Origin of the sequence: Pseudomonas sp. HMSC08G10 (assembly GCF_001808425.1) — a bacterium.
Taxonomy (GTDB): Bacteria; Pseudomonadota; Gammaproteobacteria; order Pseudomonadales; family Pseudomonadaceae; genus Aquipseudomonas; species Aquipseudomonas guariconensis.
Window position 1 is genome coordinate 54,929 of record NZ_KV793307.1, and the last position, 44,628, is coordinate 99,556.

Annotated in this window: 38 protein-coding genes, 4 pseudogenes and 1 riboswitch; of the genes and pseudogenes, 17 read left to right on the top strand and 25 right to left on the bottom strand. The window is 64.0% G+C overall.

Going from position 1 to position 44,628, the window contains the following annotated elements; translation table 11 throughout:
• Positions 1-401 (bottom strand): annotated as a pseudogene (locus tag HMPREF3173_RS24990) (glutamine synthetase); the annotation flags it as partial.
• Positions 402-552: 151 nt separating this feature from the next.
• On the opposite strand from HMPREF3173_RS24990, the gene HMPREF3173_RS12685 reads away from it, so the two are divergent.
• On the top strand, positions 553-1,458 hold the full coding sequence (locus tag HMPREF3173_RS12685; RefSeq protein WP_070573516.1) for a helix-turn-helix domain-containing protein: 906 nt from the start codon (positions 553-555) through the stop codon (positions 1,456-1,458).
• Between the two features lie 9 nt (positions 1,459-1,467).
• Here HMPREF3173_RS12685 and HMPREF3173_RS24995 read toward each other — a convergent pair.
• Positions 1,468-1,629 (bottom strand): annotated as a pseudogene (locus HMPREF3173_RS24995) (electron transporter SenC); the annotation flags it as partial.
• Between the two features lie 135 nt (positions 1,630-1,764).
• A pseudogene (locus HMPREF3173_RS12690) lies at positions 1,765-2,238 on the bottom strand (copper oxidase); the annotation flags it as partial.
• Positions 2,239-2,492: 254 nt separating this feature from the next.
• Here HMPREF3173_RS12690 and HMPREF3173_RS12695 point away from each other — a divergent pair.
• Positions 2,493-3,449 carry a DNA-binding protein gene (locus HMPREF3173_RS12695; RefSeq protein WP_070573520.1) on the top strand — a complete coding sequence of 319 codons (957 nt, stop codon included), beginning with the start codon at positions 2,493-2,495 and terminating at the stop codon, positions 3,447-3,449.
• Positions 3,450-3,534: 85 nt separating this feature from the next.
• The gene (locus HMPREF3173_RS24590) at positions 3,535-3,702 is read left to right on the top strand and encodes a DUF6021 family protein (protein WP_168166385.1); all 168 of its coding nucleotides are present in this window, start codon (positions 3,535-3,537) and stop codon (positions 3,700-3,702) included.
• A gap of 32 nt (positions 3,703-3,734) precedes the next feature.
• Here the strand turns inward: HMPREF3173_RS24590 and HMPREF3173_RS12700 are convergent, their stop codons facing one another.
• The gene (locus HMPREF3173_RS12700) at positions 3,735-3,986 is read right to left on the bottom strand and encodes a hypothetical protein (protein WP_070573522.1); all 252 of its coding nucleotides are present in this window, start codon (positions 3,984-3,986) and stop codon (positions 3,735-3,737) included.
• 24 nt (positions 3,987-4,010) lie between these two features.
• Positions 4,011-4,511 (bottom strand): DUF4142 domain-containing protein, encoded by a 501-nt coding sequence (locus tag HMPREF3173_RS12705; protein ID WP_043210547.1) that lies wholly within the window; start codon positions 4,509-4,511, stop codon positions 4,011-4,013.
• 166 nt (positions 4,512-4,677) lie between these two features.
• Between HMPREF3173_RS12705 and HMPREF3173_RS12710 the strand changes: the two genes are divergently transcribed.
• From HMPREF3173_RS12710 to HMPREF3173_RS12720, 3 genes are read left to right on the top strand one after another with little or no spacing between them, the layout of a single operon-like run.
• Positions 4,678-4,920 carry a hypothetical protein gene (locus HMPREF3173_RS12710; RefSeq protein ID WP_043210544.1) on the top strand — a complete coding sequence of 81 codons (243 nt, stop codon included), beginning with the start codon at positions 4,678-4,680 and terminating at the stop codon, positions 4,918-4,920.
• Positions 4,917-5,711, top strand: a complete 795-nt coding sequence (gene xth, locus HMPREF3173_RS12715; protein WP_070573524.1) for an exodeoxyribonuclease III — start codon at positions 4,917-4,919, stop codon at positions 5,709-5,711. The genes HMPREF3173_RS12710 and xth overlap by 4 nt, the downstream gene beginning before the upstream one ends.
• Positions 5,712-5,754: 43 nt before the next feature.
• Complete coding sequence (locus HMPREF3173_RS12720) at positions 5,755-7,317, top strand: sensor domain-containing diguanylate cyclase (RefSeq protein ID WP_070573526.1); 1,563 nt, start codon at positions 5,755-5,757, stop codon at positions 7,315-7,317.
• On the opposite strand, the gene HMPREF3173_RS12725 is transcribed toward HMPREF3173_RS12720, so the two are convergent.
• A complete protein-coding gene (locus HMPREF3173_RS12725) occupies positions 7,303-7,809 on the bottom strand; it encodes a GNAT family N-acetyltransferase (protein ID WP_070573528.1) in 507 nt (168 codons plus the stop codon). The genes HMPREF3173_RS12720 and HMPREF3173_RS12725 overlap by 15 nt on opposite strands.
• A gap of 132 nt (positions 7,810-7,941) precedes the next feature.
• On the opposite strand from HMPREF3173_RS12725, the gene HMPREF3173_RS12730 reads away from it, so the two are divergent.
• Entirely contained in the window at positions 7,942-8,406 is a 465-nt protein-coding gene (locus tag HMPREF3173_RS12730; RefSeq protein WP_070573858.1) for a sterol desaturase family protein, read from the top strand.
• A gap of 2 nt (positions 8,407-8,408) precedes the next feature.
• On the opposite strand, the gene HMPREF3173_RS12735 is transcribed toward HMPREF3173_RS12730, so the two are convergent.
• The 3 genes from HMPREF3173_RS12735 to HMPREF3173_RS12745 are packed head-to-tail and all read right to left on the bottom strand — an operon-like array spanning position 8,409 to position 11,172.
• Positions 8,409-9,431 (bottom strand): FecCD family ABC transporter permease, encoded by a 1,023-nt coding sequence (locus HMPREF3173_RS12735; RefSeq protein ID WP_070573530.1) that lies wholly within the window; start codon positions 9,429-9,431, stop codon positions 8,409-8,411.
• Positions 9,431-10,399, bottom strand: a complete 969-nt coding sequence (locus HMPREF3173_RS12740) for an ABC transporter substrate-binding protein (protein WP_070573532.1) — start codon at positions 10,397-10,399, stop codon at positions 9,431-9,433. Before HMPREF3173_RS12740 ends, HMPREF3173_RS12735 begins: the two co-directional genes overlap by 1 nt.
• A complete protein-coding gene (locus HMPREF3173_RS12745) occupies positions 10,396-11,172 on the bottom strand; it encodes an ABC transporter ATP-binding protein (RefSeq protein ID WP_070573535.1) in 777 nt (258 codons plus the stop codon). The genes HMPREF3173_RS12740 and HMPREF3173_RS12745 overlap by 4 nt, the downstream gene beginning before the upstream one ends.
• Before the next feature lie 107 nt (positions 11,173-11,279).
• Positions 11,280-11,487: riboswitch (cobalamin riboswitch) on the bottom strand.
• Positions 11,488-11,696: 209 nt separating this feature from the next.
• Here HMPREF3173_RS12745 and HMPREF3173_RS12750 point away from each other — a divergent pair.
• The 5 genes and pseudogenes from HMPREF3173_RS12750 to HMPREF3173_RS12770 form a co-directional block, all read left to right on the top strand.
• Positions 11,697-12,743, top strand: a complete 1,047-nt coding sequence (locus HMPREF3173_RS12750; protein ID WP_070573537.1) for an AraC-like transcriptional regulator QhpR — start codon at positions 11,697-11,699, stop codon at positions 12,741-12,743.
• Positions 12,744-12,952: 209 nt separating this feature from the next.
• Positions 12,953-14,284: an MFS transporter gene (locus tag HMPREF3173_RS12755; RefSeq protein ID WP_070573539.1), complete on the top strand. Its 1,332-nt coding sequence runs from the start codon at positions 12,953-12,955 to the stop codon at positions 14,282-14,284.
• A gap of 72 nt (positions 14,285-14,356) precedes the next feature.
• Positions 14,357-15,010 carry an HAD family hydrolase gene (locus HMPREF3173_RS12760; protein ID WP_043210527.1) on the top strand — a complete coding sequence of 218 codons (654 nt, stop codon included), beginning with the start codon at positions 14,357-14,359 and terminating at the stop codon, positions 15,008-15,010.
• Positions 15,011-15,106: 96 nt separating this feature from the next.
• A complete protein-coding gene (locus tag HMPREF3173_RS12765; protein ID WP_070573541.1) occupies positions 15,107-15,715 on the top strand; it encodes a PA3715 family protein in 609 nt (202 codons plus the stop codon).
• Between the two features lie 574 nt (positions 15,716-16,289).
• Positions 16,290-17,273: pseudogene (locus tag HMPREF3173_RS12770) on the top strand (TrkA C-terminal domain-containing protein); the annotation flags it as partial.
• Here the strand turns inward: HMPREF3173_RS12770 and HMPREF3173_RS12775 are convergent.
• From HMPREF3173_RS12775 to HMPREF3173_RS12850, 16 genes are all read right to left on the bottom strand, one after another.
• Positions 17,260-19,170 (bottom strand): diguanylate cyclase domain-containing protein, encoded by a 1,911-nt coding sequence (locus tag HMPREF3173_RS12775; RefSeq protein WP_070573543.1) that lies wholly within the window; start codon positions 19,168-19,170, stop codon positions 17,260-17,262. The pseudogene HMPREF3173_RS12770 and the gene HMPREF3173_RS12775 sit on opposite strands and share 14 nt — an antisense overlap.
• Positions 19,171-19,206: 36 nt before the next feature.
• Positions 19,207-19,761 (bottom strand): PqiC family protein, encoded by a 555-nt coding sequence (locus HMPREF3173_RS12780; protein ID WP_070573545.1) that lies wholly within the window; start codon positions 19,759-19,761, stop codon positions 19,207-19,209.
• A gap of 18 nt (positions 19,762-19,779) precedes the next feature.
• Entirely contained in the window at positions 19,780-21,420 is a 1,641-nt protein-coding gene (locus HMPREF3173_RS12785; protein WP_070573547.1) for a PqiB family protein, read from the bottom strand.
• On the bottom strand, positions 21,420-22,046 hold the full coding sequence (locus tag HMPREF3173_RS12790) for a paraquat-inducible protein A (RefSeq protein WP_070573549.1): 627 nt from the start codon (positions 22,044-22,046) through the stop codon (positions 21,420-21,422). Before HMPREF3173_RS12790 ends, HMPREF3173_RS12785 begins: the two co-directional genes overlap by 1 nt.
• A complete protein-coding gene (locus HMPREF3173_RS12795) occupies positions 22,043-22,633 on the bottom strand; it encodes a paraquat-inducible protein A (RefSeq protein ID WP_371906672.1) in 591 nt (196 codons plus the stop codon). Before HMPREF3173_RS12795 ends, HMPREF3173_RS12790 begins: the two co-directional genes overlap by 4 nt.
• A gap of 68 nt (positions 22,634-22,701) precedes the next feature.
• Positions 22,702-25,176 carry a fused MFS/spermidine synthase gene (locus tag HMPREF3173_RS12800; RefSeq protein ID WP_139146850.1) on the bottom strand — a complete coding sequence of 825 codons (2,475 nt, stop codon included), beginning with the start codon at positions 25,174-25,176 and terminating at the stop codon, positions 22,702-22,704.
• A gap of 162 nt (positions 25,177-25,338) precedes the next feature.
• Positions 25,339-26,916 (bottom strand): arylsulfatase, encoded by a 1,578-nt coding sequence (locus HMPREF3173_RS12805; protein ID WP_070573554.1) that lies wholly within the window; start codon positions 26,914-26,916, stop codon positions 25,339-25,341.
• A gap of 99 nt (positions 26,917-27,015) precedes the next feature.
• Positions 27,016-28,029, bottom strand: coding sequence for an HAD family hydrolase (locus HMPREF3173_RS12810; protein ID WP_070573557.1), 1,014 nt, complete (start codon positions 28,027-28,029; stop codon positions 27,016-27,018).
• Positions 28,030-28,068: 39 nt separating this feature from the next.
• A complete protein-coding gene (locus HMPREF3173_RS12815) occupies positions 28,069-29,376 on the bottom strand; it encodes a BatD family protein (protein ID WP_070573559.1) in 1,308 nt (435 codons plus the stop codon).
• A complete protein-coding gene (locus HMPREF3173_RS12820; protein ID WP_070573561.1) occupies positions 29,373-30,971 on the bottom strand; it encodes a VWA domain-containing protein in 1,599 nt (532 codons plus the stop codon). Before HMPREF3173_RS12820 ends, HMPREF3173_RS12815 begins: the two co-directional genes overlap by 4 nt.
• Before the next feature lies 1 nt (position 30,972).
• Positions 30,973-31,974, bottom strand: a complete 1,002-nt coding sequence (locus HMPREF3173_RS12825; RefSeq protein ID WP_070573564.1) for a vWA domain-containing protein — start codon at positions 31,972-31,974, stop codon at positions 30,973-30,975.
• Positions 31,961-32,467: a DUF4381 domain-containing protein gene (locus HMPREF3173_RS12830; protein WP_070573566.1), complete on the bottom strand. Its 507-nt coding sequence runs from the start codon at positions 32,465-32,467 to the stop codon at positions 31,961-31,963. Before HMPREF3173_RS12830 ends, HMPREF3173_RS12825 begins: the two co-directional genes overlap by 14 nt.
• Positions 32,464-33,411 (bottom strand): DUF58 domain-containing protein, encoded by a 948-nt coding sequence (locus tag HMPREF3173_RS12835; RefSeq protein ID WP_070573568.1) that lies wholly within the window; start codon positions 33,409-33,411, stop codon positions 32,464-32,466. The genes HMPREF3173_RS12830 and HMPREF3173_RS12835 overlap by 4 nt, the downstream gene beginning before the upstream one ends.
• Positions 33,412-33,420: 9 nt before the next feature.
• A complete protein-coding gene (locus HMPREF3173_RS12840) occupies positions 33,421-34,401 on the bottom strand; it encodes an AAA family ATPase (RefSeq protein ID WP_070573570.1) in 981 nt (326 codons plus the stop codon).
• 219 nt (positions 34,402-34,620) lie between these two features.
• Positions 34,621-36,882, bottom strand: coding sequence for a tetratricopeptide repeat protein (locus tag HMPREF3173_RS12845; RefSeq protein WP_139146852.1), 2,262 nt, complete (start codon positions 36,880-36,882; stop codon positions 34,621-34,623).
• Positions 36,883-36,967: 85 nt separating this feature from the next.
• A complete protein-coding gene (locus tag HMPREF3173_RS12850) occupies positions 36,968-38,605 on the bottom strand; it encodes a mechanosensitive ion channel family protein (RefSeq protein WP_070573572.1) in 1,638 nt (545 codons plus the stop codon).
• A gap of 343 nt (positions 38,606-38,948) precedes the next feature.
• Here HMPREF3173_RS12850 and HMPREF3173_RS12855 point away from each other — a divergent pair, with 343 nt between their 5' ends.
• From HMPREF3173_RS12855 to HMPREF3173_RS12875, 5 genes are all read left to right on the top strand, one after another.
• Positions 38,949-40,085 carry an AI-2E family transporter gene (locus HMPREF3173_RS12855; protein WP_070573574.1) on the top strand — a complete coding sequence of 379 codons (1,137 nt, stop codon included), beginning with the start codon at positions 38,949-38,951 and terminating at the stop codon, positions 40,083-40,085.
• 53 nt (positions 40,086-40,138) lie between these two features.
• Positions 40,139-40,606, top strand: coding sequence for an LEPR-XLL domain-containing protein (locus tag HMPREF3173_RS24370; RefSeq protein ID WP_168166386.1), 468 nt, complete (start codon positions 40,139-40,141; stop codon positions 40,604-40,606).
• A gap of 191 nt (positions 40,607-40,797) precedes the next feature.
• A complete protein-coding gene (locus tag HMPREF3173_RS12865) occupies positions 40,798-41,805 on the top strand; it encodes an AraC family transcriptional regulator (RefSeq protein WP_070573577.1) in 1,008 nt (335 codons plus the stop codon).
• A 616-nt stretch (positions 41,806-42,421) separates the two neighbouring features.
• A complete protein-coding gene (locus HMPREF3173_RS12870) occupies positions 42,422-43,663 on the top strand; it encodes an OmpP1/FadL family transporter (protein ID WP_256544486.1) in 1,242 nt (413 codons plus the stop codon).
• A gap of 65 nt (positions 43,664-43,728) precedes the next feature.
• Positions 43,729-44,397 carry a DUF3313 domain-containing protein gene (locus tag HMPREF3173_RS12875; RefSeq protein ID WP_070573582.1) on the top strand — a complete coding sequence of 223 codons (669 nt, stop codon included), beginning with the start codon at positions 43,729-43,731 and terminating at the stop codon, positions 44,395-44,397.
• Positions 44,398-44,628: the final 231 nt, after the last annotated feature.

The window sequence follows — 44,628 nt, forward strand, 5'->3', positions numbered from 1 at the left end:
TGCCAGCCTTTGTCGGCGTACAGCTTCAGGACCTTTTTGAGCACGTTGCGCGGCGACAGCTCGATCGGGTTGCCGTGCTTGTCGAAGGTGTCGTGAATGACGATAGCGGTCGGCTCGATGGCCCAGGGGATCTGGTACACCGCCGAAGGGTCGGGGCGGCAAACCATGTCGATGTCGGCTGCATCGAGCAGGTCGTAGTAGATGTCGTCATCGACGTAGTCGCCAGTGACCGTCTGCAGCAGCACGCTCTCCGGCAGGCGCATGCCGCGCTCGTGGAGGAACTTGGCAGTCGGCGCGATCTTGCCGCGGGCAATGCCGGTCAGGTCGCTGATCACACATTCGACTTCGGTGATCCGGTGTTCTTTCAGCCAGGTGGACAGCTGATCGAAGGGGGCGTTCATACAGACCTCTTGGTTGGGTTTTATGGGCGAGTCCGCGTTGGAATCTTCCCAGGCGACGCGCTGAGGACTATCTTGGTCGCAGCCCCCAGGGGTGATCTATCCATTTTCTTCGGCAACAAATGCACCAAAAGAGTGCATAAGGGACACGCGCGTGACAACGCCCAATGCCTTGCAGGTCCAGGCTTTCCACACCAACGATGTGACCGAACAGGTGCGCGCGACCCCTGGCTGGCAGCAGCAATACCGGCAAATGTCCCCAGGGCATTTCAACGGCCAGTTGCGCTGCCTGGGGCTCGATGGCGTGGAGGTTTACGAGGAACGGCTCAATACTCGGGTGGAGCAGTTCTTCCGCGCCCCGAGCGGGTCGCTGGCGTTCTGCTTCGACCGCAGCGAGAACAGCCTGTACCTGCTCAACGAGGACAGCCGCAACATCTGGATCACGCCGGAGAACTACCAAGAGGTGGCCGTGGTGTTCGACCAGGCGTTCATGGCCCGTCACGGCCTGGATGTGAAACGCCTCGACGGGCTGTTCATGGTGCCGCTGGGCAGCGGCCAGAACGCGCTGTTCGGCAGTTGGCTGAGCGCCACCCTCACGCGACTGGCCGATGCCGACAGCCCGCTCGAGGGCCAGGCTTTGGCCGAGCAACTGCTCGAAGACTGTCTGTTCATCCTCGACAATGCCTGCCAGCGCCTGCAAGGCGACGCCCTGGGCCGACGCGACGAGGAGCGAGCGATCATGCGCCGGGTCAGCGAATGGGCCGCCGACTGCCCGGAAGAAACCCTCAATCTGATGGAATTGGCCCAAGTGGCCGGGGTATCCCTGCGCCAGTTGCAGCAGGCCTTCAAGGCCTTCACCGACATGCCGCCGGGGCAGTGGCTGCGCCTGCGCAGGCTCAATGGCGCGCGGCGGGACCTACTGCGTCATGGGGTCGGGGGTGTCACCGTGGCCGAGGTGGCGATGCGCTGGTCATTCTGGCACCTAGGGCGGTTTTCCGAGAGTTATCGGCAGCTGTTTCAGGAGCTGCCGAGCGAAACCCTCAAGCGCGGGCGCGGGTAGTTTCGGGCGTCAGTCACCGTTCCTTGTCGTGGCAGGCGTCTGCAAGCGGCGGGTTTGCTCTTCGATGAAGGTCAGCAATGCCCTGACTTCTGTGTCGCCCAGGCGCAGGTTGGGCATCGCCAGGCTTTTGTATTGTGCGTACAGCAGCAGGGCCAGCGGGTCTGGTCGAGCAGGCGGATGTAGGGGAAGTAGTCCCGGCCCCAGGGCGTGGTTTCAACCACGTCCTGGGTGGCCTGGGGCGGCCAGTAGCGCATGCAGACCACCAACAGCAGCATCAGGTGATGCACGCGTGAGACGCCGAAACCAGCCCATGGTCCCTTGGGCATAGTTGTGCAACTGGCGGCGATCGCGCAGGCCTTGGTTGATGCGCGCCCCGGCTTGCGCAGTCTTGAACGTGGCCTGGGGGTAGAACTCGTTCCAGCGCTGATGCGACCAACCTTTTCCGGGTGGACGGCCTTCGGCGGGCGAGCCCACCGAGTGGCGGTTGAGGAAGGCTTCGATCTGTGCTTTCCAGGGGTTGCGGTCGAGCACGTTGGAATACTGCGCCGGGAATGGGTACAGGCCAGGCTGCTTGAGAAAGGCCTCCAACGCGCTGCCTTCAGGCCCGCTGCGAGCCACGTTGTTCGGATCCTGCGACGGTGCAGGCCCTGTGCTGGGCAGAGGGAAGGTCAGCGTCGGCGGTGGCGCGGTGGGGTCGAGCTTCTCGGTGCCGAACTCCTCGAACAGCAGCAATAGAAGGGGAAATAGGCCCAATACCGGGGGAGGGTTCCCCAATCCCGGTGCGATTCGCGGCTGTCGCTTTCGATGCTCTGTCATGTCGCCGCCGATGATGCCGTTGTGGCGGTGGAAGGGGCTTGGCGTCTCCCGCTGAGCTGAAGGTCGCCAATTGACTAGCGCCCGGTGTCTGCCTCAGCAACGTGGCGCGGAATACCACGAGTTCGACCTGCGCTGAGCAGTTGATTGTCGCTGTGGATAAGGGCAGAATTCCTACGTATTACGTGGTATGTACCACGGTACGAATCGTAGGAGCGAATATGGCCCGGGTCGGCATCAACAAGGCGTCAGTGCAGCAGGCGCGGCAAGCGCTGCTTGCCCGGGGAGAGCACCCGAGTATCGACGCAGTACGTATCGAGCTGGGGAACACCGGTTCCAAGACCACGATCCATCGGTATCTCAAGGAGTTGGACGGGCAGCCTCCAGCCCCGTTGGACACTGCGAGCCTGAGCGCCCAACTGAGCGGCCTGGTGGAGCAACTGGCCGAGCAGCTCAACGACGAGGCCCAGGCACGTCTGCGCGAGGCTGAAGCGGCTTTCGAGGCGCAGCGCGAGCAGCTGCAAGACCAAGTACAGATGACGCAGCAGGCACTGGCGGCAGCGCAGCAACAGTTGCAGATTCAAGCGAGTGCACTGCAGGCCGAATCCGAAAAACTGCTGACGACCAAAAGCACCTTGCAAGCAGAACAATTGCGCAGCGCCAGCCTTAACCAGGCACTGGAAGAGGTGCAGGTGCGCCTGGCCGACAAGCACGAGCAGGTGCGTTCACTGGAAGAGAAGCACCGCCACTCCCGCGAACAGCGCGAACAGGATCAGCGCCGCCATGAGGCGCAGGTACAGCAATTGCAGAAGGAGCTGCATCAGCTGCAGCAGGACCTGCAGGTACGCCAGGAAGAGGCCACACATCTTCACCGGGACAACGAGCGGTTGATCGGGGAGCATCGTCAGGCTGTGGAGCAGCGCACGGCGCTGGAGGCGCAATTGGAACAACGCGATGCTCAAGTGCAAGGGCTGCGCTCGATCCTTGCCCAGGCCCAAGGCGCAAGCGACGAGATACGCCGTCAGTTGCAGAGCCAGACAGTGCAACTGGAGCAAAAGCGCGAGCTATGCGGCGAACAGGCACGCCAACTTGAGCGTCTGCAGGGCATACTCGATGCGCGGACCGAGGCACTATCGGCCTGCGAGGCCCGGCTGGCGCAGAGGGAAGCCAAGCAGTGACGCCGCTGGGCATGGGAACAGGCAGTTGAATCAAACTTATCCGCCAGGGCGGGTTCTTCCCTAGACACTCGCCTGGAGACTCGCCATGAACCCGTCTGATTCCCACAAGCCCGACCAGGGGCCGCATTCCTCCGAAAACGCCACCCACAAGAACGATCTGGGGTTCGACCCGGACTCACCTGATCTCGAAGATCCACAAGTAGACCCGCAAGGGCCGGCCAAGCCGCCCCGGGATGACGAAAAGAAAGCGTGAGCGCAAAGGGCCGCAAGGCGGCCCCTAGCTCATTAGTGGTCTACTTTCTTGGCTTCCTCGACCCCCGCGGAAGATAGCTTGATCGGGTAGACGACGTTCAATTGGTGCTCGGCGTCCACATCGACACTGCCGTCCTGGATGAGGCCCTGTTCCTGCAGGGTCTTGAGCATCCCCGCCACGGCCTTTTCGCCGCGATAGTTATCCAGCAGCTCCTTGCCCAGCCCTTGCGGGTGGGCATGGAGCAGGCGGGTGAGGATTTCTGATCGCAATGCATCGTTACTCATGATGCGCCTCACGTTCGTTGCAGGTCATTTGCCGTATTTGGCCTGGAGTTGCTTGGCCTGTTCCAGGTGATGCTCGAGCTTAGGCAGGGTTTCGCTGGCAAAAGCCTTGAGCTCGGCCTTGTCGGAGGTGCTGGCTTCTTCCTTGAACAGCTTAACGGCTTTCTCGTGGGCGTCGACCTGGTTGTTGATGTAGGACTTGTCGAAGGATTCGTCGCGCCATTCCAGGATCACTTTCTTGACCTTGTCGGTCAGCGCGGCTTCATCCGGTGTGCTCAGGTCCAGGGAGCGGGCGATGTCGCCGAGCTTCTGGTTGGCTTTAGTGTGGTCGGTGACCATCTGCTGGGCGAAGGCCTTGATTTCGGGGCTTTTGCTTTTTTCCTGGGCCAGGTTGCCGGCCACGACTTCGGCAATGCCGGCTTCGGTCGCATCGTCGACAAAGTCATTGGAGCTGGCGGCCAGCACGTGCATCGACGCCATGCCGAGTGCGACGGTCAACCCGACGCGCTTGAGGAACAGATTGCTCATGTGTCACTCCTTATCCATTGGCGCGACCTCAGTGTCGCTTATGGTTGAGCGCAGCCTATGGGCAAAGGTTTGATTTTTCTGTGTCGTGGCGCCCCAACGGTCATTGGTTTGAACATTGGTGCAAGACGAGGCTCAGAGATTCAAAGGTTGCATCGAGGAGCGGTCCATGAGCATCGAACGTAGCATTCCGGAGCTTGAGGCCTGGTACGCCCAGTATGATGACGCGAGCTATCGGCGCGAATCGCCGGACGCCTACCACCATGAGCTGGTCCGTACCGCCGAGGCGCTGCGTGACGACGGCGCGATTGACTGGGACGACTGGCTGGCGCTCAAAGCCCTGGCCGACCAGGCCCATGTGCGCGCCCTCGAGGAAGCCGTGCAGGCCCATGTGGACGACCCTGACGCATGAAGACATTGAAAATTGCCACGTTCAATATCAATGGTATCCGCAGCCGCCTGCCAGGCTTGCTGGCCTGGCTCGAGCGCGAGCAGCCGGATGTGGCCTGCCTTCAGGAACTCAAGGCTGCGGACAAGGACTTTCCGCGCGAGGCGCTGGAGGCGGCGGGCTATGGCTGCCTGTACCACGGGCAAGCGTCGTGGAATGGCGTGGCCATCCTGGCCCGAGGCAGCGAACCGCTCGAAGTGCGCCGAGGTTTGCCGGGCATGGACGACGACAGCCAGAGCCGTTACCTGGAAGCCGCAGTGCATGGCGTCCTGATCGCCTGCCTTTACCTGCCCAATGGCAACCCTCAGCCGGGCCCCAAGTTCGACTACAAACTGCGCTGGTTCGAGTGCCTGATCGCCCACGCCAGAACGCTGCTCGACAGCGGCCACCCAACGGTGCTGGCGGGGGACTTCAATGTGGTGCCCACCGACCAGGACATCTACAACACCCGCTCCTGGCTCAAGGACGCGTTGCTCCAGCCTGAATCCCGGGCGTGCTACCAACGCCTGCTCGAACAAGGCTGGAGCGATGCGATCCGCCAGTTGCATCCTGATGCGCAGGTTTTCACGTTCTGGGATTACTTTCGCAATCACTGGCCCCGCAATGCGGGCCTGCGCATCGATCACCTGTTGCTCAGCCCAGCGCTTTCTGCGCGGCTCCTGGACGCCGGCGTGCACGCCTGGGTGCGCAACGAACCGAGGGCCAGCGACCATGCGCCGGCTTGGATCGAGCTGTCCGCACCCCCGCGTCACTGATCTATAGTCAAGGGCGGTAGGGTGCTGGACACAAGGGACTGTAATGGCAGCAAGCAGGAGGCAGGATGAGGAGGGGCCGTTCGCCGTGACTGGCGAGGGCCGCGCCGTTGCCTTGTTCCGCCTGGTACTGAGCTTCATGGCGGTCGTGATGCTGGCCTTCGTGCTGATCGAAGGCTGGCGGATCTGGCGCGACTATCGGCATGCCTTCCTCAACGCCGAAGATGCGGTAACCAACCTGGCCCGGGCGACAGCTCAGCATGCCGAAGATGCCATTCGCCAAGTCGATGCGATTACGGCTGCACTGGCCGAGCGCATCGAGGGTGATGGCTTCGACCACCTGGACCGGCCTCGGCTGCATGCGCTGCTCAGGCAACAAAAAGCGATCATGCCGCAACTGCATGGGTTGTTCGTCTACGGCGCCGATGGGCGCTGGATCGTCACCGATCAACCGACCATCGCCCCGCGGGCCAACAATGCTGACCGCGATTACTTCATCTATCACCGCACCCACGCCGACCGAGGCGTGCGCGTTGGCTCGGTGGTGCGCAGTCGTTCCACAGGTGACCTGATCATTCCCATCTCACGGCGGCTGAACAACCCCGACGGCAGCTTCGCCGGCGTGCTGCTGGGTTCGATCAAGGTGGATTGGTTCGTGCGCTATTACGGCGACTTCAAGATAGACGAACGCGGTGCGCTCGTGCTGGCCATGCGCGATGGCACCATTCTCGTGCGCCGGCCGTTCGTCGAGCAGGTGGTGGGGCGCAGCCTGGCCGACAGCGAGATCTTTCGCAACCACCTGCCTTACGCCGACCAAGGGGTGGTGGAAGCCGTCGCGGTGGTCGACGGCACGCCGCGTCTGTATGCCTACCGGGCGTTGGCCAATTATCCATTGGCGGTCGAGGCTGGACTGTCGCGTGAGTCGATCATCGCGCCTTGGCGCCACGACATGCTCAAGTCGGTCGCAGTGTTATTGCTGTTGCTGTCGGGACTCGCGGCCTTCGGCTGGGTGGTGCTGCGCCAGCTGCGCGAGCGCATTGCCATCGAGCGCGCACTGCACCAGGCGCATCAGACGCTGAAATCCTTGGCCCTGACCGATAGCCTGACCGGCCTTGGCAACCGCCGTCGGTTGGATGGGGTGTTCGAGGCGGAGATCCGTCGAGCCCGGCGTCAAGCCTATCCCTTGGCCCTGGTGATGATCGACCTGGACTACTTCAAGGCCTATAACGACCGCTACGGCCATCTGGCGGGTGACCAATGCCTGCGGCGCGTTGGCGAGTTGCTGGGCCACGCATTGAAGCGCCCTGGCGACCTGGCGGTGCGCTACGGCGGCGAAGAGTTCACGCTGTTGCTGCCCAACACTGACGCCCAAGGTGCGGTGGCGATCGTGCAGGAGATACTCATGCTGCTGCGTCGGCAGATGATCGAGCATGCTGGCAGCCCCTTGGGGCAGGTATCGGCCAGCGCCGGAATCGCAGTGGGCTCTCCGGGGGCAGAGGCGATCACACCAGAGAGTCTGACAGCTGCCGCCGACGCCGCCCTGTATGAGGCCAAGCGCCAAGGGCGTGACCGCTACAGCCTGGCGAGCAGTGCGCTAGCCAATTGCTAACCGCATGGCGCAACGCCCGGACAGGCCATGGGCCTGTTCACTGCGCAATATGCCCCGCAAGCGTTCATCCAACTGCGCAGGCGCCAGGATGGTGAACCCCTGGCGGGCGTAGAACGGCGCATTCCACGGTACATCAGTGAAGGTAGTCAGCGTGACACCTTGCAGTCCACGGTTGCGAGCAGCCTCGACAGCCGTCTGCAACAAGCGGCGGCCCAGCCCTTTGCCTTGGGCGTGCTCTTGTACCGAGAGCTCCAGAATGTGCAACTCGCTGGCGGTGGTTTGCGCACAGATGAACCCGATCGGCACATCTTGCTCGTCCACCGCGACCCAACTGGCCTGCTGCGCGATGCAGCACTGATGCGTGGCGTCGTCCAGCACATCGGCTTGTGCCAGCCAGGCCAGTTCAGGCAAGCGCTTGAAGGCTTGAGCAGCGGAGCGTTCGACCGCTGCGAGCTGGGCTAGATCGTGGCAGTGTGTGAGACGGATACGCATAGGGCTGTCCTTGGCGAAAAAGAGTCGGCTGAAGGTGTCTGTCAGGCCGACGCAAGCTTCATGGAAAAACCTCCGAAGGGAGGGCCGGCAATGGTAACCTTGCCCACCTCGTTGCTCATCTCGGACTGTTACATGTTGTTCAATCTCGCCATCCTGTTCGGCACGCTAGTGGCCATGGAGGGCGTCGGCACGCTGGCTCACAAGTACATCATGCATGGCTGGGGCTGGTGGCTGCACCGATCGCACCATGAGCCGCACCTGGGCATGCTGGAGACCAACGATGTCTACCTGGTGGCCTTGGCGCTGGTCGCAGCGGGTCTGGTGGCGCTAGGCAAGGCGGGCTATGCGCCGCTGCAGTGGGTTGGCGCCGGTGTGGCGGGGTATGGCGTGTTGTATGTGCTGGCCCACGATGGGCTCTTTCATCGTCACTGGCCTTGCGCGCCCAAACCTGTGAACCGCTACCTCAAGCGCCTGTATCGTGCGCATCGACTGCACCATGCGATGCCTGGACGCAAGGGAAGCGTGTCGTTCGGATTCTTCTACGCGCCACCCTTGCGTGTACTCAAGCGCCAGGTGCAGGCCCGCAAACATCGCTAGGTTCAGGCCTTGCGGCGCAGCAGGACGATGAAGAACAGCCCGCCGATGGCGGCCGTGGCAATACCGATGGGCAGGTCCTGAGGCGCGATGAGTGTGCGCGCACCGATATCCACCCACACCACGAACAACGCGCCGAGCAGGGCGCAGGCAGGCAGCAGTCGACGGTGCTCGGCACCGACCAGGCGACGGGCGACGTGGGGCAGCATCAGGCCGACGAAACCGATGGCGCCGGAAAGCGATACCAGCACCCCCGTCAGCAGGGCACAGCCAACGAACACTTGAGCTCGCACACGGCGCGGCTCGAAGCCAAGGCTGACGGCAGTCTGTTCACCGCTCATCAACCCGTTCAATGCCCGGGCCAGGCTCATCAGCAGCACAAACCCAGCCAACACGCAGATCGCCGGCAGCCAAAGCAGCGGCCACTGTGCCAAGCCCAGGCCACCGAGCATCCAGAACATCACCGAGCTGGCTGCATGAGTGTCGCCGGTGTACAGCAGCAGGTTGGCCAGCGCCATGACCACGAACGACACAGCCACCCCGGCCAGCAGTAGCCTGTCGCTGTCCAGTCGACCGCGCCGGCTAGCCACTGCCAGGACCAGCAACATGCTGCCCAAGGCGCCGACGAAGGCTGCCAGGGGTAGGCTGAAAGGGCCGGCAAAGGTGCCGACGAACAGCACCACCAGCACCGCTCCGAGTACCGCACCAGAGCTGACACCCAGCAGGTGCGGGTCGGCCAACGGATTGCGGGTGACGGCCTGCAAGGCACCACCAACCAGGGCCAGGCCAGCCCCCACCAAGGCCCCAAGCAGTACCCGTGGGGCGCGGATCTGCCAGACGATTTGCGCCTGCCCCCGGCTCCAGTCGCCCATATCGGTCATACCCAACTGATACAGCGTGATGCCCGTGACCTTCGCCAGCGGCACATGGGCCGCGCCAAAGCCCAGGGACAGCAGGCAAGAGAACAGCACACCGATCAGCAGTAGCGACATCAGCAGGCGATAGCCCCCTGGGCTACGAACCGGCATCAGTGCGTTGCCTTGGCGAACAGTTGCGGATGCAGGGCCGCAGCCAATTGCTCGATGGCACTTGCGTTGTCCACCGATGGGGTGACCTGCAGGTACGACAGCACCACGAAGCGGCGCTCTCGAATGGCCTGTACCTCGCTCAAGGCGGGGTGATTGAGCAGGAAATCGCGTTTTTGCGCCCAACTCGTCGGCCCGTAATCAACGATGACTATCACTTCCGGATCCCGCGCCACAACGCTCTCCCAATTGACCTGGGTCCAGCTGGCATTCACGTCGGCCATCACGTTGTCGGCACCGGCGGCCTCAAACAGTGCCTGGGGCATGCCGAGTCGGCCAGAAGTGGTGGGGCGGTCTTCGCCGCTGTCGTAGAGAAAGACGCGGGGTTTATGTTGCACTGGGGCCAGTTGCGCGTGGACCTGCGCAACGCGCTGCTGCAGATGCTCGACAAGCACATCTGCACGCGGTTGTACGCCGAAGATGCGCCCCAGGTTGACCAGGTCCTGGTACAGGTCCTCCAGGCTTGCCTGGCGCTGGGGCATGATCCATGAGCAGGATTCGCTCAATTCATACACGGGGATGCCCAGCGGTGCGAGGGTCTGAGGCGTCAGCGGGCCGCCCACGTTCATGCCGTAACCCCAGCCAGCGAACAGAAAGTCGGCCTGGGCATCAAGGAGGTTCTCCGGCGACGGATAGCGCGGTGCAAGTTCAGGAAGGCCGGTCAAGGCCTCACGCAGGGACGGGTCGAGGGTCTTCCAACCGCTGACACCGCTGTAGCCGACCATCCGCTCGCGCAGCCCCAGTGCCAGCAGCATCCCGGTGAGGTTGATGTCATGACTCACAGCCCGCTGGGGCGCTTGGGTGAAGGTGATGTCGCGCTCGCAACTGCGCACGGTGACGGGGTAACTGTCAGCCCAGGCTGCGAAGGGCAGGGCGGCGAGCAGGGCCAGATGAGTCAGGCGTCGCTTCATGCGGGGGTGATCCAGGTAATACGTGGGTGGGGCGCCAACGGGTGGCGATCGACCAGGGCGCGAACACCAAAGACTTGCGCCAGGCGGTGCTCGGTCAGCACTTGCTCCGGTGTCCCTTGCGCGACGATGCGACCTGCATCGAGGACATACAGGCGATCGCAGAAGGCTGCGGCCAGGTTCAGGTCGTGGAAACTCGCCAACAGGCCTAGACCAGTCCCACGCAGGTGTTCGAGCAAGGCCAGTTGGTAACGTGGGTCGAGATGATTGGTTGGCTCGTCCAGGATCAACAAGCGCGGCTGCTGCACCAGTGCCCGAGCCAGCAATACACGTTGCTTCTCACCGCCGGATAGCGGCGCAAAGCCCTGGTCGGCTCGGGCATGCAGGCCTAGTCGCTGCAGGCAGGCATCGATCAATGCCTGGTCATCATGGCTGTCGAACCAACCTTGGTGCGGGGTTCGGCCCATGGCGACCACGTCGCGCACACTCAGGCCGAAATCTTCGGGAAACTCCTGCAGCATCACTGCCACACGCTGGGCGACCCAGCGTGGGGACTGTTGCCAGATGTCTTCGTTTTCCAGCAGCACGCGCCCGCCATCGGGTCGGGTAAAGCGATAGGCGCAGCGCAACAGGCTGGTCTTGCCGCTGCCATTGGGGCCAATCAGGCCGACGAATTCACCGGGGTGGACTTGCAGGTCGATGTCGTCGAGCAGGCGTTGACCGCCGGGCGAGGGAGCCCAGTGCACGCTTTCCAGACGTAGGGTAGGGGATGACATGCAGACCAACCGTACCGGGGGTGAATGAAGCCCGACTGGAGACGGCGCGCAAGGAAATCGCGGACAGTGGCCTGCCCAAGACGGTCCGCGCCCGCCCACCGCGGGTGTTGCCAACAGAGGTGACAGGCCGGTCTCCGGGCTTGCGAGGGGCTTGAGGCATTCACCTTCCCATGCCGGCGGCACAGTGGTGTATCGAATGCATCGCTCGCTTACCGTTGCGGGGGCAGCGCCGGACTGATCGCGCAAGGCGAGGCACCGGCTTCCCGTTTAATCCCCGGCACGGCGGCAGGGGACACCTGAAACTGGGGCGCATCTGAGCATTAATGGACGGGTCAGTCAACCGAACAGGGCGTTCTGGCTTTGCCGGCTATCTTGCGTGACTGATTGTTACGCGATGTTACCCATTGCCCCAAGTCCAGGGCGGTCTCTGAAAGCTGATTTGACTGCAAGGGGCTGTTTGAGAGGGCGATACAAGGGCACAGCATTTGCATTACCGAATCTACGAATTCGAACTGGAATAGACCATGAGTTCTCCACTGCACTGCTGCACCGTTTCGCCAGTCGCGGGCAACCTCGGCGTCCTGTCGGCTGCTGCCAGTGGGCTGGAGGGGTTCGTGACGGAAGTTGGGGGTGACATCGACCTGGTACTGGGACGTGCCGGCGTCAATCCTGAAAGCCTGCGCCAACCCACACTCAGCCTGCCGCTCACCAATTACTGCCAGGTGCTCGAGGAGGCAGCCCGCCAATCGCACTGCGACAATTTCGGTTTGCATTACGGTCTGCAGTTTCAGCCTCAAGCCTTGGGGCTGCTGGGCTATGTCGGGTTGTTTTCCAGTACGTTGGAGGAGGCCTTGCGCAATTTCGCGACAGCGTTTCCTTATCACCAGCACGATACCTTGATACGGCTGGTCGACTGCGGCGAGTGCTATCGCTTCGATTATCAGGTACGGCACAGCGCCATCCTGGAGCGCCGGCAGGATGCCGAATTGACCATGGGCATGGTGCTGAACCTCATGCGCCACGTATTGGGCAAGGACTGGGCGCCATTTGCAGTCAGCTTCGAGCACGCGCGCCCACTAGACGGGCAAGCCCATCAGCGGGCGTTCGGCGCGCCTGTCTATTTCGATCGCAATTGTAATTCGATGCTGGTACCCAAGACCGACCTGAAGGACCAGATCATGCCGGAGCGCGATGCCAATCTGCTGTTTCTGGTCCAGGACGTGCTCCGGCGCTTGGGCGCACGCGATCAACGGCGCAACCTGCTGGACGAGGTGGACGCTCAGGTACGCCTTGCCCTGAGCGGCGGAGAGCCGTGCCTGGAAACGATCGCGCAGTCGCTGCAGCTCAGCGCGGCCGGGTTGCAGCGCCATCTGCGCGAAGCAGGCATGAGCTTCAGCCAACTGGTGGAGAAGGTGCGCCGCGAAGTGGCGGTGCATTACCTGCGACAGCCCAAGCGGCCAGTGTCTGACCTGGCAGCGTTGCTCGGGTACTCCGAAACCAGTGCGTTCTCCCGGGCGTTTCGACGTTGGTTTGGCGTTAGCCCGCGACAATGGCGTAGCCAAAAGCCTTGACGATTTGTTCGCAGGCTCATGCCTTGAATCCAGTCACGCTAAGCCCCGAATTGACTTTGTACGTAGAAACTCACTCGCAGGGTCAATTCCTGGTCTAGACCAGTTGTTAACATCAAGGTCGCAAGCTCCGGATACCTCCCGGCCGGCGCCTTGATCGAGCAGTGCAGGGTGCCAGGCCTACGTTGCGGTAATCACCAGAGGACAACAACATGTACAAAAGTCCTGAGAACGCCCGCTATTACTGGAAATCCCTTCAACGCTGGCGCGTCCAGATATTCATCATCACGTGGCTGGCCTATGCCGCGTTCTATTTCACCCGCAAGGCATTTTCAGTTGCCAAACTGGGCATCGCCGAAGACCCCACTTTCACGCTCGACAAAGCGGCTATGGCCAACCTCGACGCGCTGTACCTGGCTGCCTACGCCGTCGGCCAGTTCGCATGGGGTGTGTTCGCCGACCGCTACGGTACCCGCGTCGTCGTGCTCGGGGGGCTCGTGGTGTCGGCCCTGGCCGCGCTGGCCATGGGCACCTTCGCGACGTTGCCGATCTTCGCCAGCTGCATGGTGATCCAGGGGCTGGCGCAATCCACCGGCTGGTCAGGGTTGTGCAAGAACATCGGCAGCTTCTTCGCCACACGCGAGCGAGGACGTGTGCTGGGCTACTGGAGCACCTGTTATGCCTTTGGCGGCCTGGTCGCCACGCCGTTCGCCGGGTGGTGGGCCTATCAGATCTCCCATGACTGGCGCATGGCGTTCGTATCTTCGGCCGGTGTCGTTATCGTTGTTGCCGTGCTGTTCTTCCTGCTGCAGCGCAATCGCCCGCAGGATGTGGGGTTGCCTGCGGTCGAGGCGCAGGTCCAGCCGACCGGTCGAGACGACGTCCCCCGGGAGAACTACCGGACTGCGCTGCGCAAAGTGCTCGCCAATCGTACGGTCCTGATACTGGGGATGGCGTACTTCCTGCTCAAGCCTGCTCGTTATGCAATCCTGATGTGGGGGCCGGTGATCGTCTATGAGCGCATGCCAAGCATCGGCAAAGTGGCTTCGGCCATCGTACCGTCCGCATTCGAAGTCGCCGGATTGGTCGGGCCAATCCTGATCGGCATCGTCTCTGACAAGTTGTTCGGCGCTCGGCGCATGCCGGCTTGCGTCCTCAGCCTGATGGCGCTGACCTTGTGGCTGATACTGTTCGTGCCGACGATGCAAAGCGGCAACCTCTATCTGGTCGTCGGCTTGCTGTTCATGATGGGTGTGACCCTGTACGGTCCTGACTCGATGATCAGCGGCGCCGCCGCCATCGATTTTGGCACTAGCGAGTCCGCGGGTACCGCCACAGGCTTCGTCAACGGCTGTGGCTCGGTTGGCGCCATCCTCGGCGGGCTGCTGCCTGGCTATTTCGACACCATTACCGTGTTCTTCGTCTTCACGGGTGCGGCGCTGCTTGCAAGCTTGCTGCTGGTGCCGTTCTGGAACAGTCGCCCGGCAAACCAGGCGGCCGACGCCCAACCCCTGGCAGCGCCTGCCACCGTCGCGTCTCGCTGATGCCGCTGACATTTCACCGGGCGAAGGCTGGAAGGGCCTTCGCAGCACGAACCTGTATCTTGGAGGTGGCCAATGGCCCTTGCACTTTTTGACCTGGACGACACCCTTATCGATGGCGACTGCGCCAGTTTGTGGAGCAGCCATATGGCAGCGCTCGGCTGGGTTGACGGGCCAAGCTTCATCGAACGCGATCGCGAACTCATGGCGCTCTATGCGCAGGGCAAGTTGGCGATGGAAGCGTATATGACGTTCAGCCTGTCCCCGCTGGTTGGCCGAACGATAGAGGAGGTGGCCGAAGCGGTGGACCCCTTCGTGGAGGACATCATCACCCCGCGTATCCACGACGACGCCATGGCGTGCCTGGCGAGACATCGAGAGGAGGGTGACCGGGTGTTGATCATTTCAGCATCGGCACACTTCTTGGTGAGTCGTATTGCCAAGCAATTGGGGGTCGAAGAAGTGCTGGCGATTGATCTTGAACAGCAGCAGGGCAGTTATACCGGCAATACCTGCGGGATCTTGACCTATCGAGAAGGCAAAGTGGCGCGGCTGCACAGCTGGCTGCAGGAGCATGGCGAAGGGCTAGAAGGGGCTTATTTTTATTCGGATTCTCGCAATGACCTGCCGTTGCTTTCGCTGGTCGCCAAACCGCATACAGTCAATCCGGATCCAGTGCTGCGAGCGCACGCTGACGCGACGGGATGGCCGGTTTTGCGGTGGCGGTAGTGCAAAGTATGATGGGTGATTTATATAACTCAACAAAATGACTATTTAGTGTAGTTATATCCTGTAGTTATATTCGGGGGTGTCCCGAACCCATGAATGCTGCGCCTCATTCAATTAACATGGCCGGCTTTCAAAAGCGAGTTTGCCGCCTGCAAGACCAATCCTGCAGACGCTAGCCAGGTCTTGGCTGCCTTGCCCATGAGGGTAAACGTCGATGACTACGTGCAAGGCGATTACGTCCTCGATGTGCTGGTGGCCGATGCTGTGAGCGGCAAAGTCATTGCCCGCAGTTGCCATGAGGCTGCGATTGTCTCTGACGCGCTGAAGTTTTCAGGAGTGACTTTGGATACCGCGCGATATCAGTTGGCTCCAGGGCTGCGAGCATTTGGCGTGCGTATCAGGTACACAGGCTCGTTACGGGTCAATCCGTTAAGCAGCGAAACCCTGAGTTTGTACGTGAACGACGGTTCGCAGTTGCGCGAGATTCTGGCCGAAATGCTTGTCAGCGATAGCCAAGGCGATTGGGATGGTTTCTGTGCCGGGCATTTCGGCGAGAAAAAGCGAACCCTGGCAGAGGATGATTGTGACGATATCGAAGGCAAGTCGACGACGAACACATTCAACCCGATGAACTGGACTGACCGTCAGGGCTTTGGTGGAGGTTTAGATCTGGCCTCCATTGATGCCCGTCAGTCAATACGATAGTGCGCATAATGTGTATTATGTTAAATAGTATTCTATGGTGCCGCACCTTCAACACGTCTGCGCGCCATTTAAGGCTTTTGTTGTGAGGTGTCACCGTTGCGAAATGCGGACACTTTTACCCCACCAATCCCTGAAACCCTTGATCTATGTGGTCTTCAGCGCTAATGCGGACACTTTTACTCCAACGTCATTTCTTCAACCCCTTGATTTTAAAGGGTGGTGGCAGTCAAACGAGTGTTTTGACCGTCTTACTGAATTCTTCTGCTATGTGGACACTCCTGGCTTTTCCAGCACTATAAGCTGCATCGCGGCAGCCCAGTAAAACCGGGGCCTCCAGCGATATTTTCACGTAATGTGGACACTTTCCGAAGCGCGTGTCGAATCGCATAATGCGGACACTTCCGAGATTTTCAGCGTTCGAGCACTCCATGCCAGGCCACGCCCAGCGTTGCCGTCGTGAGCTGCAGGTCAGGCGTACCAAGGCCTGGAGCCTATATCGCCTCAAGGCCTAACCTACGGCCATGCATCAGGCGCATGCGACGCTGAATGGAGGCCTAAGGCCCTTTTTGCGAATGATGTCGAGGCGTTACACCCCTCCCTGAGCGTGGAGCGCGGGGTACGCGGCGGTCAGGTCATCGAGCGCGACCCAAGCCTACGCCTGCGGCAGGACGACATCATCGCCGTGTTCGCCCTGCGCGAAGCCGTGGCGCAGCTTAGTGACTGGATAGGCCCAGAGGTCGATCATCCCGAGTCGATGTCCTTCCCTACCCTCACCGCCGAGATCGCCCTGACCTCGCCCAAGCTGGCCGGCAAGACCATTCACCAGGTCAAGCAAGCGTTGGTGGGGACCGAGCGCATGGGCTGCTATATCAGGACCATCACCCGTCAGGACCTGGTACTCCCCCTGCTGCCACAGACCGTGCTACGCCGTGGGGATGTGATCACTCTGGTTGGCCGTACTTCCAGCGTCGAGGCCCTGGCCCGACAGATCGGCCGGATACGCCAGCGCCACCACAAAAGCGACATCGCCATCCATGCCCTTGGCATGGTGCTGGGTTCGCTGGCCGGCATGCTCTCCACCCTTGTGGGCATGATCCCGGTCGAGCTGGGTATCGGCGGCGGCGTGTTGGTGGCCGGCCTGCTGATCGGTTGGTACAACTCTCGCCATCCGGACTTCGGCGCCCTGCCACCAGCGGCGCAGTGGGCGTTCTCCGAGTTCGGCCTGACGGCCTTCGGTGCCGTGGTCGGGCTACTGGCAGGCCCGGCAGCGCAGGCTGCCCTGCAGGAGCAAGGCCTGGCGATTCTCGTTTCCGGCGTGGCTTTTACCCTGGTACCGCCGATTGTGGCCTTGTACATGGGTCGCTACCTGCTGCGCCTGCACCCAATGATCCTGTTCGGCGCTCTGGCCGGGGCGCAGACCGAAGCCGCCTCGATGAACAAAATCATCGAATAATCCGGCAGCAACACGCCGGTCATCGGCTTCACGGTGTGCTATGCCATCTCCAACGTGCTCCTGGCGGTCTGCGGGCCCATCATCATCGCCTTCACCGTCCATTGACCGGCGCGTCGTCGGCGCTGAACAGGCACACCTGGTTGCGTTGCTGCTTGGCCTCGTACATCGCCTGATCGGCAGCCTTGACCAGGCCGTCGAGGTCGCCCGCATGCTGAGGGTACAGCGCGATACCGATGCTGGGGGTGACGAAGTCGATGGTTTGCTGCCCCACCTGCACCGGCTCGCCCAGTGCCCTCAACAGGCGCATGGCCAGACGCTGGGCTTCGTCGGCGTCGGTACCGGGCAGGATCAAAGTGAACTCGTCCCCGCCCAGGCGGTAGGCGCGATCAGGCTTGCGCACGCCCTCGCGCAGGCGGTTGGCCATCTGCGCCAGCAGGCTGTCGCCAATGTCATGGCCGAAGGTGTCGTTCACCTGCTTGAAGCGGTCCAGGTCGATGAACAACAGTGCCAGCGGCCCTGTGCTCGCAGCCACGCAGCGCTTGAGGTGTTCGTAGAAGGCCTTGCGGTTGCCCAGCCCCGTCAAGGCGTCCCGGTACGCCATGTCGAACAGCTGGTTCTGGTATTCGACGTGGTCGCTGATGTCATGCAGAATGCCCCGGTAGCCACGCAGCTGGTCCTGGGCGTCGATGATCTGCGACAGGTGCGTCTCGTAGTGCCCCAGGCTGCCATCGGCGCGGTGCATGCGCCCCGCCAGCACCGGCGCGCCCTGGGCCCGGTGGGCACCGAACACTTCGCGCAACCGGGTTTCATCGCAGCCCTCCAGCCAGTCGCTGGCCGGGCGGCCGACCAGTGATTCGCCCGGCAGCCCCAGGCGTCTGGAGAATGCCGGGTTGACGGTCAACAGCAGCCCCGCGCTGTCCAGCTCGAAATAGCCTTCCTGCATGGCCTGCAGAATCGCCCGGTCCCGCGCTTCGCTCTGCTCCAGGCGGTCGAGCATGCGGTTGGCTTCACGGCTGAGCGCCCCCAGCTCGTCCGCCCCTCGGTCGCTCAGGCGCCGGCCGGCCGACTCTGGTCCGATGGCCAGGAACTCTTGGTGCATCCTCGAGACCCGCCGCAGCAGGACCACATCCAGCCCCAGGTAGACCAGCAACCAGGCCAGCACCACAACCAGGGTGATCACCCCCAGGAACAGGTCGATCTGCTGGCGCCCCTCCACATACAGATGCCGCTCGCGAGGCAGCTCGAGCATCAGTTGCGGCTCGTCCAGGCTATTGCTGAACTGCAGGAAGATGCGCTGGCGGTTATCGTCCACGACCTGGCGGGGGCTGATGGTGATCTGTTCCTGGCCTTCGAACAACGCGCTTTGCGCAGGGCTCGCCGGAGGCGGGCGCAAGCGCAGCTTGCCGTTGAGCTTGCGCTCCAGGTCCAGGGTGCGCGTGCTGCTCAGGAAATGCCCGGCGAACAGGGTACCGCTCGCGCCAGGCTGCAACTGGCCGATGCCCACCGCCACCAGGATCATCGCCGCGCCCTGCACGGCCACCAGCTGGCCCCCGTAGTGCCGGGTGTTGCCCGCCCGTTCCAGGTGCTGGACCAACCGCAGCACGTCATCGTGCAGAGCTTGCACGCCAGGCTGCGGCACGCCTTCCAAGGTCGCGATGGCAGAGGGTTCCAGGGCCTGCCACTGGGCCGCGCTCACCTTGCCCTGAGCATCGAGGTGGACCAGGAAGTCGAAGTTCATGCGGCTCAACAGCCGCGGCGTCACCGGCAGGATATCCGTCGCGGCAGGCGCCAGCGAGGAGACGAAGTTCTGCAGCCGATCACGGTCGCGCTCGAACAGGTTGTCCAACAACGCCCGCACCTGTTCCGCCTCGGCCACCAGCAGGGTGTCGTCCTCACGGTCCAGGCGGTTCAGGATCAAGCCATGGGCCAGCAGGTAGACCACCAGCAGCGCCACGGCCAGCGGAGGCCCGAACAGCCAGAACAATCTTTTGCGTAGCGTCATCGGTGGCTCCTGCCCAGTACCTGCAAGCGCCCGCCGCTAGCGAGCCAACGCAGGGCAGTGTGTCGTACTTGCCCGGCTCGTTTGCGCGATCGTCGCAGCCAGCTGCCTCAGGTTGGCCTGGTGGGCCGCGACCAGGCCACTGATCGTGGCATCGGCCGGTGCCTGCAGCGTGCTGTGACAGGTCAGCCCGGTGTTCGTACCCGCAGGCCTCAGTCGCCAGGTCGCGTCCAGCAGGGCATAGCGCCCGGGCACCGAATCGAAGCGCTGCACCTCCACGCGCAACGCTGTTCGAGGTGAGGCGCCGGTCGGCGCGCCCAACTGGTCCTCCAGAGCGTTGCGGAACTCGTCGACGAGGTTGGCGCCCCACCATTCGGTCTCCAGGATCGCCAACCCGCTGTCGCCCTGGCGCACCACCATCTGGGCGCGATCGACCTGCGGTGGCATCAGCACCTTCTCGATCTCGATGTTCACCCCAGCCGGGCGTGCCGCCGGCTGGGCAGGCACCAGGGTGTGGTAGTTGATCGGCGCGCTGCTGCACCCCTGCAGTGCGATGGCCATCAAGGCCCACAACAGCTTCGGCATCTTGCGCATGTCAGGTCACTCCTTGGTTCAGTTCCGCAGTCGGGTGGCGTCGATGGCTTTGGGGCGTCCGCGGATCAGCGACTCGGGATGCCGGCCGAGGTAGTCGGACAAGTCGCGCAGCGAACGTGACATGCGTTCCAGTTCGTTGAGGGTGTCGCTCATCTTTTCGCGTTGCGGCGACCCTTGCGCGAATGCCGAGTCCGCACTCTTGAGCGTGCTGCGCACCTCTTCCAGGGTACGGCTGATGCCTGGCAGGGTCTGGCTGTTGAACTGCTTGAGGCTGGCCTGCAGCTCCCGCAGGCTGGCATCTAGGTTGCCGGCGATGCTCTCAATCGGCAGCTCGCCCAGGCGTGCGATCACCCGCTGCAACTGCTCCTGCAGCTTGTCCAGGCTGCCGGGCACGGTGGGGATCCGCAGCGGGCGTTGCGAGGCATCGAACGTGACCTTGGGCGCGTCGGCATAGAAGTCCAGGGATACATACAGCTGCCCGGTCAGCAGGTTGCCCGTACGCGCCTGTGCCCGCAGGCCATGCTCGACGAAGCTGCCGATCAGGTGATTGCCCGCCTCCTCGTCGCCCGGTGGACGCTTGAGCCCTTTGAACATTTTCTGGTAGACCGCCCCCAGCCGCTTCGGGTAGACCACTGCATCGACCATCACCGGGAAGCTCTGCTTCTGCTCGTCGTAGTCCAGCTCCACCGCCGTGACCCTGCCGAACTCCACGCCCATGAACTCCACCGGGGCGCCCACCGCCAGGCCACGCATGGACTGGTCGAAACGCAAACGTAGAAACTGCTGCTTGCCGGTCGGCGGGGCCAGCGCGGTATCGCGGTCGGCATACAGCTCGAACGCCTGCTTATCCTGGGCCGGCTCGGCCTGGCCGGCCGACTCTGGCTCACCGAACACCAGGCCACCGACCAGAATCGACGACAAGGACTCGGTGTTGACCTTGAGGCCATTGGCGCCCAGGTCCACATCGATACCGCTGGCATTCCAGAATCGCGTATTGCGGGTGACGAAGGCATCGTTGGGGGCCTGGATGAAGATGCCGATGTCCACCCCTTTGCCGTCCGGCTGCAAGGCGTAGGAGATCACCTGCCCCACCGGGATCTTGCGGTAATAGATCGACGAGCCGATATCGAGCGACCCCAGGTCCTTGGCATGGAGGGTGAAGCGCTTGCCCTTCTCGCCGTAGGTGATCGGCGGCGGCGACTCGAGCCCAGTGAACACCTTGGCCGGCTTGGTCGACTGGCCAGCGTCGGCGCCGATGAAGTTGCCCGACAACAAGGTATCGACCCCCGTGACGCCGCCGGCACCGATGCGCGGCCTGACCACCCAGAACTGCGCGCCCTCGGTGGCGAACGACTCGGCCTCCTTGGACAACTGCACCTTGGCGACCACGCTCTTCTTGTCCTCGGCCAGCTCGACCGAGGTCACTTCGCCGATCACCACGCTGCGGTACTTGACCGGCGTCTTGTGTGCCACCAGGCCTTCGCCTGTCTTGAAGGACAGGGTGATCACCGGCCCCTCCTGCATCCAGCTGCGCACGACCAGGGACGCGCCGATCAACAGCGCGATGATCGGCACGATCCATACCAACGAGACATTCCAGCGCCGGGTATGGATATCTGCCGGCCCCGCCGTGGGCTGTCGTACGCTGCCTTGCTCCATCAGGAGTCCTCCGTGTGTGAAGCATTGTCCCAGATCAGTCGCGGGTCGAAACTCATGGCCGAAAGCATGGTGAATACCACCACCAAGCCGAAGAACAGGATGCCGGCACGCGGCTCGATGGTGCCCAGTTCGCGCATCTGCACCAGTGCGGCGACCAACGCCACCACCAGCACATCGAGCATCGACCAGTAGCCGATCAGCTCCACGAAACGATACAGCTTGGTACGCTGCCGACACGCCCAGGCGCTGTGGCGCTGCACAGTAACCAGCAGCATCAGCATGGCGATGAACTTGATCGCCGGTACGCCGATGCTGGCGATGAAGATGATCAGGGCAATGTCCCAAGCCCCGCTTTCCCAGAACTCCAGCACGCCACCGCCGATGGTGCTGTCGCTGCCCTGCCCCAGCATCTCGGTATGCATCACCGGCAACAGGTTGGCCGGCACGTAGAACACCAGGGCTGTCAGCAGGTAGGCCCAGGCCCGGGCGACGGCCTGGGTCTTGCGCGCATGCAACGGCGCGCCGCAGCGCTCGCAATGGTGCAGGCGCAGGCCGAGGTCGCAGGCATGACCGCAGCCATGGCACAGGCACAGGCCCAGCTCGGATGCCCGCGGCGGCAGGCTCATACCAGCTTCCACAGGTCACGGATGTCGCGGCCGGCGATAGCGATCAGCAACACGCTGAGCGCCGCCATCGCCAGCAGGCCGATGCCCGGGATCACGTCCAGCAGGCCAGCCAGCTTGATCACCGCCACCAGGGCCCCCAACAGGCACACTTCCAGCATGCTCCAAGGTCGCAATGCCTCCAGGCCGCGCATGCACAAGGCGAATGCCGGCGCACGCCTGCCCGCCACGGCAAAGACGAGCACCCAGATCAACAAACCGACTTGCAGCGTCGGGGCGAGGATCACCGCCAGCGCCACCACCAGGGCGATGAAGGTGATGGTGCCATGGCTGAGGATCAGCACCGAGTCCCACAGCGTGGCGCTGTTGCTCAGGCCTTGCATGCTGATGGTCATCACCGGGTAGAGGTTGGCGAAGGCCAGCAGGATCGCGCCAGTCACCCCCAGGGCCAGGCGTTGCTGCACGCTCAGGGCGGTGTGCCGGTCGAGCACGCCAGCGCAGCGCAGGCACACTGCCCGTTGGTGCTTGCCCAGTGCATTGCGCTGGTACACCGCGTCGCAGTACTCACAGATGATCACGTCCTGCTTCACCATCCTCTCCATCGCTCGTGGTGCTCGCTTGCAAGGCTAGCCAAGGATTGCCCGTATGGCATGCGGCGTTATGGCTGGCTGGGCAGGAACCAGCGGTAGTACGGATTATCGCCATCCTCCCGCATCACCGCCCTCACCTCCCGGGCCCAGCCCTGGCGGTCTCCGCGGTAGGCCAGCAGGCTCACGCCATAGAACCGGCGCAGGCTGCGCCACTGGTCATCGACCTCACCCAGGAAGGCCGGGCTGGCGTTCAGCAAAGGCGGCTCGCGGCGCAGTGCCAGCAGCACCGGCAACACCCGGGTGATCTCGCGGCTGCGCACCCACGGTGCGTATTCGATGCGCGGCTGGTCGTCCGTCACCGGGCGCGCATCGCCGGCATAGCGCTCCAGGCCCTGGCGATCGGTGATCCAGGTCGCCAGCAGGGCCGCAGGGGAGTCGACACCCACCTCGGCCAGTGCCGCGGCCACCTCCGGCTGCGCAAAGCGTTCCTGGATCCGCACGGCATCCAGCTCCAGCGGCTGCAACGAACCGATCATCAGCATTTCGTGGAACTCGGTGGTCCACAACGCGGCGTGGGGGAATACATCGATGAAGCTGCGCACCAGCGAGCGGCTGTCCTCGTCGTTCTGTGTCGGCAACGGCAGCCACTGGGCCACCAGGCCGTGCTCGCCCAGGCGGCTGGCGGCCAGGGCATAGAAGTCGCGGGAGTAGAGATTGACCACGCCGGCGGCCGAGGGAGGCGGTGGCTCGAGGGTGATCATGTCGTAGCGGGTGGCGCTGCGCAGCAGCTCGCGACGACCGTCGCGCAGGCGGATGTCCAGGCGCGGATCGGCGATAGCGTCGAAGGTACCACGAAAATGCGGCGCGGCCCGCAGCACTTCCGGCAGCAGCTCGGCCACCACCGGGTGCTGCAGGCCATGATATCGGAGCATGGCACCGGCAGTGATGCCGGTGCCGAAGCCGATCACCAGCGCCGAGCGTGGCTCGCCCCGGTGCACCAGCAGCGGCAGCAGCGCCTGCAGGCGCATGTAGCGCAGCGACGGCATGGCATCGCCGGTATTGGATACCCCCTGGATGTACAGGCGGCTGAACCGCTTTTGCCCTGCCCCCTGCTCCACCACGGCCACGGTGCCGCCCCGGCCTTCCTCGTAGAAGCTCAACTGCCCACTGCGAGTCGCCGGCATCAACTGCGCCAGGTGCTCGGGCGAGACCAGCAGCCCGCAGGCCAGGGTGGCGCCACCGGCGAGCGCGACACCCACGCGCAGGCGCCGGCTCACCTGGACACCGCGCCAGGCAGCCAGGGCGCCGATGGCCGCCGCAAGCACGGCGAGCACGGCCAGGCTGCGCACCAGCCCCAGTTCGGGGACCAGCACGAACCCTGTGAGCATCACGCCCAGGATCCCGCCCAGGGTATTGAGCGCGACCACCGCGCCGACGTCACGCCCCACATGGGCGCTGTCCACCGCCAGGCGCAGGGCCAGGGGGAACGCCGCGCCCAGCAGGGTGGTCGGCAGGAACACCACGCTCAGCCCGGCAACCGCGAAACGCGCCGACATCCCGGCCAGTTCACTGCCGCCCAGGGCCAGCACCCAGCGCTCGGCCTGGCTCTGCGCGCCAACCAACCATTGGCCCAGCCCGGCCACCTGGAGGATCGCCAGCAGCCCGGCCGAGGCGATCAGCAGGCCGAACGCCCCCCAAGGGTCACGGATACGGTCGGCATGCCGGGCATGGAGCGCACTGCCCAGCACCAGGCCGCTGAGGTAGGTGGCCAGCACCACGGCGAAGGCGAACGCCCGAGTGCTCATGAACTGTACGATCGATTGCGTCCAGACCACCTCATAGCCCAGCGCCACGCCACCGGCCAGACAATACAGGGCGATGGCCAGCCGGGCCGACGGGCTGCGCGAGACCGGGCCGACGGCAGTGCCTTGCAACGGTTCGGCGGTAGTGCGGGCCAGCAGCAATGCCGCCCCGGCGGCTAGCACATTGAGCAGCGCGGCGGCGCAGGCACTGGCCAGCACGCCAAGCGATGGCAACAGCATGAATGCGGCAGCCAGGGTGCCAGCGATGGCACCAGCGGTGTTGGCCGCATACAACCCACCGCCGGCACGCCCCACCTGCCCCTGCACCGGGGCCAGGGCACGTACCAGCACAGGCAAGGTGCCGCCCATGAAGAAAGCCGGCAGGCCCACCAACAGCAACGGCAGCCCCCAGGCCAGCGGCCCGAGGCTGTCCTCCAGCCGGGCAAAGGGGCCTGCCGCGGCGCCGAGCGCCAAGGTGACGGCTACCCCGAGGACCGCCACCAGCACTTCCAGCCCGGCATAGAGCAATACGGGGCGACGCAGGCGGTCGGCCCAGCGGCCGAACGCCAGGCCTCCCAGCGCAAGGCCCGCGAAAAAGGCACTGATGGCGGTCGTGACGGCGTACACCTCCACCCCCACCACCAGGGAAAGTTGTTTGACCCACAGCACTTGGTAGACCAGGGCCGCGGCGCCGGAAAGGAACATCAGCAAGGCGGCTATCGCCAGCTGGGGTCGCGCCATGGTCGAGGTTTCCTGAACTGCCGCGCCACGAGGGCGTGAACGGGATTGACTGGCGGCTGAAGACATTGGGACGCCTTATCGTGCGAAGAGGCCTGCGTCGGTACACCGCCGCAGGCCAGAAGGCGAACGCAGGCATGGCCTGCGCCCGGTCCAGGTCGGCGCTTACTTGGCGCCTTTGTTCATCTTGGCCTCGATCTGCTTGTCCACGTCGGCACGGATCTGGTCGATGCTGAAGCTCGCCGGACGCTGGCTGGGTGGGTAGTCGACGAACGTCTGCAGGAAGGCGGCCGCCTTTTGAGTCCCCTGGAACAGCAGGTAGTCGTTCTTGGTCAGCCAGTCGTAGTACTGGTCCGAGACCACGTCGGCCCGCTCATAAGGGTCCATGCGCAGGTTGAACAGTTTCGGTGCGCGCAAGCAGGTGAACGGCTCGCTCCAGACAGCGAAGCCACCCGGGGCACGCTGCTCGCAGAACACGATCTTCCAGTCGCCGAAGCGCATCGACACCAGTTCGCCGTCGTCGTTGAAATAGTAGAACTCGGTACGCGCGCTCTTGTCGGCCTTGCCGGTCAGGAAGTCGAGCTGGTTGAAGCCATCCAGGTGCACCTTGAAGTTCTTGCCACCGACGTCGGTGCCTTTGAGCAGACGATCCTTGATGGTGGTATCACCCGCTGCGGCCAGCAAGGTCGGGAACCAGTCCAGGCCGGAGAACATCTCGGTGGTCACTTCGCCCGGCTTGATCTTGCCTGGCCAGCGCACCATGGCCGGCACCCGGTAGGCGCCTTCCCAGTTGGAGTTCTTCTCGTTGCGGAATGGCGTGGTGGCCGCATCCGGCCACGACCACTGGTTCGGGCCGTTGTCGGTGGTATAGACCACGATGGTGTTGTCGGTGAGCTTGAGGTCATCGAGTTTCTTGAGCAGCTTGCCCACATCGCCATCGTGCTCGAGCATGCCATCGGCATATTCGTTGCCCGGCATGCCACTCTGGCCCTGCATCGACTCACGCACGTGGGTGAAGGCGTGCATGCGTGTGGTGTTCATCCATACGAAGAACGGTTTGTCGGCCTTGGCCTGCTTGTCGATGAAGTTGATCGCGGCCTGGGTGGTGTCATCGTCGATGGTTTCCATGCGCTTGCTGTTCAGCGCACCGGTATCCTCGATCTTGCCGTCGGCGGTGGAGTGTATCACCCCACGAGGCGTGGTGGACTTGACGAAGGGATCGTTGGGGTCTTTCGGCCAGTAGGGGCGCTCAGGCTCCTCTTCGGCGTTGAGGTGATAGAGGTTGCCGAAGAACTCGTCGAAGCCATGGTTGGTCGGCAGGTACTCGTCACGGTCGCCCAGGTGGTTCTTGCCGAACTGGCCGGTGGCATAGCCCAGGGCCTTGAGCGCCTGGGCGATGGTCACGTCGCGATCCTGCAGGCCGACCTTGACCCCGGGCATGCCGACCTTGGACAAGCCGGTGCGCAAGGCCGTCTGGCCGGTGATGAAGGTCGAGCGCCCAGCCGTGCAGCTGTTCTCGGCATAATAGTCGGTGAACATCATGCCTTCCTTGGCGATACGATCGATGTTCGGCGTCTTGTAGCCGACCACCCCATGCGAATACGCACTGATGTTGGTCTGGCCGATGTCATCGCCGAATATCACCAGAATGTTCGGCTTGTCCGCGGCCACCGCCATCGAACACCCCACTATCGCCGTCGCCGCGAGTGCGAACTGCGATAACCACCTTCCTCTGCGTTTCATTGGTGCTTCTCCGTTCCAGTGACTTGTCGTGATCCACGACTGCACGTCAGTCGAGAGGCCCGACTGCACACTGGCGCTCTCTCGATGTCGCTGTGGTTATCAGTGCTGGTTGACGTCCTGATCGAAGGGATAGACTCGGTTCCACTCCCTGGCCATGTCCACGATCACCCAGTCTTTGTTCCTGGCTTCGTCCAGTGCCTTGTCCAGCCGGCCGACATGGCTCTGACGGTCATAAGCCCATTCGCGCTTGGCATCGGTGTGGTGCACCAGGCCTGCGAACCGGCGGCCGGGGCCGGCCATGGTCCACTGCAGCATTTGCAGGTCGCCGTCGGAGTTGCCGAAGGCGAGGATCGGCCGACGGCCGATATAGGCGTCGATACTTTCCGGCTTGCCGGCGCCATCGTCGTTGTGGGTGAGCTTGGCCAGGCGCTGTATGGAGAGCTGCCCGTCCTGGTCCTGGAAGCGGGTGGCGAAGGTGGTGCCGATCACCTGCTCCGGCGGGATGCCGTAGACTTCCTCGGCGAAGGTGCGCATGAACGCCACTTCACCGCCGGAGACGATGTAGGTCTTGAAACCGTTGGCGCGCAGGTAGGCCAACAGTTCCAACATCGGTTGGAAGACCATCTCGGTAAAGGGCTTTTGGCTGCGCGGGTGCACGCTGCTGGCCAGCCAGCGACGTGCGTTCTGCTCGAAGGTGTCGTTGCTAATGCCGGTGTGGGTGGCGGTGACGATCTGCATCAGGCCACGCATACCGCTTTCGGCCAGGGTCTTGCGATCGTCTTCGAGCACCGCCTTGAACGGCTGCTGGGTCTTCCACTCCGGGTGCTGCGGGGCCAGGCGCTTGACCTCGGCCAGGGCGAACAGCACCTGGAAGTACAGGGGCTGCTCGCTCCACAGCGTGCCATCATTGTCGAATACGGCGATACGCTCGGCGCTCGGGACGTAGTCCTTGCCCTGCTCATCGGTCACCGCCTCGACGAACGCCACGATCGCCTCGCGCGAGGCGCCGTCGTTCCACGAGGGCAGAGGCTCGGCCGCGTGGGCCGCCAAGGGCAGCAGCAGGCAGAGGGTGAACAACCAGCGCGCCGGGCGCAAAGCGAAATTCAAGTGCATGTAACTTCCTTGATCGATGCAGCTGCCATGACGCCGAATTCAGGGGTTGAGCTTCTGCAGGCCATGTCGGCCGGATGATGGCCGGTTTTGTTCGGTAACCGTACGTCGCAGCGCCGGCAACGTGTCTACCACCTGGGCTGCTGTGGCGGCCTGCCGAAGCGAAGCGCCGTAACGGGCTCCCAAGAAAGCTAGCAAACATTTGGAAACAGCAGCGGGTAACGAAGGAAGACCTGTACTCATTTCGCGACACCCTGTCGTGCGCCTGATCCACAGGTACAGGGCGCTCAGTTGTGGCGGTTCCTGGCGCAACTGGCCGGGTATCTGCCGCCAGGCATGCTCAGCGCTGGCCAACCAGGCCGCCTTGCGCCGTTGCCGCCAGCGTCCCCAAGCGTCCCGCAACGTCAGATACCAACCCCGCCCGAAATAGACTAGGCCGCCCAGCAGCACCAACGCACAGGCGGCCAGCAACCAATGGCTGGCGATATGAACCCGAGCTGTCCGGCCCAGCGCACGCAAGTCGTCGCTTATGGAAAACGGTGCCTGGTATACCGCGGCGCCCGAAGCCTCCAGCTCCAACGCAGGCACGCTCGCCGAGTGGGCTTCGCCGCTGTCGGCATCCCACCACTGCAGTTCGATAGCCGGCAGGCGGTAGTGCCCGGCCTCGGTCACCACGTAGGTGACGGCATCCTCGCGCTGGCCGCCGCTGATACCGCCACGGCCATCGCTCAGCGGCGCGACCACCGGAGGCTGCACATAGCGCCGCAGCCCGTCGATCTCGCTGAAGGCCGGCGCAGGAATCAACATCGCCTGGGCACCTTCGGCCCGTACCTGCAGCCGCCGGGTGACACTGTCGCCCACGCGCAGCGGCTGGTGGGAATGTTCCAGTTGCTGCGTGAACTGCAGCGCGCGGGCGACCAGATGCCGCCCCTGCCCGGCCCCGGCGGGCTGCCGGGCGACGAAGTGTTGTGGCGGGCTCTTCACCATCACCGGCCCACTGCTCTGCCCTGGTGTGACCTGGATGGCCAACGCCGGGATATCGAAGGGTTTGGCCTGCTGCGGCGTGATCTGGTAGCTCAGGCGCAAACCGAAGAACGCCTTGCCATCGATCCGCTCGTTCAGGTGCGTGGCTTCACTGCTGGGCGCGGCCACGACGGCACCGTCCAGTTTCAAGGCCGGCAGCTGCGGCGCGGCATCGAACCAGGTATCGACCAGCAGGTCGACCTGCAAGCTCACCGTGCCGCCGACCAGCACCGTGTCGGCCGGCAGCAGTTGGCTGCGCACGCGCACCTCGGGTTCGGCGGCCTGCACCAACAGTGGCACCAGCAGTATCCACAACAGGTGTTTCATGGCATGGCCTCCGTGGCGGTTGGGCGAGCGGCGTCCTGGAGCAGGAACTTGTGCTTGAGGAACTGGGCCGGCGAGGTATTGAGGTTGTCCAGCCACGCCTGGTCTGAGCTCTGCCCGGCCGCAGTGCGCTGGACGTCCTTGCCTTTCCCGGAGGCGTTGTCGAGCATCACCTTGTCGGCCTTCTCGTCTGGCGGCCCCGCCTCCTGCTGGGCTTCGCGATCCTTTAGCAGCGCCTGGGCCAGGGCCAGGTTGGCGCTGGCCTCGGGGAACTGCGCCTGGCGCTGCAAAGCCTGCTGATAGGCCGCGATCGCCTGGTCGAACTTCGACAAGCGCACGTAGGCATTGCCTTGGTAGAAGTACGCAATGGCCGTGTCCAGCTGCGCCAAGCTGTCCAGGGCCGTGTCATAGTCGGCCGCGTGGTAGGCCGCCACGCCCTTCCAGTAAGGGTTGGCAAAGTGCTCGGCCGCCTCGGGGTAGTGCTGCTGCTCGTATGCCCAGCGCCCCTGTTGGTCGGGCGTGAAGAAGGCGTCGGCCAGCGCGCCGGCGTGGGCCGGCTGCGGGCCTGAGGCAACGCCCAACGCGACCAGCCAGGCTCCCAGCCAGTGCACGCGCCAGCCACGGCGCATACCCAGCAACGCCAACGCCAGCAGCGGCCAGCACAGCCAGTAGCCTGCGTCTTTCCAATGCAGTGGCTGCCCGTCGTCCTGGGCGGCCTGGAAATGCTGCTGGGCATGCAGCTCGATCCAGTCGAGGTCGTCATCGTCCAGGGTCAGGCTGCCCAGGGGAGCGTCCGCGGCCTCGGCGAGCTGCTTCAAACCCTCGGCATCGAAGGTGGCGCGCTGGGTCCGGCCACTGGCGTCGGTGCTGGGGCGGCCCTGGGCGTCATGCACCACCCCGGCCTGAGGGGTACCGACGGCAAGCACCAGCACCTGCAAACCACTGCCGCGCACCTGCTTGCCGATCGCGTCGAACTGGCTGGCGTCGGCACCATCGGTGACCAGCACCAGCGTGCCGGGGGCGTTCTCGGCCACCAGCAGGCGCTTGGCCAGAACCACCGCGCCGAGGGCATCCTTGCCGGATTTGTCGATCAGCGTGGTGGACAAGGCCTGGAGGAAGCTGTCGAGCAAGGCTGGATCGTCGGTCGGTGGCAGCACCAGGTGGGCGCTGCCGGCATATGCGATGAGCGCCGTGCGGCTGCCGGCGCGCCGCTGGATCAGGTCATGCAGCTTGTTGCGCGCGGCAGCCAAGCGTGAAGGCGGGACATCGTCGGCGTCCATCGAGGGCGAAAGATCCAGGGCCAGGATCATCGCTGCCCGATTGTCCAGGAAGGCCGGTTTGTCCTGCTCCCAGGTCGGCCCGGCCATGGCGACCGCACCCAGGGCCAGCATCGCTCCCAGCAGGTGCACCGGGCGAAAACGCTGCTGCTCCCCGGGCGTGATCAGCAGATGCTCGACCAGGTGCGGGGCGATGATGCCGTCCAGGCGCCGCAGCAGGTTGTGGCGGCGTGCCCACAACCAGGGCAGCAGCAGGCCCGGGACGATCAGCAGCAACCAGAGTGGCCGCAGGAAATGAAAGGCACTCAGATCGATGTCCATATCAACGCTCGGTCCTGGTCAGGTGTGCAGGGCTCGCCCGGCGCGCAGTGGCCAGGGCAGCCACGCCATGGCCCAGCAACAGGGCCAGCAGCGCAGCACCCAGCGGCCACCAGAACAGGTCGCGCCTGGGTTGGTGGCTGAAGGTCTTCACCCGGTGCGGCGTGATGTGGTCGAGCGTGGCATAGACCTGCTGCAGCGCGTCCCGGTCACCGGCACGGAAGAACCGGCCGCCAGTGGCATGGGCGATGTCCTGTAGTGCCTGCAGGTCGACCTTCGCCTCGCCGCTGGCTTCGGGGTCACCAATGCCGATGGTGTGCACCACGATGCCGCGATCCCGGGCCATGCGGGCGGCGTGGTCCGGTGTGATGGCGCTGCCGGTGTCGTTGCCGTCGGTCAGCAGGATCAGCACCTTCTCCTGCTCCTTGGCCTTGTCCAGCAGCTTGATGGTCAGCCCGATCGCGTCACCCAGGGCAGTATTGGGGCCGGCCATGCCGATACCGACCTCATCGAGCAGGATGCCCAGGCTAGCGTGGTCCAGGGTCAGCGGCGCCTGTGGGTAGGCACCGGTGCCGAACACGATCAGGCCGATACGGTCGTCCTTGCGCCGGGCGATGAAATCCCGCACAACCTCTTTGACCGCCTGCAGCCGGTCCACGCGTTGGCCGGATGGGTCGGTGTAGTCGGTGGTGGCCATGGATTGGGATATGTCGATCGCCAACATCAGGTCGCGCACCGGCCGCTCGCGCTCGATGGGCTTTTCCACCAGCACCGGCCGTGCGCAGGCCCCCAACAGCAGCACCCACACCGACAGGTTCAGCAGCAGTTGCCAGCGCCCGCCGCCCGCACGGGCGGTGCCCGGCTCCTGGCCCACGGCACGGCTCATGGCAGCGAAGAACGGCACGCGCAAGGCGCTGCGCGACTCGCGGTAGGTGGCCAGGTAACGCCAGGCCAGCCAGGGCAAGGGCAGCAGCAACAGCAGCCAGGGGTACTCAAGTTGCCACATGGTGCACCTCGATCCATTGCCGGCAGGTCGCGATCAATGCCTGAATGTCGCTGTCGGCCATTGCCACTACCTGGTCCGCCGGGGCATAGGCCAGCAGTGCCAGCCGTCGCGCCAGCTGCCCGGGCAGCTGTACTTGGCTATGGCGTTGCAGGAAGGCTTGCCAGTCATCGCCGCCCAAGGTCGCGACCGGCCCCTGACCGGGCATCGAGAGCGCCACGCGCTTGAGCAGTTGCGGCACTTCGCGCAGGGCCGCCAGGCGTTGCACAGGATCGTTCAGCGCTTGGACCAGCACCTCCAGGCGAGCCAGGGCCTCGCGGCGATAGAGATTGCGCCGCCAGCGCAGGTAGCGCCAAGTGGCCAGGCCTCCGGCCAGAGCCAACACCGCCACCAGCAGCACTAGCCACCCCCAGGTCTGCGGCCAATAGCTGACGTCGATCGCCGGCAGCGGCAGTTCGCGCAACTGGTCGATGCTCGGCGTGCTCACCTGGCTCATCGCGTCACCGCCGAAAGCCGTCCCAGCTCCGCACGCAGCTGCTCCAGGCTGTCGCGCCCAGTGCTGAACATCATCAGCGGTACCTGGCTGCGCCGAAGCAGCGTGTCGACGTCCTTGAGCCGCCCCGAGAGGAAATCCCCAAGCGGGCGGTGCACCTGGCGCCGCTCGATCTCCAACTCCACCTGGACCTGGCCCTGGGTCACGGTCACCCGCCCGCGGTCGGGCAACTGCAGAGCGATCGGATCGAACACCTGCAGGGCCAGGACATCGTTGTGCGCGCCCAGCTGACGCAGCAGTTGCAGGGTCTGCGGCGACACGCCGGCGAAGTCGCTGACGATGACGATCAAGTGATCGTGCCCGGCGATGCCCAGGCACTGGCGCAACACCCTGTCGAGCTGACCCGGCTGTTCCTCGTCGGTTTGCGAAGCATGCAGTGCCTGGTTGTGGCGCACGATCGCCGCGCACAATGACTCCACCCGCGCCCGGCTGCGCAGCGGGCGGATCGTCTCGATGGCCTGGTCACCGAACACCAGCCCGCCCACCCGATCACCGGCATGCAGCGCCATCCAGGCCCCGATCGCCCCAAGTTCGGCAGCGGTGACCGACTTGAAGCTGCGCTGCGAACCGAAATACATGCTCATGCGCTGGTCCACCAGCAGCAGCGTCGGGCGGTCGCGTTCCTCGGTGTAGCTGCGCACGAACGGTTTGCTGTAGCGCAGCGATGCCCGCCAGTCCAGGTGACGCAGGTCGTCCCCCGGGGTGTACTGGCGCAGTTCGTCGAAGCTCAGCCCACGACCGCGCAGGCGCGCGGCATGGCTACCGGAGAGCACGCTGGACAGCGGTTGGCGTGACAGGAAGCTCAGGCCGCGCACGCGATGCTCCAGCAGCATCAGTTGCTCCAGCGAGGCGTAGACGGCGCCGTCGGCGACCACGGGCTTGTGCATGGCGCCCCCTCAGGCCGGGACCGCGACGGTGTCGAGCAGGCGGTCCAACACTTGGTCGGTGCTGATGCCATCGGCCACGGCGTCATAGGACAACAGCAGACGGTGGCGCAACACCGGGTGCAACACCGCGCGCACATCGTCTGGCGTCACATAGTCGCTGCCCGCCAACCAGGCATGGGCTCGGGCGACCCGGTCCAGGCTTATGCCGCCACGGGGGCTGGCTCCGACCTTGATCCAGCGCTGCAGGTCGGCGTCGTAGTCCGCCGGATGGCGGGTGGCGTTGATCAGGTCGATCAGGTAGCGGTCGATGGCTTCGGACACATGCACCGCCCCGACTTCGCGGCGCGCCGCGAAGATCGTCTCCTGCGCCACGGGCGTTGCGGTTTCGCCATGGCCACCGGCCTGCTGGCGCTGTTCCTCTCCACGTACCAGCCGCAACACCTGCGTCTCGTCCTCGACCTTGGGGTAGTCGATCAGCAGCTTCATCAGGAAGCGGTCCATCTGCGCCTCGGGCAACGGGTAGGTCCCCTCCTGCTCGATAGGGTTCTGCGTGGCCAGCACCATGAACAGCCCGGACATCAGGTGGGTTTCCCCCGACACGGTGATCTGTCGCTCCTCCATGGCCTCGAGCAGTGCCGCCTGGACCTTGGCCGGTGCGCGGTTGATCTCGTCGGCGAGGACCACGTTGCCGAACAGCGGGCCGGGCTGGAACTTGAGCTGGTTGCCGGTATCGGTCTGCTGGAGGATCTCGCCACCGGTAATGTCCGACGGCAGCAGGTCCGGGGTGAACTGGATGCGGCTCATGTGTGCGTCCAGGTGGGTTGCCAGGGCCTTGACCGTGCGGGTCTTGGCCAGGCCGGGCAGGCTTTCGAGCAGCACATGCCCGTTGGCCAGCAAGCCCAACATGATATGGCGGATGGTCCGCTCCTGGCCCAGTACCTGAAGCCCCACCTGGGCCTCCAGGCTGGTGATCTCTTCACGAATGGTCACTGTCGTTTGTCCTTGGCTTGCGTCAACTGCGTGATGAGTCGACTTCCCTGCGGTGACGTGCCCGGGGTGAACCGCCCGGGCACACGGCCCAGCCACCGTGCAGATGAAGATGCTTGGTAAATCTAGTTCACATGTCCTTGTTCGCCATCGAAAAATACCCAACCCAGGCGGCTGTCGTGTAAAGAACATCCCTCGCCAGTCAATCCTTATCGGCTGCAACTATGGCTGTGCCGGTGGCAGGCGTGGGTCCTGCGGCGCAACCTTGCGCATGCGCTGTGCGTACGCGTCGGCCTGGCGGGTTTCACCGGCCGTGGCATGCAGGTAGACCAGGGCGTAGAGCAGGTCCGGGTCTTCAGGCGCCGCCTCCAGGCCCTTGTGCAAGGTCCGCAGCGCCTCGTCGCGCCGGTTCAGCTGGGCCAGCAGCAGCCCTTGGTTGTAATAGACCCGCGCGTTGCCCGGCATCTCCCGGGCGGCAACGTCCAGCCAGGGTAGGCTCTCCTGCGCCTTGCCCTGCTCGACCAGCAGCAACGCCAGCATGTAGGCGAGGTTGCCGTGATCGCCCGCCAGCATGTCCTTGAGTGCCAGGCCTTCGCGCAGCACCGTCTGTGCCTGGTCGAGTTGCCCCGCGCCACTGTACAGGGTGACCAGGTTGACCCTGGCGGGTGAGAAGTGGGCGTCCAGGCGCAGCGCCTGGTGATACTGCTCGATGGCCTCGGCCTGGCGGCCCAGACGCTGCAGCAGCACGGCCAGGTTGAGCCGGCCGCCGGGCAGGTCGGCGTTGTCGCGCAGGCGCCGCTCGTAGTCGGCCAGCTGTGCCGCGTAGCCCTCCCGGCGCTCGGCCGGCAGCGCTTGCGCCGGCACATCGGCCAGAGCGCGCACGGCTTCGTCGCGCACCGCCAGCAGCGGGTCGTCGAGCAATGGCAGCAACTGCTTGACGCGGGCTTCGGGCGGAACCCGGGCGAAGCCCGCAGCGGCATAGGCGCGCACCACGCCCTCCTTGGAGTTGAGCGCCCAGCTCAACGGGGTGATGGCCGGTGCGCCCAGCTCTGTCAGTTGCTGAGTTGCCGTCGCCCGCACGAGCGCTGGCTTGCCGATATCGGCGATGACCGCCGTCAACAAGCTCAGGCGGTCGCCCTGGCCGGTGCGCACGGCATGCAAGGTTTCTCCGTAATGGGGCGGGCGCTGGGGTGTGCCGAACCAACCCTCGATCGCCGTGGCGGCCCATGCAGGTTGCCTGTCGGTGTGGCAGGCGGTGCAGGCATCGGGGCTGGCGGTCTTGTCCGCCAGGTCCGGTCGTGGTATCCGCAGGCTGTGGTCACGCCGAGGGTCGACCACCATGTAGGTCTTGCTCGGCATATGGCAGTTGACGCATTGCGCACCCGGTGAGCCCTGGGCGTGGTGATGGTGCGCCGGGCTGTCGTAGTCCTTGGCCTGCAGGCTGGGAAAGCGGCTGGTGGGTGGGTGGGCGTTGTGGCATTGCTGGCAGAGGCCATTGCCCTCGATCTTCACCCGGGTGGTATGCGGATCGTGACAGTCGGTGCAGCTCACCCCGGCGGCGTACATCTTGCTCTGGGTGAAGGAGCCATACACGTACACCTCGCCGTCGATCTGCCCGTCGGCGTGGTACAGGCCCTCGCGCAAGGTAGCCGGCAGCGAGGCATCGAGCTGGGGCTTGCCCGGCTGCTGGCCCATGCCCAGGGATTGCCGGCGGCTGTGGCAGAAGGCGCATTGCTCGATCAGGCCCTTACCGTCGAGGCCCTTGAAGTCCACCGCCAGCCCCATCTGGGCCGGCGTGACGCCGCCCTTGGCCTCGTCTTTGGCCTGCTTGGCCCAGTCCACATGCGCCTGGGAGGGGCCATGGCAGCCCTGGCAACCCACGGTTTGCTCCTGCCAGGTGGTGGCATAGCTGTCCTGCTTGTCATCGTAGTGCTTGAGTAACCGCGTGGAGTGGCAGTCGGCGCACATGGCATTCCAGTTCTGGTAGCGCCCGGTCCAGTGCAGCGCATCGTCGGGAGCGAAGCGCTGCCCGGGGTACAGGGAGAACCAGCGTTGCCCGCCCTGTGCCTTGGGTCGGGTGTCCCAGGCGATGGTCAGCGCCTGCAGACGCCCGCCGGTTAGTTCCACCAGGTACTGCTGCAACGGGTGGTAGCCGAAGGTGTAGCGCACCTTGAAGTCCGCGGGCTTGCCATCGGGGCCCTCGGTACGCACGTAATAGCCTTCGCCCTTGCGCTGGAACCGCGCCTTGACCCCGTCCTCCTCGAAGCTACGGCCATCGAAGGCGCCCAGCACGCTCTGGGCGCTGGCCACGCGCATGGCCCAGGCATGGTCCGAGTCCTTCCATTGCGCGGCCTGCGCCTGGTGGCACCCCTTGCAACTGGAGGCGTCGGCATAGCCCTCCCGGTCCTTCGCCTGGCCCGGGGAGGTCCCGGCCTGCTGCGCCCAGGTGGCCATGGGCGCGAACAGCAACAGGCACAACAGCATCAACAGGGGGTGACGATACACTCGGTTTCCTTACTCATGCGCGATGAGGGTGATGAATCGGCAGGGACGCCTTCGATGGCGGGTTTCACCCGTCCTGCTCCGGCACTGCCGGGGCCGTGTGCCAACGCTCCGGCGGGACGAACTTGGCCTCTTGTGGGTCTGCCAGGTAGTGAGGCGACATGATCTGCACACCATATTCGTTGAACACGTCCTGGATGTTGGCGTGCAGCATGCTCAGCAGTTCCGCGCGCGGGCGCGGCTCGCTGGGGACGGCCTGGGCGACCAGGCGGTATTCGGGGTAGAAGTCGCTCAACGCGGTCTGGAACACCTGCGGCGCGGGCTGTTCGAGGATGCCGTGGGTACGCCGCGCCGCCTCGACCAGCATGGCGTGCACCTGACGCCATGGCGTGTCATAGCCGATGGTGACCACCGTATCGACGATGTACCCTTGGCCGACGACGATGCGCGAGTAGTTCTTCGTGACGGACCCGGTGATCATCGAGTTGGGGATGGTCAGCACCTCGCCCAGGCCGGTGCGGATGGTGGTGGTGAACATCCCCACTTCCATCACCGTGCCCTCGTACTCGCCTACCCGTACGAATTCCCCCACCCGCAGGGTACGGGTGTAGGTGAGGATCAGGCCGGCCACGCCCTGGCCTACCACACTGGTCGCGCCCAGCGAAATCATCAGGCCCAGCAGCACGGACAGGCCCTTGAAGGCGTCGCTGTCCGAACCCGGCAGGTACGGGTAGGCCATGACCAGGGCGAACAGCCAGATGGCCAGCGACACCAGGCGCGTGGTGGGTTGCAAAGTTTCGGCCGTCAGCCAACGCAGGGTCCCGGGGCGCGACATGCGCCCCAGGGCGCGCTTGCAGAACCCGCTGACACCCCGGGCGATGAAGAAGATCGACAGCGCCACGGCCACGCCCGGGATCGCGTCGAGTATCCCCGACAGCAGGTAGTCGACCAGCCGCAGCAGATACACGTTCAGGCTCTCTCCCCATGGTCGGGTATAGGGGAACTGCGACAGCACGAAGCTCATCCACTGGTAGCTGAACAGCAACAGCAGCAGCCAGTACAGCAACCACAGCAGGCGATCGACCAGGTAATAGAGGTTCTGCAGGTCGAACAAGGGCATCTGCCCTACCCGGAACACCTGCGAATGCTTGCCCATCAGGGGCAGCAGCAGGCCGAGCAGCTTGCGCCGGATCGCTCGAGTGCCCTTGAGCAGCAGCAGGTAGATGAAGGTCGCCAATGCCGAATAGCCTGCGGCCTTCAACAGGAAATGCAGGCTGCGTGCCTGGCCGGTCTCGGTCACCACGGTGCGCAGGTTGCTGGCTGCCTGCTCTGCCGCTTCGCGCACCGACACGCTACCGGGCAGCACGTCCAGCGGCGCGATGATGAAGGCCCGGCGATCACCGAGCAGTATCAGGTAGCTGTTGAGGACCAGCTCGACGCGCACTTCGAGCGTGTCGTCCGCCCCTTGCAAGGCCTCGTCGACCACCGCTGCGGCGCGCTTGGCACGGGCCGCGGGTGTTTCGCCCAGCAAGGTGGCATGGAACGTCATGATGGGTCGGTTGGCTATCTTCAGTTGGGCCGGCTCCCCCAGCACGCCCTCCACCGAGGTGCTGTCCTCGGACATCGCAGGGGATGAAGCAAACATGAACAGCGACAACAACGCACCGAGCAACAGCAGCGACTTCATGCTGATCCAGCACCTCATTCCCACGCTCCTTGTCCCCTCGGATGATCCGCTTCACGTTCTACCGACCGAATGGACTTTAGCGTAGTCAAATTTCGGTTGACTGCGTCGGACCGATAACCAATGCGTGACACCACGCCGCGCAAGCCCGGCGCACCCCGCGTTCGTTCCTCGTCCCCATGCCACCAAGCCATGCAGGCCGGCCCATGCTCGGCAGGCATTCAGGTCACCCACGCAATACCGGCCCGCCAAGGTGGCTTACGCCGAAAAAGCTGTCGTGATCGGAGAGTACTGGGCCGATGCCCCGTGCAAGTCTGATCCAGACTGTTGCGTCAAACGGAACGGCAAAGGACGCGAACGGACCATGGCAAGCAACAAGCCCCCCGCTACGACTAGCCCCAAAGAGCTGCTGGATGTATTGATACGGGCGGGGTTGATCACCGTCCTGGCGTTGTTCTGCTACCAGATCTTCTATCCCTTCCTCGGTGTCATGATCTGGGCCGTGATCCTGGCGGTGGCCTTGAACCCACTCAACCTGCGCATCGCTCAATGGCTGGGCGTTTCCGTGGGCAAGGCCGCCACCCTGCTGGTGCTGTTGATCCTGCTCTGCCTCATGGTGCCGCTGGGCTTTCTCGGTGAGTCCATGGCCGGCTCGATCCAGGCTGCCCTGCAGTCGGTCCATGAATGGAACCTCGCCATCCCCGCGCCCTCGGAGGCCGTGCAAAGCTGGCCACTGATCGGCGAGCCGCTGTACCGTATCTGGCTACATGCCTCCGAAGACCTTTCCTGGGCCTTCCAGCAAGCCGCACCGCACCTCAAGGACGTGAGCCGCCTGGTGTTGCTCAAGCTGGCCGGTGTGGGCAGTGGTGTCCTGGTGTTCATCCTGGCGCTGATCATCGCCGGGCTGTTCCTGGCCAATGACGAACGGAGCGCACGCCGGGCCGTGGCCATTTCCCAGCGAATCTTCAACCCCAAACGGGGCGCCGAACTGGCCAGCCTATGCGCCGCCACCATCCGTGCGGTGGCGCAGGGCGTGGTGGGCATCGCCTTCATCCAGATGCTGCTGGTCGGCATCGGCCTGGTGGTGATGGGCATCCCCGCCGCCGGGCTGCTGGCCCTGCTGGTGCTGTTGCTGGGGATCATGCAACTGCCGGTGCTGCTGGTCACCTTGCCCATCGTCATCTATGTGTTCAGCCAGCAAGGCGCCAATGCCGCGACCATCGTGTTCGCCATCTGGACCATTGCCGCCGGGCTCTCGGACAACGTGCTCAAGCCCTTGATGCTCGGCCGCGGGGTGTCGGTACCGATGCCCGTGGTGCTGATCGGCGCCCTCGGCGGGATGATCAGCCACGGCTTCATCGGCCTGTTCATCGGGCCGGTTATCTTGGCCATCGGCTATGAGCTGTTCAATTCCTGGGTCGGCCAGGCCTCGGCCGCACCTGGAAAGGCCGACACCCTGCCCGACGACGAGCTGGCCGATACCCACCCAAGCGAGCGTTGATCCGCGCGAAGCACCGGGATGCGCCCCTTTCTCAGGATGGATTGCAAATGGATATGGGACACAACGCAAAGGTTTTCCGCCCGCAGAGCCAGACCCTGGCCCTTGAACCGAGAATCCTGTTCGATGGCGCCGCCGCGAGCGCCGCGGCTGACCAGCATCACCAGGATACAGGCGACGCCGCACAGGCCGACGCTCATCCGTCCACCCCGGACCAATGCACAGCCGCAGGCCCAACATCGACGGTGCCGAAAACCCTGGTGGTACTCGACAACGACGGTATCAGCCAGTTGCCTCAACAACCGCTGGCGTCCCGTCACGGCGGGCCGTTGGAGGTCGTTGGCGAAGGTGAGGCGCGGGTTCCCAGCTCGCCGCTGTTCCACTTGCTGGTTCAGCTCGACACGGCCCCGCCCTCCTTGCGTGAAACCCGGGGCCACCTGCAGATCGAGGGCCAGCGTCGCAGCCTGCTGGCCGAGGGCCTGATGCACCTGGCGGCGGTGTTCATGCGTGAAAGCGGCTTCTGACCCGCCACCGACTGCGAATCCTGCCGCAATTCATCCGGTGGATACTGGAGATACGCGCTCGCCTGGCCTTTAATACGCCCACCACATGATCGAGTGAACGGTCATCGGTTCACCGTACGCGGCATCGGCGCAGCAGCCATACTCGAAAGCGTTGCGCTTGTACCCGTGCCACCTGAACGCAAGGGAACGATATGGACAGCATCCGTGGTACCGCCTTCCTCCAATACGGCGAGCTGCTCGCCGCCCACGGCGCCAACCTGCATGATTACCTGGCGCCCCACCGCATCGGCCTGGACGTGGTCGGCAACTACGAAAAACGCTTCGCCTACAAGAGTCTGGTGCAGATCTTCGAAGGCAGCGCCCGTGCCCTGCACCTACCGCATTTCGGCCTGGAGCTGGCGACGCGCCAGGGGCTCACCCTGCTCGGCCCGCTCCAGCACCTGGCGCGCTCGGCGCCCACGGTCGGCGATGCCCTGATCGCGGTGATCCGCTACATGCGCGTGTACAGCCCGTCGATCCACTACAGCCTGGAACGTCGACCCGGCCGTGCGCTGCTGTACTTCCAGAACTCGCTGCCCGACAGCCGGGAGACACCACAGATCATCGAAAAATCGGTACTGCAAGGCGGCTTGTTGATCAATGAGCTCCAAGGTGGCTCGTTCGTACCCAAGACCGTGCTGTTCAGGCACCTGCCCCTGGCGCACATGGCCGTGTATCAACGCTATTTCGGTTGCCCGGTACTGTTCGGGCAAGAACACGATGCACTCGTCATGGATGCCGAAGACCTGCAATACCGCTGCGTCCAGTACGACCCCGCCTTGCACGATATCGTGCGGTTCTATCTGGAGAACCAATACGGGGCCGAGACCGAACTGCTCGAGAAGGTGAAACAGCAAATACAGATACTGCTGCCCAAGCAGCGTTGCAGCCTGGAGCAGGTGGCACTGTTACTGGGAGTCCACGTCAGGACACTGCAGCGGCGCCTGGCCAGCAACGGCGTGGAGTTCGAACAGTTGGTCGAGCAGGTGCGCTGCCAACAGGCCAGGCAGCTGCTGCACCACACCTCCCTGGGGGTTGCCCAGATCGCCCAGGAGCTGGGTTACCGGCGACCGGCTTCATTCTGCCGTGCGCATTATCGCTGGTATGAGTGCACGCCGTTGGAGCATCGCCAGAAATTCGATAAGCGCGAAAGCAGTTGATGTAGCCACACACGAAGATATACCCATTTGATGACAGCTTACTCGGGCACCCGGCAGGCCTTCCCTGGAAAAGGCTCGGCAAACATACCAGTACGCGCGTTGACTCCTTGTCGCCAAAAGAGTACAGCCACACCGCCGAGGAAGCGTTCAAAGCTCGCTATGCTCAATTGCTCTGGCCTCTCTAGTTGGGCAATGCAGCCATTCAAAAGGAGCTTGTAATGAAGGTCGTTGCCAATTCGTTCTCATGCCTCCCCCTGTCGCGCTTCCCTTTTCGATCACGTGTTAAGAGCACACGATCACGACGCGTCGATGATGCCTGAATGCGCCTTGATGCTATGCGCCCCTTGTCCGGGGCAGCGGCCGTGCAGGTCCGCTACCACGTGCTCGTTATCACCAATGATCAAAGCGCACACACACGTTGCACCGATGACCCGGCCCGGAACAAGACCACCGCTTCGACGTGGTTAATGACGGCCTGTGTTTGCGAGTAATACACCATTAAGAGCGCGACCTCTTCAAAATTGTTCTGTACGGACTGACGCACATGACGAGTGATCGAGTTGAAGCAGTGCATCAACAAAAGAGTCACCGGCGGGCCAAGGCCGCCGGGTGCGCCTTGCTGCTGGGCTGCAGCGCCGCAAATGCCGGCGGGATCCTGATCTACGAGGCCGGCCAGGATGGCAACGGCCTGGCCAACGCCGGCTCGGCAGCGCTGGCCAGAGACCCCAGTGTGCTGATGAGCAACCCGGCGGGCCTTACTCAATTGCACGGCACCCAGGTCAGCGCCAATGCCCAAGTGATCCTGGGCGACCTGCGTTTTTCGCGAGACCGCAACAACCAGTTCGACGGCAACGAAGGGGGCAACGCCCTCCAGTACCTGCCCGGCGCCAGCCTGTTCATCAGCCACCAGATCGACGATCGCGCGGCCATCGGCTTCGGCATGTACGGCAACTTCGGCCTGGCACTGGACTACGATGACGACTGGGCCGGGCGCTACTTCACCCAGGAAGCCGCGATCATCGGCGTCTCCTTCCAGCCCACGTTGGCGTACAAGTTCACCGATGACCTCTCCGTGGGCATTGGCCCGCGCATCATGTACGGCTACTACCGCACCGAAATGGCCATCGACAACAACCTGCTGGGCCTGCGCGATCGGCCCGACGGCCAGCTGGAATACAAAGACACCGATGTCGGCACCGGCGTCAACCTGGGTGTGCTCTACCAACTCTCCCCTCGCACCAAGCTGGGCCTGGCCTACACCAGCAAGATCAAGCTGGAGTTCGAGGACAGCCCCCACCTGAGCGATATCAGCAACCCAATCATCAACGCAGGCTTGCGCCGCCTGGACGTCGACTCACTGGAGCTGGACCTGAACGTGCCACAGACGGTGACGCTCAGCGTGGCCCACGAGCTGGACGAGCAATGGACGCTGCTGGGCAGCCTCGGCTGGCAAGACTGGAGCGACTTCGGCGATGTCGGCGTGGATGTCGACGCCAACAACGGCGGTGTCAGCCGCTCCGTCGACCGCAAGTACAAGGATACCTGGCACGCCTCCATCGGCGCCCAATACCAGGCCACGTCCCGTGTGCGCTGGAGCATGGGGCTGGGCTACGACAGCTCGGCGGTGGACGACGAGGACCGCACCGTCGACAACCCTATGGGCGAGAGCTGGCGCCTGGCCACCGGTGTGAACTACGCGGTCGACGACGGCCTCGACCTGCACCTGGCCTACACCCTCGTGTGGCTGGGTGACATGGACGTGGACCAGACCAAGGCGCGCTCGGGCAATACCTTGTCCGGCAGCTTCGATAACAGTGCTCTGCACATCATTGGAGGAGGCGCGACCTGGCGCTTCTGACCCGACTCTCGCGCACCGAACTGCAAGGTCGCAACGCATCGCCGAATGTCCCAAGGAGAAACTGCATGAAACTCAAGTCGTTCGCTACTACCGTGTGCCTTTCCTCGTTATTGCTCAGCGGTTGTGCGAGCAAGTACGTGGAATCCGATCAGTATTCAGGATTTCTGAAGGACTACAGCATCCTCAAGGAAGAAAAGTCCCCCACCGGCGCCCCAGTGATGCGCTGGATCAAACCTGGCGTAAATGCCAACGACTACACCAGCGTCTATATCGAGCCCAGCCAGCTCTACCCACGCCCGCAGCCGACCGAGAAGATCCCACAGACCACCCTGCAGGGCATCACCCAGTACTACGACCAGGCCCTGAAGACGCAATTCTCCAAAGTGCTGCCGCTGGCCACCAGCCCTGGCCCTGGCGTGCTGGTGGTACGCCCGGCAATCACCGCCGTGAGCGCCTCCACCAAAGGGCTGCGCCCTTACGAGGTGATCCCGATCGCCCTGGTGGCGGCCGGCATTAGCACCGCCACCGGCATTCGCGACCAGGACACCAGCGTCGCTACCGAGGCGGCCTTCATCGATGGGAGCAATAACCAGTTAGTGGCTGAAGTAGTGCGTAAGGGCGCCGGAGCGGAGCTGGAGAACGCCTCGCAGGTGATGCAGGCCAAGGATACCCGAGCCGTGCTCGACGGCTGGGCACAGGACATGGTCAAGTCCTACCAAACGTTGAAGAAATAGCTGGATAGACTAATGGCGTGCCCCCACACAGGAGGGGTGCTTAAGCGAAACATCAGTTTTTTGGATCGATAGCGGCCACACGCGACCGACCGCTATCGACCCATAGCTGCCCTTCGTGGAGGACAGCGTACGAGGGTTTGGCACAGGCGACGCACTGGGTAATCCGTCGAGTGCTTCTTGATGAAGGCGTACTTCAGCAGCACTCCTTGGCAAAGTACGCGGCGGCCTTCT

What these genes read in the sequence shown, in the direction of transcription:
- HMPREF3173_RS12800 (WP_139146850.1), bottom strand. Translation starts at nt 25,176, where the DNA reads ATGGCGCGACCCCAGCTGGCGATAGCCGCCTTGCTGATGTTCCTTTCC.
- HMPREF3173_RS12780 (WP_070573545.1), bottom strand. Translation starts at nt 19,761, where the DNA reads ATGCGCAAGATGCCGAAGCTGTTGTGGGCCTTGATGGCCATCGCACTG.
- HMPREF3173_RS12740 (WP_070573532.1), bottom strand. Translation starts at nt 10,399, where the DNA reads ATGAAGCGACGCCTGACTCATCTGGCCCTGCTCGCCGCCCTGCCCTTC.
- HMPREF3173_RS12820 (WP_070573561.1), bottom strand. Translation starts at nt 30,971, where the DNA reads ATGGACATCGATCTGAGTGCCTTTCATTTCCTGCGGCCACTCTGGTTG.
- HMPREF3173_RS12845 (WP_139146852.1), bottom strand. Translation starts at nt 36,882, where the DNA reads ATGCTGTTGTGCCTGTTGCTGTTCGCGCCCATGGCCACCTGGGCGCAG.
- HMPREF3173_RS12695 (WP_070573520.1), top strand. Translation starts at nt 2,493, where the DNA reads ATGGCCCGGGTCGGCATCAACAAGGCGTCAGTGCAGCAGGCGCGGCAA.
- HMPREF3173_RS12850 (WP_070573572.1), bottom strand. Translation starts at nt 38,605, where the DNA reads ATGAGGTGCTGGATCAGCATGAAGTCGCTGCTGTTGCTCGGTGCGTTG.
- HMPREF3173_RS12790 (WP_070573549.1), bottom strand. Translation starts at nt 22,046, where the DNA reads ATGAGCCTGCCGCCGCGGGCATCCGAGCTGGGCCTGTGCCTGTGCCAT.
- HMPREF3173_RS12755 (WP_070573539.1), top strand. Translation starts at nt 12,953, where the DNA reads ATGTACAAAAGTCCTGAGAACGCCCGCTATTACTGGAAATCCCTTCAA.
- HMPREF3173_RS12710 (WP_043210544.1), top strand. Translation starts at nt 4,678, where the DNA reads ATGAGCATCGAACGTAGCATTCCGGAGCTTGAGGCCTGGTACGCCCAG.
- HMPREF3173_RS12735 (WP_070573530.1), bottom strand. Translation starts at nt 9,431, where the DNA reads ATGCCGGTTCGTAGCCCAGGGGGCTATCGCCTGCTGATGTCGCTACTG.
- HMPREF3173_RS24370 (WP_168166386.1), top strand. Translation starts at nt 40,139, where the DNA reads ATGGGACACAACGCAAAGGTTTTCCGCCCGCAGAGCCAGACCCTGGCC.
- HMPREF3173_RS12775 (WP_070573543.1), bottom strand. Translation starts at nt 19,170, where the DNA reads ATGACGCTACGCAAAAGATTGTTCTGGCTGTTCGGGCCTCCGCTGGCC.
- HMPREF3173_RS12855 (WP_070573574.1), top strand. Translation starts at nt 38,949, where the DNA reads ATGGCAAGCAACAAGCCCCCCGCTACGACTAGCCCCAAAGAGCTGCTG.
- HMPREF3173_RS12705 (WP_043210547.1), bottom strand. Translation starts at nt 4,511, where the DNA reads ATGAGCAATCTGTTCCTCAAGCGCGTCGGGTTGACCGTCGCACTCGGC.
- HMPREF3173_RS12730 (WP_070573858.1), top strand. Translation starts at nt 7,942, where the DNA reads ATGTTGTTCAATCTCGCCATCCTGTTCGGCACGCTAGTGGCCATGGAG.
- HMPREF3173_RS12865 (WP_070573577.1), top strand. Translation starts at nt 40,798, where the DNA reads ATGGACAGCATCCGTGGTACCGCCTTCCTCCAATACGGCGAGCTGCTC.
- xth (WP_070573524.1), top strand. Translation starts at nt 4,917, where the DNA reads ATGAAGACATTGAAAATTGCCACGTTCAATATCAATGGTATCCGCAGC.
- HMPREF3173_RS12765 (WP_070573541.1), top strand. Translation starts at nt 15,107, where the DNA reads ATGCTGCGCCTCATTCAATTAACATGGCCGGCTTTCAAAAGCGAGTTT.
- HMPREF3173_RS12815 (WP_070573559.1), bottom strand. Translation starts at nt 29,376, where the DNA reads ATGAAACACCTGTTGTGGATACTGCTGGTGCCACTGTTGGTGCAGGCC.
- HMPREF3173_RS12785 (WP_070573547.1), bottom strand. Translation starts at nt 21,420, where the DNA reads ATGGAGCAAGGCAGCGTACGACAGCCCACGGCGGGGCCGGCAGATATC.
- HMPREF3173_RS12720 (WP_070573526.1), top strand. Translation starts at nt 5,755, where the DNA reads ATGGCAGCAAGCAGGAGGCAGGATGAGGAGGGGCCGTTCGCCGTGACT.
- HMPREF3173_RS12825 (WP_070573564.1), bottom strand. Translation starts at nt 31,974, where the DNA reads ATGTGGCAACTTGAGTACCCCTGGCTGCTGTTGCTGCTGCCCTTGCCC.
- HMPREF3173_RS12745 (WP_070573535.1), bottom strand. Translation starts at nt 11,172, where the DNA reads ATGTCATCCCCTACCCTACGTCTGGAAAGCGTGCACTGGGCTCCCTCG.
- HMPREF3173_RS12725 (WP_070573528.1), bottom strand. Translation starts at nt 7,809, where the DNA reads ATGCGTATCCGTCTCACACACTGCCACGATCTAGCCCAGCTCGCAGCG.
- HMPREF3173_RS12810 (WP_070573557.1), bottom strand. Translation starts at nt 28,029, where the DNA reads ATGCACTTGAATTTCGCTTTGCGCCCGGCGCGCTGGTTGTTCACCCTC.
- HMPREF3173_RS12830 (WP_070573566.1), bottom strand. Translation starts at nt 32,467, where the DNA reads ATGAGCCAGGTGAGCACGCCGAGCATCGACCAGTTGCGCGAACTGCCG.
- HMPREF3173_RS12835 (WP_070573568.1), bottom strand. Translation starts at nt 33,411, where the DNA reads ATGCACAAGCCCGTGGTCGCCGACGGCGCCGTCTACGCCTCGCTGGAG.
- HMPREF3173_RS24590 (WP_168166385.1), top strand. Translation starts at nt 3,535, where the DNA reads ATGAACCCGTCTGATTCCCACAAGCCCGACCAGGGGCCGCATTCCTCC.
- HMPREF3173_RS12750 (WP_070573537.1), top strand. Translation starts at nt 11,697, where the DNA reads ATGAGTTCTCCACTGCACTGCTGCACCGTTTCGCCAGTCGCGGGCAAC.
- HMPREF3173_RS12875 (WP_070573582.1), top strand. Translation starts at nt 43,729, where the DNA reads ATGAAACTCAAGTCGTTCGCTACTACCGTGTGCCTTTCCTCGTTATTG.
- HMPREF3173_RS12700 (WP_070573522.1), bottom strand. Translation starts at nt 3,986, where the DNA reads ATGAGTAACGATGCATTGCGATCAGAAATCCTCACCCGCCTGCTCCAT.
- HMPREF3173_RS12805 (WP_070573554.1), bottom strand. Translation starts at nt 26,916, where the DNA reads ATGAAACGCAGAGGAAGGTGGTTATCGCAGTTCGCACTCGCGGCGACG.
- HMPREF3173_RS12760 (WP_043210527.1), top strand. Translation starts at nt 14,357, where the DNA reads ATGGCCCTTGCACTTTTTGACCTGGACGACACCCTTATCGATGGCGAC.